Consider the following 57,671-nt stretch of genomic DNA (forward strand, 5'->3'; position numbering starts at 1 on the left):
TCAATTAATTGCCCGCGGTACATTTCAACATCGTCAAGCATATCGGCTGGTACATCAGTAATAGTGTAATTTTCTGGCTGGCCAGTTTCGTCCCAAACATAGGCTTTACGGGTTAATAAGTCGACAACCCCGACGAAATTGTCTTCAATGCCAATTGGCAAAGTCATAATTAAAGGATTTGCACCCAATACTTTTTTAATTTGCTCAGTGACCTTCAAGAAGTTCGCGCCGATACGGTCAAGTTTGTTGACGAAAATCAAACGAGATACTTTTGAATTGTTCGCATAGCGCCAGTTGGTTTCTGACTGAGGTTCAACGCCCCCAGAACCACAGAACACCCCGATGCCGCCATCAAGCACCTTCAGTGAACGATATACCTCTACAGTGAAGTCAACGTGTCCTGGGGTATCGATTACGTTGAAGCGAGTACCTTTCCAGAAGCAACTTACTGCTGCTGACTGGATGGTAATCCCTCGCTCCGCTTCCTGTTCCATGAAATCGGTTGTTGATTCACCCTCGTGAACCTCACCCATTTTGTGGATTTTACCGGTGAGCTTAAGGATACGTTCTGTAGTGGTGGTTTTCCCGGCATCTACGTGGGCGAAGATACCAATGTTTCTGTAAAGGTTTAAGTCAGTCATAGTGCTCTTACTAAAATTAAATGAATAAAAAATTGTCACGCATTGTACAGTATTTTATCCGAATTTGCAGCAGAATTTGTTCGATATGTAATGGTTTTTAGGTTGGAACGCTTGCAGGATGCCATTAACCCACCCGGATGGGTTTGAGTATAGTTATAAATTAGCTTATCAGGGTGGTTTTTCAATCCAATTTCCAGTAACAACCCAAAGCCTATTGCAGGAGATAACAAGCAAAAAACTACAGAAATTATTCCACTCGAAATCATGTCCTCATGAAAACATATTTAAGTGCAGATATTATGTTTTAATAACCACTCGTCAATAACAGATGTTGTTGTTTGAGGATTCTCTATGGGAACATAATGAGCCGCCTTAGGAATAATGCTCAACTCAGCTTTAGGAATTTCTCCAAGCATATGCTCTTGTCTAGCTATATTAATACTTTTATCGTCAGCGCCACGAATTAATAGTGTTGGACAACGGATCTGATTTAAATAACTAAAATGATTGTTACATTCAAGTATGGCATTTAGTTGTCTGATAGCAACATCAGCACCTTGACGACGCATCATGTTTAAGAGATTGATTTTGATATTTTGATTATCCTTATTCACCGCGGATATATCTTGTTCATAATCTGAATTGATATATGTTTCAAAATGACCAGAAGAGATCAGGTGTATATAATTTAATAAATGGTCTTTCGTTGTTTGCTTCAAATAACCTGGTGCTGAAGAAATTAAGACCAATCCCTTACAATAGTTTTCCAAATGATAAAATAGTGATAAAGCAATCCACGCTCCCATGGAAAAGCCAATCAATACGACGTCTTTTCTAATATTTTTGGAAACTGTTTGAGAAAATTTTTCGATTTCTGAACAAGAGCCGACGGATATTATTTCAGCAAGATGATTATTTTTAAATTCTTGCAACATAGGCTTCCACAACATTTCATCACACATCAAACCCGGAATAAGCACTAATTTCGGCATGTTTTTGGAACCTCGTGTTAATTTTTTTAAAATTAAACAAAACATTTAACCAACTTAATTAACGTCATAGCCGGTATATGAGGCATCTCCACTAAAAGTAATGATGTGCGGATTTGGGAAAGAGGCAAAATAACGAATAGCAGAGGAGGATTGAAAAGACGTCGGTATTATTACAATAATAATCAATGGCTTACGCATAATTACGAACCATTGTGAAGTGTTTTAAACTTACTCAATGGTACCGAGAAGAGGACTCGAACCTCCACGGGGTTGCCCCCACTAGCACCTGAAGCTAGCGTGTCTACCAATTCCACCACCTCGGCATAGGTCGCTAAAATACTTAAGATTGGTAATGCTGTCAATAACATTTCGTTAATTATAGCAATTAACAGCAGATTAATTTTTAGGTAAGATGACTTTACTTCAGGATAATCCTCGATGACTCTCTCAGTACAAGGCAGCAAACCATAGGATTTAAAGAGGATTTATATATTTCAGGACGTTATGGGAATTTTAGATTGCGTGCAAAAGCTTATTGATTACTATTTCGCTTTTATACCGAGAAAAAAGCCCGACAGCTTAGCCTTGTCCGAAGCAAAATTTATTGCCCACCGGGGTGCGCACGATAACAATCACACGATTATTGAAAATACGCTCGCTGCCTTTGATCGCGCCCTGAAATTAGGATGCTGGGGAATTGAATTTGATATCCAGGAAACAAGCGATCATATTTTAGTGGTTAATCATGACCCGACTTTAACCCGGCTTTGGGGGAAGAAATTTGCGGTTAAGGATCTCGATTTTCAATCGTTAAGAAAGATGCTTCCTCAGATACCTAGCCTTGATGAGGTAATTCAACGTTATGGTAAAAAAATGCATCTCTTTATCGAGTTGAAAGCCCCGTTTAATGCAGAAGCTATTTTGGAAAAATCGCTGCATGGGCTAACCTCTGGCAAAGATTACCATTTACTCAGTCTGGATGAAGCCATTTTTGCTTCATTCTCCCATTTTCCACGCAAGTGTATGCTGCTGGTTGCCGGACCCAATAATGCTAAAAAATTTTGCCGGCTGAGCCTGCAGAAACATTATGGGGGCGTCCTGGGGCATTATCTGCTAATTACGGATAAGCTGATTAAGCAACTGCAATCGACTGCCAATCAAATCGTTGGCGTAGGCTTTATTGATTCAAAATTCAGCCTGTACCGGGAATTAAACCGCGGGTTGCGCTGGTTATTCAGCAACAATGTTGCCTCCTTGAGTCATCACCTAGGACAACCAAGGGAAGAGAATGCACAAAATTAAAGTGGCATCGATAATTATGCACTGGAATGCAGCAAAAACTTTGCTGCATTCGAGGAAATTTATTGAGGTGAAATCATTTCTTCAGGCTTTACATATTGCTTGAATTGCTCCGCTGTCAGGAAACCTAATTTAACGGCGGCTTCTTGTAAAGAAATATTCTCATGATGGGCGGTTTTGGCAATTTTGGCAGCCTTATCATAACCGATATGCTGATTTAATGCGGTAACCAACATTAACGAATGCTGCAGATAGTAATCAATCCGTGGATGATTTGCCTCCAAACCCTCAACACAGAACACCTGGAATGAATGGCAGGTATCTGCCAGCAGGTTTAAGGAGTGCAGGACATTATAGATTATCACCGGCTTAAATACATTCAATTCAAAATTACCCTGGCTTGCCGCAACAGCAACCGTTGTATCATTGCCAATAACCTGAGCACAAACCATGGTCATCGCCTCACATTGAGTCGGGTTAACCTTGCCCGGCATAATCGAAGAACCGGGCTCATTTTCCGGTAATATCAATTCGCCAAGGCCACATCTTGGGCCTGATCCAAGCCAGCGTACATCGTTAGCTATCTTCATCAGGGCACAAGCCAGGGCTTTCAGCGTGCTATGCGCCATAACCAGGGGCTCATGCGATGCCAAAGCAGCAAATTTGTTGGGGGCGGAAACAAAAGGGAGCTTGGTGATCGCCGCAATATGCCTGGCTGCTTCCTCAGCAAATTTGGGGTGCGTGTTTAACCCGGTACCCACAGCAGTTCCCCCCAAAGCCAGGGCATATAATTCGGGGAGCATTTCTTCACACCGTTGAATGCAGGCATCAAGTTGGGCAACATACGCTGAAAATTCTTGCCCCAAAGTCAAGGGAACAGCATCCTGAAGATGAGTACGGCCGATTTTTACAATGTCTTTAAAGTCCCGCATTTTTACCGCCAGGGCATCTCGCAGGCAACGCACCGCGGGCAACAATTTTTCATTAAAGGCAATAGCCGCAGCAATATGCATTGCCGTTGGAAAGGTATCATTTGAGGATTGCGACATATTGACATGATCATTAGGATGGATGGGAGACTTGCTTCCTTTAGCCCCTCCTGCCATTTCAATCGCACGATTTGAAATGACTTCATTGGCATTCATATTGGATTGTGTTCCACTTCCAGTCTGCCAGACATGCAAAGGAAAATGCTCATCCAGGGAACCAGCAGCCACTTCTTCAGCCGCCTTTATGATTAATTCTGCCTTTTCCCTGGGTAATTTGCCCAAGTCAAGATTGGTGAGCGCAGCAGCCTTTTTCAATATCCCGAAAGCATGAGTCACCTCACGCGGCATGATATCGTGACCGATATTAAAATGATGGAGAGAGCGTTCTGTTTGTGCCCCCCAATATTTATCCGCGGCCACTTCGACTTCCCCCATGCTATCTGTTTCTATACGCAGGCTACTCATTTTCTTATCCTCTTGGCAAAAAATAAATTTTAACACAGCAATCGGGATTAATTAATTTGGCTTTCTAAAAGAGGTAAGGTTCTGTGAACCACCACATAAATTGAACAATTGCTCTACATTTAGATTAAATCTTGACTTTTTGAGTTTTGGATTCTAGCCTTAAAAATTATCAGCTCTATTAGATCAGGGTGAATTTTATGCGGTACCTGGACAAGGTTCAATTCGCTCGTCAGCTTATTATCGAGACACATAAAAAATTTGACGCAAACCAGATATTCCTTGCCAGCTCCTTTGGCAAGGATTCTATTGTGTTAATGCATCTTGCCTTAAGCATCATTCCCAACGTTAACGTGCTGTCTCTTATATCCGACACAGAGTTCCAGGAAACCTATGATTATATTGATAAATTAATCCTGAAATGGAACATAAATTGTAAAAAAATTTATTTTGAGCAAGCTGAGCTTGTCAGGACTAACCCCCAAGCCTGCTGCCGTGATAAAAAGGTTGAAGCAATGCGAGAGGCAATCATAGGAATGGAGTGCTGGTTCAGTGGGATACGCAATACGGAGGGAAAAACAAGAGAAAATATTCAGCCCATTGAATCAGTACAAGGCATAACCAAGATTAATCCCCTCATTTATTTTACCGAACTCGATATCTGGCGGTATATCGCAGTTAATTCCATTGAAGTGCATCCCTTGTACGCAGAGGGCTATCGCAGCTTAGGATGTAAAAATTGTTCACAAAGGGAAATTGACTCTGAAGAAAGTGAACGCGATGGCCGTTGGGGTGGCTTGGACTGTCAGGGAGGAGAATGTGGCATTCACACTGAAATCCTGAAAACGTGATCCCATGCCCAGAGATATTAATATGAAAAAGAGTATCATTGATATTTTACTCAGCAGAGCACGGAACCAGCCTGAAAATACGGCTTATCGGTTTATCGAGTCAAATCAGGTAATAACTCTCTCCTACGGCGACCTCTTTGCCAGGGCGCACTCCCTCTCTTCCCATATCAGACGATACGCAAAGCGGGGTGACAGAGTACTACTGGTATACTCCCCTGGGCTTGAATACATTATTGCCTTTTACGCCTGCCTCCTGGCTAATGTGGTGGCTGTCCCAGTCTATCCGCCTGCCACGGCAGAGTTGATCGAAAAATTGCAGCATATTATTTCCGATGCCAAACCTAAACTTGTTCTTTCATCACAAGACATCGTCAATAAAATTAAACAGTTAAAATGGTTAAAGACACTGAAAAAACTTCCTCTGCTCGATAAATTGGCAACCCGTTACATTGAGAATAAAAAAGCAATCAACATCGACTGGGATTTCGATAATTTCTATTGGCTTGCCACCGATACCCTGACAGCAGAAAAAAATCTGCCGATAGATGAATCACTACTGCCAAACAGCACTGATCTGGCTTTTTTACAGTATACCTCAGGCTCCACAGGAGCGCCCAAGGGGGTAATGGTAACCCATGCCAACATCATCGACAACCAGATGCTTATAAAGAAAGGGTTTGGCTTGCATGAAAAGGACATCGTAGCCAATTGGCTGCCACCTTATCATGACATGGGCTTAATCGGGGCGATTATGCACCCTCTCTATTTAGGGGCAGAAGCTACTTTAATGTCGCCGCTTCAATATATAAAAAAACCGGTTAATTGGTTGAAGATGCTTTCAGACTACCGTGCAACCGCAAGCGGCGGACCTAATTTCGCTTATGCCTTGTGTACCCAAAAAATAACCGAAGAGGAACTGGAAGGTGTTGATTTAAGTCACTGGCGAGTTGCTTTCTGTGGTGCAGAACCAATCAATCACAAGGTGCTTGATTCTTTTGCTTCCCGTTTTGCCGTGGTCGGCTTTAAAAAGGAAGCCCTGCTCCCCTGTTATGGCCTTGCAGAAGCAACGTTGATGGTTAGCTGCGGTCACTATCAAAACTCCCACATCGATGATAATTCATCAGACAAACAACGCGTCAGCTGCGGGGAACTTTATCAAGATGCAATCATTGTTGACCCTGATACACTGCAGGAGAAGAAAGAGGGGGAGACTGGAGAAATTTGGCTCCGTGGCGCGTCGATTGCCGTGGGTTATTGGGACAAGCCAGAACTAACTCAGGCTATTTTTCATGCCTCTACAGCGGGTAAAAAAAAGTCCTTCCTGCGCACCGGTGACTTGGGTTATGTCTGGAAAAATCATTTATATCCTATTGGGCGGATGAAAGACTTAATCATTATTAACGGCATGAATTATTTTTCTGCCGATATTGAAGAAACCGTTGCCGCATCTTGCGGCAATATACGTAAAGGAGGCTGCGCTGCCTTTTCAATTGCGGGTGAAAGTACTGAACGGCTGGTGATAGTTGCCGAGGCGCTCCATACCCCATCCCCCCCTGAACAGCAAGAAATGATAAAAAAGATATATAACAGTATTCTTGCGCAATGGCACATTGAAAGTTATGACATCGTATTAACTGCTTCAAGATGTTTAACAAAAACAACAAGCGGGAAGTTACAACGGTTTAAAATAAAGCAAAAATACCTCGACAAGGAATTGGAGACATCATTTAGTCTGCGTCAAATGCAGGAAAGTACTATACCGCCGACAACAGAGAAAGCACAGACAGAAAAACCAATCGATTACTCCATCATTGAGCAAATAAGTTCTTGTGTTACGCAGGTGTTAGGCCATAGCAGCCGTATAGACACGGCAAGACCACTTTCCGAATTTGGTTTAACGTCAATAAAGGCGATTGAACTTTCGGGTCTATTAGAACAGCGTTTCAATCGGCACATAGAGCCGGCAATTATTTACAACTACCCTACTATTGACCAGTTGGCGCAATTCTTGTCGTCGCCCCCATCGCCATTAATCACTGAATCTGTATTACCTGCTGCTCAATCCCTGCAGAATGAAGTGGCTATCATTGGGATGTCCTGCCGCTTTCCCGGCAATGTCCATAGCCCCAAACAATTTTGGGATTTCCTTATTAACAAAGGAGATGGTATCACTACCGTTCCTTCCAGCCGATGGAAAAACGATGAATTTTATTCAAAAGACCCTGAGGAAGCAGGCAAAATTGGCTCGAAATTTGGCGGTTTCATTACTGAAGTAGAGCAGTTTGATGAGCGTTTTTTTAATATCACCGCAAACGAAGCCAAATTTATCGATCCTCAGCAACGCTTAACTTTACAAGCAGTATGGCATGCTCTTGAGGATGCCGGCATAGCACCGGAAACCTTACGTAACCAAGAGGTAGGGGTATTTATAGGTGCCTCAAGCAGTGATTATGCCAGTTTGTTGCTTAAACAGGGAAATGAACAAATAGGTCCTTACCTGGGTTCTGGCAATGCCCTAAGCGCAATCGCCGGACGGGTAGCCTATGCTTTCGGGTTTCGCGGCCCCTGCATGACCATTGATACCGCCTGTTCTTCCTCGTTAGCGGCGGTACACCAGGCAATAAACGCTATTAAACAGGGGGACTGTACTCTGGCAATTGCCGGAGGGGTTAACCTCATTCTCAATCCCCAGCTATCAATCGCCTTAACCCGGGCAAAAATGCTGTCTCCAGAAGGCCACTGCAAACCTTTTTCGGATGATGCCGACGGCTACGTTCGTAGTGAAGGGGCAGGGTTTGTCGTGCTAAGATCATTAACCGCCGCCGTTCAAAATAAGCATACCATCTCTGCAGTGATCAGAGGCAGCTGCATTAACCAGGATGGGACAAGTAACGGCTTGACCGCTCCCAATGGCCTTGCTCAGGAAGCATTAATCAGAAAAAGCCTGCATCATGCGAAAGTCCCTCCTCAGGAGGTCGACTACATTGAAAGTCATGGTACAGGAACAAAATTAGGGGATCCTATTGAAATTGCCGCCCTGGGTGCAATCTTTTCAAATCAACGCAGTACTCATAATCCTTTAATTATAGGGGCAGTTAAATCAAACATCGGCCATTTGGAGGCAGCAGCAGGAATAGCCGGATTAATCAAAACCGTATTGGTGCTGAAACATAAACTCATTCCCGCCAACTTACACTTGCGCGCTGTCAACCCCCATATTGATACAAAAGGCTTTTCTGTTGTTTTCCCTACAGAAAATTTGCCTTGGAAGAAGGAAAAGGGATTACGCTATGCAGGAGTCAGTTCTTTTGGCTTTACAGGGACAAACGTCCATCTTACCTTATCCGAATATCAATCCGGAAGTGATATGAAAATAATCCGGCCTAAATTGCCCTGTTCGCTACTGACTCTATCAGCAAAAGAAAGTGAAAGCCTGGCTTCATTAAAATCAGCCTATATTGAATTGTTAAAGAATGACCGTACCGAGATGCAGGCCTTATGCAGTAATGCCGCACTAAAAAGGCAACATTTTAAACAACACCGGATAGCAATCTGTGCCGCTGAAAAAGAAGAAATGCTGCATAAATTACAACATTACTCCATGGAGCAAAGATCCCCCCAGGAAGAAAAAATCGCTTTCCTGTTTACCGGACAAGGGGCTCAATACTTAACCATGGGCAAACAGCTATATTCCATTTCCCGGCAATTTCGCACCGTCCTGGAAGAGTGTAGTCTACTGGCAGAAGGGTATCTCAATTTCTCGTTCATTGATGAATTGTTTAATAAGCAAAATGAGGCTTGCTTACACCATACCAAATACCTCCAGCCAATACTGTTTAGCATGGAGTATGCGTTGGCCAAAATGTGGGAGTCCTGGGGAGTAAGGCCCGCTTATGTAGCCGGACATAGCCTGGGAACCTATGCTGCAGCATGCTTTAATAACATCCTTGATCTGCAGGAGGCAATCGAGCTGGTATGCATTCGTGCAGCGTTAATGGAAAAAACACCGGATAATTGCCTAATGGTGGCGTTGACAGCCCCATTAAATACGGTAAGTCAGCTTATTTTAAAACATGCCCTGGGCAAACTGGATATAGCTGCGATCAATACTCCCATACAAACAGTAGTGGCGGGTGATGAACGGCAGATAAACCAGCTGATTGACCTGGCCACACAGGAAAAAATTTCGGCAAGGTTACTCCCCGCAAATCGGGCATTCCATTCGCAGTATATGGACTCTATCCTTGATGAGTTTTATGGGTTGGCAAGCAAGATGAGCTATCGTGCAGGCCATATTCCGCTCATTAATGATTTAACCGGGGAGGTTGTAACAACATTCGATGCGGCTTACCTGAAAAATCAAATTCGTGAACCTGTAAATTTTGCCGCAGTGGCCAGAACGTTGAACGATTCTGGCTGTGGTACCTATCTGGAAATCGGACCTCAGCCCACGCTGTGCAGCTTTGTAAATTATTTTGCCGGAAAAAAGGCAAATTTATTGCCCTCCCTAAGAAAGAACCAACAAGACTGGGTGCAAGTTTCCCAGACATTACAGGCGCTTTACCTTGCCAATTGCAATATAAACTGGGACAAGGTTTATGAGTTCTCCGATATGCCAGAAATCGATCTGCCTTTCTATCCTTTCCTGGCCAACAGGCACTGGATAAATGCTGATACCATCACTTCACCAGTCCGCAAAAAAATAAAATCAATCAGTGACGCCATTAAACATGACCATAAAAAACCAGAAAAGAAAGGGGTTGCCTGGATTAATTTACCTTTAAATGAAAGAAACAAATACCTGCAGGACATTATTGAAACCGAAATCCGCTACGTCAGTGGTTTAGATAAAGCCAAACCCATCAATGTGGAAGACAATTTTTTTGAAATCGGGATTGACTCGCTGATGATTGTGCAATTACTCAATAACCTCAATCATATGCTAAACCAGGCAAACATTTTAATTAAACCGGAGAAAATTACAAATCCCTGCATTAGCTCGGTGATTGCGGTAGTCAATCATTTAATTGACGAGTCCAATAACAAGGAGCCTTTTAATGAGCAACCAGTTTAAACAAGATTTATTTGATAAATGCCTGTCAACATCCGGCAATTTCTCCGAATTTAACAATGACTGCGATCATTATTTTATCGAACCGATTCTCGAGGGAAATCCCGACCGACGCATGCGCTTTAACGGTGAGGAAATGATTGTATGGGCGATTAATGATTATCTTGGGCTTGCGAATAACAAAGAACTCATCGCAACAGCCGCAGCCTCAGCGGCCCGCTATGGCATGTCAGCTCCCATGGGAGCAAGAAAACTAACTGGCACCACAATTCAACATTTGACCCTGGAAAAAGAACTCGCGGATTTTCTGCAAAAACCGAAAGGAGGTCTTTCCAATTACGGTTATTTAGGGGTCATCGGCGCAATCAACGCGGTAGTAAAAGCAGGTGATGCAATTATTATTGATAGCCTGTCCCATTCCTGCATGATTGACGGCGCATTTCTGGCTCAGGCAAGACAACATGCAAAAGTTTATCCCTTTAAGCATAATGACATGAATGATCTTGAGCGCCAACTTGATGCTGCCGCTACCGATTGTGATGGGGGTGCCCTTATTGTGACAGAAGGTGTCTTTGGCATGAGGGGTGATTTGGCAAAGCTAAACGAAATATGTGAATTAAAAAAACAATTCAACGCCAGGTTATTTTTAGATGATGCCCATGGCTTTGGGGTATTGGGTCCAAATGGCCGCGGCACCGCCGAGCACTTGGGTTGTCATGAAGAGGTTGATCTGTATTTTGGTACTTTTGCCAAAGCATTTGTAGGTATTGGGGCAATACTTGCGGGAGAAGAAGAAATAATTTCTCATATTTCTTTTAATTCAAGGACGGATTTATCCTCAAAATCTCTCCCTCTGGCAATGGTTGAAACCTTGCTTAAGACCCTTCAACTGGTAAAAGACAATCGTTTTCGTCAAAAGATGTGGCATAACGCTAAAAAATTACAGCAAGGCTTGCTAGAGTTAGGCTTTAAGTTAGCTTCAACCGAATCGCCTATCACCGCAGTCGTGTTCACTGACAAGCAGTATAATTTGGAGTTGGGTAAAAAAGTATTACAAGCCCTGCGGGATGAATACCATATTTTTACCATAGCCGTCACTTACCCGATAGTTCCCAAAGGAATGATTGTTTTCAGGTTGATTCCCACAGCCAATCATACCGATGAAGACATTGACACAACATTAAATGCCTTTGCCGAATTAAACCAACGCTTTCAATTGACCTAACCGGCTACACTAGCAAGATAAGGACAGCGATGAATACTATGTTTGAGTTTATCAACGAGGTTCCCAGGTCGACTAAAAAAAGGGAAAACGGCATTACCTCGGTAATCGATACAGGATTAGGATTGAAGGCACTTGAGGATCTGCTGGATATAGCCGCAGAGTACATCGACCTGGTTAAATTTGGCTTCGGGACAGCGGTAATTCTCCCCCGGGAGATACTGGAGAAAAAAATTACCCGCCTGCAACAAAAAAATTGTGAAGCCTGTTTAGGCGGAACACTATTTGAAATTGCAGAAAAACAGGGTAGTTTTACCAAATATCTCAAGACCTGTAAGCTTCTGGGGTTAAACTATGTTGAAATATCAGACGGCGCACTGCCCATGAACTATCAAAGAAAGCTCGACTGTATCAAGCAGGCCAGTGATTTTGGTTTCAAAGTATTAAGCGAGGTCGGCAGTAAAGATCCTGAGCTTGATAAAGCGATTGGTATTGAAGAAAAAATCACTATGGTAAACAGCGAGCTTCAAGCCGGCAGTTGGAAAGTGATTATTGAAGCACGCGAATCAGGCACAGTCGGCTTGTTTAATCGTCAGGGAAAAATTAATGATGAACAGTTTGTTGCCCTTACCAGCAAACTGGCAAGCGAACAATTAATATTTGAATCACCGAAAAAATCACAGCAGGCATGGCTAATCAATCAATTGGGAGCAAATGTCAATCTTGGAAATATCGCCCCTGAAGATGTAATCAGCCTTGAATCGTTAAGGCAACAATTAAGAGCAGATACCCTATGTCAATGATTACGGTAGAGTTTGCACTGGGACTTGCCGGAGCAGAAAAGGCAGCAGAGGAAAATCATACTGCAGTCATTGTTGATGTATTAAGAGCCAGTTCTACAATTGTTACCTTGCTTGATAAAGGGATTAAAGCGATCAAGCCAGTCAATTCAACTTACGGCTGGCAAGGCCTGTGCATCGGTGAAAAGAATGGCCAGAAACTAGGAGACTGCCATTTCAATAATTCACCTGCTGAGCTGAGGGAAATACCATTTGATAGTGATGAAATCCTTGCACTCAAAACCACCAATGGTTCGGGCTGTATTATTGCGGCGAAAAGCACAGAGAATCATGTGCTTATTGGTTCTGCGCTCAATGCCAAAGCCTGTGCCATCCTTGCCGGCTCAATTGCAAAGGAGCACAATGGATTTCTAAGCCTCATCCTGGCGGGAAGAAAGGGGCAAATAGCGCTGGATGATTTATACGCCGCATCGATTATCTTCGATAATATACCCTGGCAGAAAACGCTCACAGGCACCATAAAACCCGAACGGGTGGATGACCTGTATCTGGCATTAACAAAGACCGACAGTGCAAAACAGTTATTTAAACTAGGTTATGAGAAAGACGTTTTACTCTGTTCTCAGCAGGATGTTACTCAGACTGTGCCCTGTTATGATGGCGAGTTAATACGCCGCTGGCATCAGTAATAGGCAAAGATAGTTTCTTAGCAAGCACTTAGAATATATACTAAAGCGAAAAATCGATGATGTTGCCATGAGAGAAATTCGTATCTACCAGCCCGGTGAGTATCATTGCGGCCAGCAACTTGAGTTATCCGCAGCAGCAAGCCAGCATGTAGGCATCGTTTTAAGGATGCAGCCAGGTCAGCAAATTACCCTGTTTCCCGGTGATAACCGCGAATTTGAAGCCATTATTTCTTCCGTGCATAAAAAAAAGGTTACCGTCGCCATCATATCAGAACGGTCAGTCGACAGGGAGTCGCCGCGGGGTATCCATTTGGTGCAGGCGGTCTCCAAAGGCGAGCGGATGGAGATAGTCGTACAAAAGGCAGTTGAATTGGGTGTTGCAAGCATTACCCCTTTACTGACAGCACGTTCTGTCGTCAAGCTGGATGCCGGGCGCATGGAAAAAAAACGGGGGCAATGGCAGGCAATAGCCGTTGCCGCCTGCGAACAATCCGGCCGCAATCAGGTGCCTGAGATAAAGCCTGTATGTCATTTAGATAATTACTTAAAACAAAATCATCCCTCCTTTAAGTTAGTGCTTCATCCAGAAATGGCCCAAACCTGGCGAAATTATGAGCTTGCAGAGAATGAGATTACCTTGCTGATAGGCCCGGAAGGCGGATTCAGTGATGAAGAGATCAAGCAAATTTTATCCTTTGATTTTAAACCATTACGCCTAGGCCCCAGGATTTTAAGGACAGAAACAGCGGCAATTAGCGCATTAAGTGTATTGCAAGCTGTGTGGGGTGATCTATAATGGAAAGCATTTACAATTCTAATTAATCGAGGGTGTAATCCATGAGCGCTAATATTAAAACAATTACTGATGCCAGCTTTGATCAGGACGTTTTGCAGTCTGGCAAGCCGGTATTGGTGGATTTTTGGGCAGAATGGTGCGGTCCCTGTCGTGCATTAACGCCAATTTTTGAGGAAGTCGCTGCCAGCCATAGCGACAGTATCACTTTTGCAAAAATTAACATTGATGAAAATCCACAAACTCCTTCCAAATACGGGGTAATGAGTATTCCCACCTTGATTTTATTCAAAAACGGCCAGGTAGAAGCGGTCAAAATGGGCTTGCTTAGTAAATCGCAACTCAGTGCTTTCGTGGAAAGCAATGCTTAACTCTTAACCCTCATAATTATCTCCACACAAGCCGCCAGCCTGTGTTTGCAAAATAGCAGGCATAGCGTTTACCTTGTGTGGAGACAAATTACATGCGGTGATTGTTTCACGGGAAACCAACGTTAGTTTAAATTAAGGGCTAATTGCACCTGACATAAAGTGTTTTTTTAACCGTTGCAATGACTTGCTTGCTTTGATCATAGATGTCTACAGAAAAAACCGGAAAGTGTTTTCTATTGTTTTTTGCCGCTTCCCTTACTTCTTCGAGCTGTTCTTTACTGATGTGAAAGTCAGCATAGACGCGGCTCTTTCCAGGCTTAATGTAATCAATCTCACCCTGTTTATCCCAAACAACATAACCTGGGCCTAATTTGTGAATCAGCATCAGGGCGAAGAAGGGATCAGTCATTGAATACAAACTGCCGCCAAATTGGGTCCGCATATAATTTTTATTGTACCAGCGGTAAGCCATTGAAACGCGGGCAAATGAGAAATCTTTACTTATAGTCTCTACCTTGATGCCAGCACCCCAAAAAGGGGGCCAGCAATTTAATATAATGCGCAAAAAAGTAGCAGATAGTCTCATTGTTTTTCAGGCCTGCTTGCTATTGACAGGGCAGTCACATTTTGTAGTCCTCTTGGGAGGCGATTACCACGCCGCCCTCTTTCGCCTTTATAATGTTCAAGATCGGCTGCCTTAAGCGTAAAATGGCGTTTACCGGCATGAACGGTGATGGTATCGTCTGAAAACAGTACTCGTAAATCTATCAAAAATTCTTCACGCTGTGCCGCCTTTGCAGAAGGGATGCTAATTAGCTTATTGCCCTTCCCGCGACTCAATTCAGGCAATTCCTGTACAGGGAAAATAAGCAAACGGCCAATATTGGTAACACAGGCGACAAGTTGCTTCTCTTTAGCAGTGACTAAACGGGGAGGTAAAACCTGGCTATTCAATGGCAATTTAATACAAGCCTTACCATTACGGTTTTTAACGTATAATTCGCTCACTTTGGTAATAAAGCCATATCCGGCGTCACTTGCCAGGAGAATCCAGTCTTTCGCATCACCACCGACCAGTGCCTCAAACGAGGCACCATCCGAAGGATTTAATTTACCGGTAAGCGGCTCCCCCTGTCCACGGGCAGACGGCAAACTATGTCCAGGCAAATTATAAACCTTCCCTTCGCTATCAAAAAACAATACCTGCTGGTTAGTTCTCGCATTGGTTTGAGCTTTAAACTCATCACCGGCCTTGTAGCTTAGTTCACGCCCATCAACATCATAGCCTTTGGCAGCACGTACCCAGCCTTTTTGAGAGAGAACAACGCTAATTGGTTCATTGGGCAAAATATCTTCTTCTTTCAATGCCTGGGAATCCTGACGTGCAACCAGGGGTGAGCGCCTGGGATCACCAAATTGCCCTTTATCTGCGATAATCTCATCTTTGACCAAATTTCTCAGCCGCTTTTCATCGGCCAAAATAGCCTGTAGCGAATCACGCTCTGCGCTTAACTCCTGCAGCTCACCCCGTAATTTGATTTCCTCAAGCTTTGCAAGATGGCGTAACTTTATTTCCAGGATGGCCTCAGCCTGCCTTTCACTTAGCTCAAAACGCAGCATCAAACTTTCTTTGGGGTTATCCTGCTCGCGGATAATGGCAATCACCTCATCGATATTCAAAAAGGCGGTGATTAGACCCTCTAACACATGGATACGTTCAAGCACTTTCGCCAAACGATGCTGTAATCGCCTCTCAACCGTTGCCAGACGGTAAACCAGCCACTCATTAAGGATGGTTAAAAGCCCTTTAACCCGCGGCTTGCCATCCAGACCTATCATGTTGAAATTAACCCGGTAGCTGCGCTCTAAATCGGTAGTAGCAAAAAGGTGCGACATCAGACTATCGCTACCAACGCGGCTGGAACGTGGGATGATAACCAGGCGTGTAGGATGCTCATGATCCGATTCATCGCGCAGATCTTCAATCATCGGTAACTTTTTCTGCTGCATCTGGGCTGCTATTTGCTCCAGTATTTTTGCCCCGGAAACCTGATAAGGAAGCGCAGTAATCACAATACCCTGCTTTTCCTGATGGAAAATTGCCCGCATCTTGACAGAGCCGTTTCCCGTTTCATAGATGTTGCGAAGCGCGCTAAGCGGTGTGATGATCTCAGCTGCGGTTGGGAAATCAGGCGCCTGAACAAATGCGAAAACAGCATCCAGGTCAGCGTCCGGATTATCCAGTAAATGAATACAGGCATCGGCAACTTCGCTTAAATTATGCGGCAAAATATCTGCAGCCATCCCAACCGCAATGCCTGTCGCTCCATTGAGAAGCACATTGGGTAGTCTGGCTGGTAATAACGAAGGTTCCTGCAGGGTGCCGTCAAAATTATCCACCCAATCGACAGTCCCTTGCTGGAGTTCAGACAAAAGCACGTCAGCATAGGCAGACAATCGTGCCTCCGTATAACGCATCGCGGCAAATGATTTAGGGTCGTCGGGGGAACCCCAGTTACCCTGGCCATCAACAAAAGGGTAGCGATAAGAAAAAGGCTGCGCCATAAGCACCATCGCCTCATAACAGGCGGAGTCACCATGAGGATGGAATTTACCCAACACATCACCGACCGTCCTGGCCGATTTTTTATATTTGGCGGTTGCTTTCAAACCCAATTCGGACATCGCATAAACAATGCGTCGTTGAACTGGCTTTAAACCATCAGCAATATGGGGCAAAGCCCTGTCGAGAATGACATACATTGAGTAATCAAGATAGGCTTTTTCAGTAAACTCCGTCAGCGGTTTAGATTCTATGGTATCGTTCATAACTTTAAAATTCATACTGGTCTGCAATGGCTTGTGCGAGTTGATTGTATTGAAAGTCATTCTAGCAAGTATTTACAACTATCGCGAAATATTCAAAGAGTAAAAATAACTAAACAGCGGTTAATGCATTGACTCACTTATTTTGTCCCATTACATTTATATAGACCCAACCCCCAAGCCCGCCAATTAATTAACCAGCGCTTACATTGCAAGTATTTCTGACTGCTGATTATGCATAACACTTGAGATGCCTAACTGAACATTGGGGACTGATTCCATTGTCAATGTTAAATTAGGATTGGAGGATTTTTGTAAAACAAAATAATTATCTCCTAAAGAAGGGGCGCTATTTTGTAAACCTGGCTCAGCCCCTAACTCTTTAAACATGTCCAATGACATTTTTTTTCCTACCACGGTAAAACCACACTCACCAACAAATGGAATAACTTCGTCAGGCGGTAAAGTCAGTTTATACATCTCATTGGTTTTTTTAAGCGCTTGCTGTGATAATTGATTAAACGATTTATTTTTATTAGAAAAACTAATAATAACGTCCTCTTCTTCATTTAATAACTGAAAGAGTGTATTTAACAGCTTGCGATTTTCCTCTTTAGTTAAATACATTGTTAATCCTTCGATGACGAAAATTTTCTTCTTTTTAAGCGAGCCATGTTCTAACAGAATTGACCCCAACCCATCTTTGGCTACATCGCATTCAATAAATTGAATATTAGAGCCTGGTTGTTTATGTATAGGAGGTAATGTTTTTAAGGCATTTAACTTTGTTTGTCTTGTTGCTCCGTGGTCTAATTCAAAAAAGTTTACATTTGGAAATTTCAACGAAAGCATATAAGAGCGTATATCATAACCTCTACCCAAATAAATGACTTCCTGAACATCGTTTTCCACAATATTTTTTTCCAGGCTCGTTTTAATAAAATATTTTCTCATCATTTTGTGTAAGTCATAGCCATCAGAAATAGTTTTATTAAAAAAGAAGCGCTGTGCTGAATAGGGCAAACTACTTATAAGTGATTCAAGAAACCAAAGAGGGTAATCATTTTCAGATTTAATCGCGGTTTTTAAAATATGTTTGGCGATACTTAGTTCTTGCTGGCCAAATAACTCTCTGTAGCCACTTTCTAAAGCTACTATAAAACCAGATAGAACCGATAATGCAGTGATACTATTACTTTGCTGAGGAGTTAAGAGGGGCATTTCTATATCCTTATGAAAAAAACAGGGTAGAAAATATTAAAGTAATATACAAGACTTAGCTCGTCAGTTCGCCAGGAGCAGTGGTGACACCAACTTAAACCTTGTATACAAAGCCTCAAGCAACACCTTCTTGAGTTCGAGGAAAAACGGCGGAAAATACCCCACCTGAGACAGGGTTCGGCACATAAAGAGTGGACAGTAGGCTCTGATGCCCGCAGATAACATCGCTAAAATTTACGGTGACTCGTTAAATTCATAATACTTAACATCTTTTATGGCACTTGTCGTTTATTTTAACCAGACTGTGGATACTTTTGTATACATTTTTTATTGCAATCAATAAATTATTTTATCTTATTGATTATAAATCAATTTTTTAAAGAAAGGCTTGGTTTTTTATCTGCTTTAATTGTGGATAACTTTGTTAATACTATATGAACAGGATATTGGCTGGCTTGTTATCCTGGTTGATATGGACGGCCGCACAGGCTGCCGGACCGTTGTGGACTGTCGTTGCTGCACCGGGAAGCAATACTACCCAAACGGTTCCAGAAAACAACACCTCGACCGTGCAGTATGTTGAACAGAATCAGTCTGGCAGCCAAAACAATTAGTGATTCAACCAATACCCGGGATTACTCAAACGACACCCTGTCAATTGGCACCCGGAGGCCAGGTCGGAAGCAGCTGCCCCTTAAGCCTTGCCATTACCGGAAGTAAACTGCCTGCAGGAGGCATTCATGGCGGCCCGGCACTGTGTCAGGCGAATGCGGACGGCAGCCCTAACCCAAGCCAGTGTTACCAGCCAAGTGCGGCTTATATTTTGAATATTAGCAAAGGAGCACCAGAGCAGGCATCAATTGCAGTGAGTCCTGCCACCCTTGACTTGGTAGCCGATAGTGGCACGCCGGGTTTCTTAACTATTACCAATAATTCAACCCTTATTACGGCACAGAATGTTCAGGCAACACTACCGGCAAGTTGGGCGGATGTGGCTCAGGATGCCAACAACTACACTGTCATTTCATTAGCTGAGAATTAAACACGTTTGATGGTAAAACTTCTCTTGACTGCATCCAATAGTTTTCGATAAGGCTGGTAGCCGACAGCCAATTAAGCCAGCTTGTTATTAAGCTGGCTTAATTGGGTTTTACTTCATATGCTTGCGTATTTTTTGAATTGCACGTATCTGGGCTACAGCACGCGCCAGCTCTGCAGCAGCCTTTGAATAATCCAGGTCAGCCGCTTTACTGGTTATAGCCTCTTCTGCCCTTGCTTTAGCGGCAAGGGCTGCGGCTTCATCAAGATCTTCGGCACGCTCGACAGCATCAGCCAGAACAGTAACGTAATATGGCTGAACCTCCAGCATCCCGCCAGAGACATAATAAACTTCCTGGCCCCCTCCCTGGAGGGTCACACGAATTTCACCAGGTCTCAGCATGGTCAGCAAAGGAGCATGTCCAGGCACAATACCAATTTCCCCTAGCTCACCGGTTGCTACAACCATCTCGACGACACCAGAAAAAATTTCCTGCTCAGCGCTCACGATATCCAGGTGCGTTGTTATTGCCATGTCTGTTTGCCTCATAGAGTTTTAGCTTTGGCAACAGCTTCCTCGATGCTACCGACCATATAAAACGCCTGCTCAGGCAAATCATCATATTCACCGGCAAGGATCCCCTGGAAACCTTTAATCGTATCTTTCAATGACACATACTTACCAGGCGCGCCGGTAAATACTTCAGCAACGAAAAATGGCTGCGACAGGAAACGTTGGATTTTACGTGCACGCGAAACTACACGCTTATCCTCTTCTGAAAGCTCATCCATACCGAGAATTGCAATAATATCTTTCAATTCCTTATAACGCTGCAGTGTCTGCTGCACACGACGGGCAGTATCATAATGTTCCTGACCGACAATAAGGGGATCTAACTGACGAGAGGTAGAATCCAAAGGATCAACTGCAGGATAAATACCTAACTCGGCAATCTGACGTGACAACACCACTGTTGCATCCAAGTGAGCAAAGGTGGTTGCAGGTGAAGGATCGGTCAAGTCGTCCGCAGGAACGTATACCGCCTGGATAGAGGTAATAGAACCTGTCTTGGTAGAGGTAATCCGCTCTTGCAGCATACCCATTTCTTCCGCCAATGTAGGCTGATACCCTACTGCTGATGGCATACGGCCAAGTAATGCGGAAACTTCAACCCCGGCCAGCGTGTACCGGTAGATGTTATCGATAAACAACAATACATCACGGCCTTCATCACGGAATTTTTCCGCCATGGTCAGACCAGTCAAGGCTACCCGCAAACGGTTTCCAGGCGGCTCATTCATCTGTCCATAAACAAGAGAAACCTTGTCAAGTACGTTAGAATCCTTCATTTCATGATAGAAGTCGTTCCCTTCCCGAGTACGCTCACCGACTCCGGCAAATACCGAGTAACCACTGTGCTCAATCGCAATATTACGGATTAGTTCCATCATGTTAACGGTTTTACCTACACCCGCACCACCAAACAGACCAACCTTACCACCTTTTGCGAAGGGACATAACAAGTCAATTACTTTGATACCGGTTTCCAAAAGCTCCTGACTACCTGCCTGCTCCTCATAGCTTGGGGCTTCACGATGGATAGCCCAATGTTCTTCAGCGTCAATAGGACCTGCCTCATCTACAGGCCGACCAAGAACATCCATGATGCGTCCCAGGGTCTTTTTACCAACTGGTACCTGAATCGCCTTTCCTGTGTTTTCAGCTTTAACACCCCGCTTTAAGCCCTCAGTACTGCCCATGGCAATAGTACGAACAACACCATCACCTAACTGCTGTTGCACCTCAAATACCAAATCTCCCTCAACAAGTTTCAGTGCATCCTTTACTTTGGGAACACTATCGCGGGGAAACTCGACGTCCACAACCGCATTAATTACTTCAACTACTGTTCCTAGACTCATGATATACCCTCTTATAAAGCGGCCGCACCACCGACAATTTCTGCCAACTCCTGAGTAATAGCAGCCTGCCGGGCTTTGTTGTAAGCCAATTGAAATTCTTTAATTAATTCACCTGCATTGTCAGTCGCGCTCTTCATGGCGATCATTTTAGCCGCTTGCTCACAGGCAATATTTTCAACAACACCTTGATACGCCTGAAGCTCAATATAACGCTCCAACAAACCATCCAATAATTCCTTGGCATCAGGCTCGTAAATGTAATCCCAGTGGTGGCCCAGGGACTTACTGTCTTCTTCAGCTACTGGTAATGGCAGCAACTGTTTCATTGCTGGTTTTTGGGTCATCGTATTAACAAATTCATTGTATACGATATGCAAGGCATCGATTTCGCCCTCATAAAAGGCATCCAGCATCACCTTCACCACGCCAATCAAATCTTTAACGCCTGGTTTATCCCCAAGCTGATCGACAGAAGCAACCACCCGTCCGCCTACCCGCTTGAAAAATGCCTGACCTTTCCGGCCAATAACACAGACATCGATTTCCTTACCCTCATGCTGCCATTGGCGCATGGTAGTAATTGTTTCTCGCAATAAATTGGCATTTAAGCCACCACATAATCCGCGGTCACTTGTAACCACGATAATACCAACACGTTTTATTTCACGATGAATCATAAAAGGGTGACGGTATTCTGAGGTTGCACGTGCAATGTGTCTGACAACATCATAAATCTTGGTTGCATAGGGCTTGGACGCACGCATCCTGTCTTGTGTCTTGCGCATCTTGCTTGCCGCAACCATTTCCATCGCCCGGGTTATCTTCTGCGTGTTTTTAATACTCGCAATTTTTGAACGGATCTCTTTTGCTCCAGCCATATCTTGCTCGCCTTTAACTGGCAGAAGGCAAGCTACCTCGCCATCTGCCTAATCGGTTATGCCAACCTTAAGTGGCTTCTAATTACCAGCTTCCAGTACGCTTAAACTCTTCCACAGCACCTTTCAATTGGGACTCAATCTCATGATCATAGGCTCCTTCCTCATTGATTTTACCCAGGAGAGCAGCATGGGAAGAATGCATGTAGCCATGGAGGGCCGCTTCAAAAGCACTAACTTCAGCAACCGGGACATCATCAAGAAAGCCTTTTTCCACTACGAAAAGAGAAACCGCCATCTCAGCCACCGATAAAGGGGAGTATTGCTTTTGTTTCATCAGTTCCGTAATACGCTGCCCACGCTCCAACTGCTTGCGAGTTGCATCATCCAAATCGGAAGCAAATTGTGAAAAGGCTTCCAACTCACGATACTGCGCAAGCGCAAGGCGGGTACCGCCACCAAGTTTCTTCATGATTTTGGTTTGTGCAGCACCACCTACCCTTGATACAGACAAGCCTGAGTTAATTGCTGGTCGCACACCGGAGTTAAATAAATCAACATCAAGGAAAATCTGGCCATCCGTAATGGAAATTACGTTGGTCGGTACGAACGCCGAGACGTCGCCAGCTTGTGTTTCAATAATTGGCAATGCGGTAAGCGAACCAGTCTTCCCTTTCACTTCACCATTTGTTAATTTCTCTACTTCCTTGGCATTGATTCTTGCAGCTCGCTCAAGCAAGCGTGAATGCAGATAGAAAATATCGCCCGGATAGGCTTCACGTCCTGGCGGACGGCGCAATAGCAGCGAAATCTGCCGATAAGCCCAAGCCTGTTTGGTTAAATCATCATAAACAATCAGCGCATCTTCACCGCGCTCCATGAAATATTCGCCCATCGCGCAACCGGCATAAGGCGCAATGAACTGCAATGCTGCAGAATCGGCAGCACCGGCTACAACGACAATGGTATGCTCCATCGCGCCATGCTCTTCCAGTTTGCGTACAATTGCTGCTACAGAAGAGGCTTTCTGGCCTACGGCAACATAGATACATTTTACCCCGGTACCCTTCTGGTTGATGATGGCATCGATGGCGATAGCTGTTTTGCCGGTTTGACGATCGCCGATAATTAATTCACGTTGTCCCCGACCGACAGGAATCATGGCATCTATTGCCTTCAACCCTGTCTGTACTGGCTGATCCACTGATTGGCGGGAAATAACGCCTGGCGCCACTTTTTCGATTGGAGACATTTTCTCTGTCTGAATAGGGCCTTTACCATCAATGGGGTTACCCAGGGCATCTACGACACGACCTAAAAGGCTCTTGCCAACGGGAACTTCAAGGATACGGCCCGTACACTTTCCTTTTTCACCTTCGGCAAGGCCAGAGTAATCGCCGAGGATTACCGCTCCGACAGAATCACGTTCAAGGTTTAAGGCAAGTCCGTAAACGCCGCCGGGAAACTCAATCATTTCTCCCTGCATGACATCAGCCAAACCATGAAGACGCACAATGCCGTCTTTCAGGCTGACAATAGTTCCTTCGTTCCTGGCTTCAGAAACAACACCAAACTGTTCTATTTTCTTTTTAATTAATTCACTGATTTCAGATGGGTTTAACGCTATTTGTTCTGACATGAAATCTATCCTCTCTGTTATGCGGCTATATCGGCGCCAAGTTTGTCTAATTGCCCACGCACCGAACCATCAATTACCAAGTCACCAGCCTGAATAACCGCACCCCCTAACAATGACTTATCTATGCTCACGTTGAGTGTTACCTGACGCTTTAGCCGTTGACTTAGCGACTCTTTTAGCTGCGCTTGCTGAGCTGCGGAAAGTTCAGAAAAACTAATCACATTGACAGTCAATGTTTTTTCTTGCTCAGCACGCAACACTTCAAACAGAACCTTGATATCAGGCAACAGCATCAGCCGTCTGTTATTGGCCAGCAAGGAAACAAGATTTTTAATTGCCTGACTGTCAGCCTTCTCTTTGGTTTCCGGAAAGGAAGTCATCAACAATTCAATTTGTTGTCCTTCTGTTGCCGCAGGATTATTAATGAAGCGACTTACTTCTTCATCCATGACCAATAACGCTAAAGTATTCAATATTTTAGACCATTGGCTTAGTTTATTAGCAGCCAGAGCATACTCAAATGTTGCTTTTGCATAAGGTCTGGCAATTGTTGTGGTATCCGGCATATTAAATCTCTTTAATCAGGTTATCCAATAAGGCACTGTTTGCCTGCTCATCGACTTCCCGCATGAGAATTTTTTCGGCACCAGCAACAGCCAAGTGAGCAACTTGCTTGCGTAAAGTATCTTTTGCCCGGTTAACTTCCTGCTGTAATTGTTCCTGAGCCGTTTTAGCTTGTTTTTGTGCCGCCAGCCTGGCCTCTTCCTTTGCTTCCTCTATCAATTGGGATGCGCGACGATTCGCTTTTTCAATGATTTCCGAAGCCTGCGCCTTCGCTTGCTTTAATTCATCCTTGACACGATGTTGAGCCAATTCCAGTTCTTTACGTCCACGTTCAGCTGAAGCCAGGCCATCAGCTATCTTGTCCTGTCGCTCTTCCATTGCTCTTGCCAACGGAGGCCAGACAAATTTCATGGTAAACCAGACAAACGCAGCAAAAACCAACATTTGTACAATTAAAGTTAAATTAATATCCAAAGTACTTTCTCCTGTAACATTCGGGGCAACACGCCCCACTAGGTGTTATCAAGAACCCAAATTGCTCAGGAAAGGATTAGCAAAGGTAAAGTATAATGCAATACCAACCCCGATCATTGTTACCGCATCAAGAAGACCTGCAACAATAAACATCTTCACCTGCAGCATAGGAACCATCTCAGGCTGACGGGCAGAACCTTCAAGGAATTTTCCACCTAGCAGTCCGAAACCAATTGCTGTTCCCAATGCACCCAAACCAATGAGTAAAGCGACTGCGATAACAGTCATGCCTTGTACCTGTGCTATTAAACTTGCAGCTTGCATATAAATCCCCTTAATGGAATGTTTAAGTTAAAAATGGTTAGTGATCTTCATGGGCAAGACTGAGATAAACAATAGTCAATACCATAAAGATAAACGCCTGCAGGGTGATCACCAGAATATGGAAGATCGACCACGCTAATGCCAATATAAACTGTGCAATAGTCAATGTAGCCGTTTGCGCCACTGAGGATGCAGTCGCATTCAAGGTCAGCAAGGCTATCAGAATAAAAATTAATTCGCCAGCATATAAGTTTCCAAACAAACGAAGCGCCAGAGAAATTGGTTTGGCAATTAAACCAACCAACTCAAGCAACAGGTTGAAGGGTATAAAGACTGGGTTATTAAACGGTTGCAAGGTTAATTCCTTAACAAAGCCTTTAACCCCCTTAATCTTAATGCTGTAGAAAATAATCAGAAAGAAAACAGATAATGATAACCCAAACGTCAGGTTCAAATCATTGGTAGGCACAACTTTTAAGTAGTGAATCCCCATTGATTGAGCCGCTAAAGGCAATATATCGACTGGAACAATATCCATGAAATTCATTAAGAACACCCAGACAAAAATAGTCAGAGCCAGCGGACCAATAAGCTTATTCTTGCCATGAAAACAATCTTTTACCTGATTATCAGCAAATTCAAGCATGATTTCCGCAAAATTCTGTAACTTACCCGGGATACCTGTGGTTACCTTGCGGGCGCCGAAATATAAAAACAGCAGGACAAAAACACCCAGGACAATGGAAAAAAACAATGTATCCAGGTTTAATGTCCAGAATCCACCTGACCCGAAACTCATGGTTTTGAGATTGAATGACAGGTAGGTTAGGTGATGTTTGATATATTCTGTACTTGATACCATTTCAGTCACTTTCAGGCCTATTATTTGTTAGCAAAAAACAACGGTGCAAACCAATGGGTCATCAGCACCAGAATGTAGGTGAAAAAAAACGCAATAGGGTCGAGGCTAAACAGCAGAAAAACCAGTATGAACAAGATGATTGATGACAATATCTTTAGCGCTTCCCCTAAATAAAAACCCTTGACTATTTGTCTGGCGGCCCGGGCACCTTGATATCGAAATAATTTTCTTGCAAATAATGCAGCTGGTATTATTGCTACAAGTCCACCCAGCATTGCTGACATCGCCTGCTTTCCGCTCGAAACCAGCATTAGCCCCAGTGTAATTGAGCCACTAAGAATCAGCTGAGTCATAAGCAAACGCTTTACACCGCTAATGCCACGCTTATTTTTCACGTTCTCACCTATCTTTCAACGCGCGGATTATAAAGTAAACAATTTGGATAAGCAACGTCAATGATAAAGATTACCTTATTTTTATCATCTCGTTGCTTTGTTTCTCGATGAATTCGAGGGCGACCAACGTGCGGTTTCCTGGCCAATGCGTCGCGGGAGATCGAGAATTATTGAGAACACCCCTAAATTAGAAAAATCGCACCGCTGTCCGCACACTAGTAAGCTCAACAGAGGGGGAATAATAATCGGAAGCTATAGTATTGTGACATTTCTATCGCCAGTTAGGCCGAAAAGCTGGAATATCAGCCATCAATTGTTTATATTTTGATCATAAGGGTGTGTTTATTCCAACCCTTTTTTTAACCTCGCAAGTAAGGAAGGGAATATTATGTCTGAAAAGCAGCAACGAACCGCAGCCAGCATGCGGGAAAAAATGTTCAACCGCTATGGCGATGGCCTTAACCACAAACATGATAAAAATCGCCACCTCTATCGCAAACATTGCCGCTCACATCCGGTGCAATTAAATGGTTATGCAAAAGAGCAGGATGAGAACACCTCCACAGGACTTTTACGTGCTTCTAATTTAAGAAAAATTCGTAAACGACTGGATAAAGGTCGCTTCCATTGATAAAGTAACAATATCCTCCAGGTTAGCCACTTCCTGGGTTGGAGCAGCACACAGCGGCCTGAGTTAATCTCTCAGGCCTCTATTAGCCCTGGTTCAATGCGGCCTGCTCGCTTAAGTGATAATATTTAAGTAACTTGACTACCCTGATTACGCCGCTGACATTCCTGGCTATGTCAATCACTCGTGCAGCCTGATCTGGCTTAACATCCCCCATTAGGTAAACAATACGATCAGAGGTAACTATCTTAAACGAGCCAGGATCTATTGTGGCATCAGCGAAAATACGGCTACGAATTTTTGTTGTAATCCAGCTATCCTGCAAGGTATTAGCCGATTTTTTGCCAACCTCAATCTGATTAAAGACCCGGCGGTAGCCAGATAGCGATAAAACCCTTGCAACCGCGGTCTCTCTTAATACCGACGTTGAGACATGGCCGGCAAGCAGAATATCGCCATTAAACACCGCCAGATCAATGGCACAGCCTTCCTGTTTGAAGACCTTGTCCTGGTAGAGTTTCTGCTGCGCATTGGCAGCGAGTTGATAGTCGTTAACTTTTTTATAGACATTATGACGATCATAAATGAGAACAGCCCCTGTCCATAAATTGCTGAAACAGCCTGTTAACAAGCTGACCAGGAGCAGGACAACAATAAAACATCCCTGTGTTCTCATGGGTACTAAACTATATACTGAAAAACCTTAACAACCTTTTGCACTCCCTTAACCTGCCTCGCCACACTTACCGCCAAATTTGCCTGCTCATGAGTCACTATCCCCATTAGATAGACAACACCATTTTCAGTAACAATATGGATTGAGCCTGATTCAAGGCCTTTTTTAGTCAGCATCATGCTCCTTACCTGACTGCTTATCCAGGTATCCTGAGTCCGTTGTGATATGGAAATTGGCTGATCCACTGAAATTTCATCATACACCCGACGCACATTGGGAGTATTGTGAGCAATTTTTTCAGCCGCAACCCTTAAGGATGCGGTCGGCGTTTGACCAACGAGCAGTACAACCTGATTAAAACTGCTTACCAAAATACGCGAGCCTTGGAAACGAGGATCAGTTACGATTGCCTTGTTAACCAGATGAAAAATACGGGCATCCCGTTCAAGCATGGTTATGCTTCGCCTGTCATAAACAACAAGACCCGCTGCAGCACCCGCCACCACAGCAGCAACACAGCCTGTAAGCAAGGTACTTATCAGTAAAAAAATAATTGTGCGAATTTTCATATTTACCCCAACATTTGACCGAATAACGATTGATCTATCAAGTCACAAAAACAATGCAAAATAAACAGGTGCATTTCCCGGATACGTGCCGCATTGTCCGCCTGGACTTTTAACTCAATATCCTCTGGCCCCAGATGGTTGGCAAGAAGCCCTCCATCACGGCCACTTAAGGCAATGGTATCCATGCCCCTGTCGTTAGCCGCATTTACTGCCTGTAGAATATTATCGGCGTTGCCTGAAGTGGAGAGCACAATAAGCACATCACCTTCCTGTCCCAAGGCATGGATCTGGCGGGCAAAAATCTGATCATAATGGCTATCTGCGGCAACTGAGGTCAGGGAAGCCAAATCTGAGGTTAATGCAACAACCGGCAAGGGAGGTCTTTCAACGTCGAAATGATTAATCAGGGCAGAAGAAAAATGCAGGCAATTGGCAGCTGAGCCACCGTTACCGCATAGGAGTATTTTTCCATCATTAAGCAAGCAGTTTGCCAGGCGCAATCCCGCCTTGGCTATTTTTGCAGACAAGAGATCAGCAACAGCAATTTTTGCTTCTATGCTTATTCCAAAAAGCTGTCTGACTCTATCTTCCATCGGTGTCATTTTTGGCTCCAAAACTCTGTTATTAAAAATCAACCCCAAACGCGTTTTTGATCCAATTGATTTCTGGTGGGCTTCCTTCAAAACTTAAAACATCAAAGCGGACAGGCTGTTTGTTATGTATCTTATTGGTCAATAAATAATGCGATGCGGTTTTTAATAGTTTCTGTTGTTTACTGTAGGTCACACTTGCCGCAGCCCCTCCGAAAGAAGCAGAGGAACGGGCACGTACTTCGATAAACACCAGCCAATCAGTTTCCTGCATAATCAAATCAATTTCCCCCCAGCGACAAGAATAGTTGCTCACCAACCATTTTAATCCTTGGCCAAGAAGATAACGCTTTGCATTTTGCTCACTTACCGCACCTGCTTTCTTCGACATCTCCTTCCTTCAACCTGTAGCTATTCTTTTTGCTTCGCCGATGCGATTAAAATACATTTTTCCTGGTCAACGCCCCGCAGCCAAGCCGAGAATTATGAGTAATAATATCCTAAATTAGAAAAAACACATCCTCCATTGTACTGTTTAGGGTGCGATTAAAACAGCGGTTGGTGTTTATGAATGCTCCGTCATTGCCACGGCCACCCCTCCCTTGAATTTTCCCCAGGCAGGGATTCTGGCAACCTGTTGTGCGCGGTTTAAGTAAAGAGCACCACTCTTGTCATTTACGCCCATGGCCGGGAAAAGCAACAATTGATTCAATTGGGTAGCCAAAGCAAAGCTGTCCATCCCTAAAGCGTATAAACGGTTGTAGCTGTTAAATTGTTCTGGCCAGTTTTTCTGTCCTGCCTGGTGAGCGAAAACCCAGGGCATATCACAAAAAATAATGCCGTCCAAATCCCTGTCTTTCATGGCATTGATACTGCCGCTATAAACCGTTGAGGTCGCATAAACAGGCACATCGCCAGCAAAATAATATTTTAATAACGGCATTATTTGGCGAGCCTTGGAAGGGTAGCCAAGAAGGAATATCATATCGACATCCTGACGCCGACTGGGCGCTGCTTCTATATTGCCCAGTAGCTGTTTAAGTTGCTTTTCCCTTGCCTGGCTCTCGGAAACACGAAGCAAATCACGCACAGCCAAATTAAGATTAGTATTGCTGTCATAATTTAACTGATCAACCACCAGCCCACCCGCTTTTTGCCACTGGGCGTTAAATGCCGCGACGATTTCTTCTCCCCAAGCCCCTGACGGCGCAATGACCAAAGCACGCCGATAGCCATTTTTACTTGCCTTGACTGCAACCTGCCTTGCCTCATTAGCAGGCGATAAACCAAAAAGATAAGCATTGCCATTAATCCCTGTTTCCAAATCATTTAATAATAAGGTAGGCACAGGATGATTCATTGCTGCCACGCTGGCCACGTCGGATTTACTTAATGGGCCAACCACATAATCTGCCCCCTCATTCAAAGCCTGCTGGTATAACTCCCTGACATTGCCCTTGGCCGTATCATATAGCCGGATAGCAGAAATGCCGGCTGCATTATTAGCAGCGGCCATAAAGCCATCGCGAATAGCGGCTCCAGGCCCTGCCAGCGAACCACTTAACGGAAGTAACAAGGCCATTTGACGTGGTGTTCGATAAAGATAAGGTTTAACCGCGGCAAGAGGGGAGGGTAAAATGCCATTGGCAGGATGAGAAGGGTACTGCCGCTGCCAGGCTTCAATCTGCGCGTAACTTGTCTCGGCACTAGCAGAATTTTGTCTCGCCAGTAGAGCCAGCCTCACCCAGCCTTCAATATCAGAATCTTCCTGAGCCTCGATAGCAAGGGTATTTAGCTCGGCAATGGGTAATTTTGTTAATGTCAGCCATAAAATACGGCGATTGTTAGCCCGTCCTGCTTCATCGGGCAAAACCTGCTCTAATTTAATGCGTTCGGTGAGTGATTCGGTTGAACTACCTACCGTCTCATAGGCATTGGCCAAAATTTCATGGTATTGAACTTGATAAAAAAGCGGCAAGCTGCTAGTGTCTCGAACGGCTGACAGCTTGGCTATGGCGGCTCGCGGCTGCTCCCGCATCATCTCTGTTTTAGCCAACAGGATATTTTTTTCATGCGCTTGTGCTGTGGATAAATTGCTAGTCTTTGCTAAGGTACGTACGCCTTCCCGCCATTGGCCATCATAAATTAACCGCCCGGCTGCCATGATGAGCAAGTTCTGCTCTTCATTACCCCCCTGATTTTTTGCCAGGGCAAGATAGGCTGCTGCCGGCATGGTGTAAGGGGTATATTGTTGGTTGGACCTGGATAATGGGGATTGATTATTGGCAACATGGGTGCACTGGCAAAGCCAAATTATGGCACAGAACAGCATCATTATTTTTAGTAAACTTGAATTTGATCGCATGAAGGTATGTCCAAGACACAGGAACCTAATAGGATAAACGATGGTAAAAAATACAGCAACATCTCCAGGCTCTCTTTATATCGTTGCAACCCCTATCGGCAACCGTGATGATATAACCTTGCGCGCCTTAAAGATTTTAAATTCAGTAGACGTCATTTTGGCAGAAGATACCCGTCACTCATCACAGCTATTGACTGTACTGGGGATTCAAAAACCGCTGCAATCCTTGCATGCCCATAATGAAAATGAAAAAAGTCAGCAGATTATTGAAAACCTGGAACAGGGACTATCCTTTGCTTTAATTAGTGACGCAGGCACTCCGCTGATAAGCGATCCGGGATTTCCCCTGGTGCGTCTCGCCCGTGAAAAAGGCATTGCGGTTATCCCTGTTCCTGGTGCCTGTGCCCTGATAGCTGCCTTAAGCGCTGCAGGCATGCCTTGCGACAGCTTTAGCTTTGTTGGTTTTTTGCCTGCTAAGGCTGCGGCAAGAAAAAACAAACTTTGTGCTCTAAGAGGCAGTGAACATACCGTCGTTTTCTATGAATCTACTCATCGCATCATCGAGTGTATCGAGGATATATGCCAGGTATATGGCTCGCAATATCAACTGGCCCTGGCAAAAGAACTGACCAAGGCCTATGAACGTTTCATTATTGCTAAAGCAGCCGAAATTAAAGCCTGGCTGCAGGAAAACAGTGCCCATTGCAAAGGAGAGTTTGTCGTCATTCTTCCCCCGAAACCAGCCGAAACAAATCAACAGAAAGAAGAGGTACTAACAATTTTGCTTGGGGAATTGCCTTTAAAACAAGCAGTAAAGCTCGCCAGTCTTTTGACCAAAAGGAACAAGAATGAGCTTTATCAACTGGCCTTGGAGTTACAGGACAAATTGTAGTTAATTTATTGAGATTACAACTTTATCGGCTTGCGCAGCAGGTTTTTGCCAACAGCCTGATTAAGAGAATATGAGGCTATTGGATGCCTGCATCAGGGACTGTTGACATTATTAGCCCTTGGGTCGCATAAGGCTCTTTAATTTTGTTGATTTCCTGACGTAAACGCTGGGCGACTTTTTTCATTTCTCCTTCTTTCCAAGCAACACTTTTGTCATTTCCTGGCACATCAGGATCCTTGCTTTTAAATAAAAAAGCGATCCCCGGTATTGGCCCATTTAATGTAACCCCTTCTACATAATCGTATTTTGGGTTTCCTCGGCCCATGACATGGGCATGCAGCAAACAAGGCTCCTCAGCTGTCCCTAGATAAGTAATACCCGTATCGGGATCAAATTGTTGACAGTTATTACCCATCAACGCGGTTTGTGAGACAGGCGTTATATGACCGTATGCTTCTGCCATTAATTGAACCAACATTCCTAAACCCAGGCGCTCTTCAGAAATATAATCCCGATTCATCACCTGATGCATGTCATTATTATCGACCAGCATGACAATACTGCGATAACCACGCTCATCAGTCGGATTTAAAAAAACAGCATATTGAGCATTATGGAAACTGGCAAGGGCAATGACTTTAGGATCATTAACAGAGTAAGGCTGCAAAGCCCAATGATCGGCAGGATAATCCCCCTGGTAATAGTGTTTATCATTAACCGAGCCAAAACCTGAAAAGGGCATCAGCAAGACAAACAAGATAAAGCCATACTTAAATAGAATCATAGACTACTCTTTTTCAAAATTAAAAAGATGCCCCATAAGGACTTCCCTAGGTTCTGTGCCCTTATCGCTAGCTTGAATCAAAAAGCCTTGATTGGCGAGCACCGAAGCGGAGCATACATAGAAGTATGTGAGCATCGGAGCGCAGAAAATCAAGGCTTTTTGGCCAAGATAGTAGATAAGTGCACAGAACCTAGAGACATCTTAAGTTTATTAATGTCTGTATTCATCATTGGCATCATGGTTTTCCACTGCCTCCACCTTCTCAGAAGAAGCTTTAGGTTTCTCACTGAAAAAACTGCTTTTACTCAATGCCGTACCTAATTGATGTTTAGATATCATTACCTGCGCATACATAGAGGCATCATTCATTGCATAATCAAAGAAAGCAGCAACTTCCGGGTTTTTGCCAAAGTATTCACAGAGATTAAGTGTTACTCCATGGTGAGAAAATATTTCCTGAACCCCCGGATCATGAAGAACATCCAGGACTTCAAGCATGCCATGGTATCCCCTTTTGGCGTACACTGCCACCAATTGAGTCAAGAACAGGGTAATGTCACGCGACAGGTTTGGATCTTCGTTATTGTTTTCCATGTACTTATTAAGCATACCGACGATGTTGCAAGTATGACCGGATATGGAACCCACATAAGCTGCATATTCACGATTATTGCTCCAAAACCATTGTTGCTTTTTTATATCTTTTGCAGCAACCGTTGAACTATCAACCAACATATTACGCATTGGCTGTCGCTGGGCATCAAAAAACACTGGTGAAGTTCCCTTCATTACTCCTCCAGCAGAATTCCAGGCGTCTCCTCCTACATTTTCCGGGCGAATTTCAAATTTTCTTTCTAAAATAGATTCTCTGGCAATCCTGTCGCGGCCTTTATAAACCTCGCAGCGCTTCATCACTGAAGCAATAAATTCAATTTCATCCTTGCTAAATTTGGAAGTATCCTTATAACCATTGGCAAAAATACTAATCTTTTGCTCCATTTCCCTTGGTGATGCCACCACGCCTTCCTCACCCAGGAAGAAATAAAGAATTTTGTTGGCCGCTTCCAGCGTGTCCTTTCTCAGTGCTTCATCATCATAAAGTTCCAGCCGTGCTTTGCCAGCAGCAGGTAAACTATCTTGCGAATGAGTCAAGCCATTAATATACTGAGCCAAACGAGTTTCAAAAAACCGGCGGGTATCATTTTTTTGCGGATCAAATGGTTTAAGTTTATCCATGGACTCAACGATCTTCTGATAAGTTTTGTTAGCGATCTCCAGCTTCATATCTGAGTAAGCGTTTTCCTTAATCTGGGAAATAAAATAGCTATGGATGTTTTTCATGCAGGATTCATAATCGACAAATAGATAATCAGCCGACAATTTTTGTAAAAAAGTTTTATCAATGTCACGTTGAGATTGTAATAACCCGATAGTTAAGACAATAAATTCAGATACATCTGTGTCGCTGCCAATAGCAGACAGGTAATTTTTCATATTAATTGAGGTCTTAACATAATTCTTATCACCGATTGAAGGCCTGAACGCAGGTAACTGTGCATCAAAAGACAGGTCAGTTAATTGTGAACAAATCGATGCTTTCTTTGGTTCCTCTACCTGGTCTAATAATGCCATTAAAATTGTTTTCTTATCTCTCATCCCCAGGCTAATACCTGACTCATCCCGGGATAATTCCGGAATTGATTGAAAGGTACTCATTAAAATAGAAAGCAATGCTTTTTCTTCCTCTGAAGCCAATGCAGTCTGGAGCACAATCAAGACAGGATCTAACAAAATAGCTCCGGGATCCTTGTTATTAAAGAGAAAAAGACTGGCATCCCGTGGTTCTTCCTCTAAATTCAAATGAGTCATTACTTCTTTAAAAAGGTTATAATTTTTAGTCAATATTGCTTTCAGAAATAAGGGCTTATAGATTTTTTGCTCCGCTTTTTTTAATTGATTAATGTTCTTATTGATTTCATCCAGCCTTTCAGATGCCGTTTTAACTTTAGGCTGACTCATCTCGGATGCGTTAAGCACTCTGCTGTTAATCTCTTCTACAGATTTCTGCACCCGCTCATTTACTTCTTCTGACGCTTTTTGCACCCTGCTGTTAATCTCTTCTACAGATTTCTGAACCCGCTCATTTACTTCTTCTGATGCTTTCTGCACCCTGCTGTTAATCTCTTCTACAGATTTCTGAACCCGCTCATTTATCTCTTTTGCTGTTTCCTCCAGCATCTTGGAAATATCTCGGTTATTGATCATCTTAGTCTCCCAAGCTCATTTACTTGTGTCGCTATAGATCACTATAAAATAAAATTATTACGCAACAATTAAACATTATGTAAAAAAACCGATATTTGCTGTAAAGAAAATGTAATGATTGTTATTTAAATAATCTTATTGCTGAAAAATTAAAAGACTATTTGACATGTTTATATGTTTTATGTATAAATTTGGACTTGGCGTTAACAAAACTTTTAACCGTATTAAGAGGTAGTTATGACGCATGAATTTATCGACAGCAATCACCTGCCACATGATCTTTCTGCTCTTAATCGGGCTGTGTTTAACAATGATTATCAACAGGCTCAAGAACTGCTGAATAGAAATCCCGCTTTAATAAATCAGGTCATTTTACCGACCTATCAATCACCGTTGTCTAATGCCCTTACAAAGCAAGAAATTGATTATCAGATGTTGGCTATTCTTACCAGACAAGGCGCTTCCTTTGCCTACCCTATTAATGTTCACAAAGAGTTCCCCACTGATTTCGCTTGCAAGTTGCGCGATAAAAAATTATTCACATTCTTAGTTGCTCATGGGGCGCCCATAACACATCTTACACCTCATTATTTATTAGCTAGAAGTACGGATATCAAACAAATTACTGTAAGCAAAATTACGGATATGCAGCAAATAATAAAATTAATGGGTGGCTTAGGAGCAATATCTGGCTTTCAAGATGGTGAAAATACCAGTTTTGAAGAGAACGCAAAAAAATGCACTCTGATAAACACTTCAGGAGGAACGCTTGACTACAATCTCATGAGTTTGCTCAATCTGGCTGAAGCAATCGACCTCGCTCCTGATGATCCAACCAAAGATAGGTTAACGGGCGAATTGAAAGAGCAGCTAACATCCCTGCAAGAAAACTACAATAGAAAAGAAAAATCTGACCAGAAAACCTTGGGAGGAGCGATAAGTAGCTTCTTTTACACCAATAATACCTGCCAAAAAGAAATTCCTCGTCCGGGTACTGATCAGGAATTCTGTAAGAAAAGCACTTTTTAGCAAGCTGAATTAAATTTGCCTTAATTCAGTTTGCTAAAAACTATTGAAGCGAAATTGAGGGAAAGCCTGATAGTTATCCCAGTACTTCGCTCAATAAAGTAAGGTAATTTTTATCTGCATCTGGCTGACTTTTATCAAGATAACGTTGAATAAACAAATGCAAAGCCGCTATTTTAGTTTCAGGCGGATTAACTGCTTGTATTTCCAGGTTCAGGATCAATGCAGCATTCAAGGTCGCCATCTGCTCGACAATTTCTTTTATTTGCAGACTTTGTTCATCCATCGTCAACTTTTTCATCCGTTTAATTTTTTCAGCCAGCTCCCCGATGCTCCTTTTTAACAAAGGCTTATACTGCGAAGCATCGCCAATTTCAGCATGGAGCTGACCTAAATAATGAAGAAATATTTCATCGACATTAAATTTATGGATATCTCTTAAGATCTGCATCCATAAGGTAAAATGGGTACCTTCCCAGTTTTCACAGACGATGCAATCACGCAGTAGCCTTGGCAGAGAGGAAAAGCTTTCGATTGTGCCGTTGCCCGCCAAAATATCAATACAATGATGAATATTTTCTACTGAACGCTTGGCGGTAAAATATTTATTTAAATTAGCCAGGGTGCGCAATAAAAGTTGCTGTTCTTTGGATTGCTCTTCTGGTAATTGCGCATCCCATTTATCCTGATTATTGGCCATGTGAAAAACACTGGCGAGCATGGCTATGTTTTCAGCTTTGATTTGAGCCAAAGTTTCCTTCACTAAGGGATAATCAATAACAGGATGCTGAAATGCCTGGCGGTTGAGCGCATAATAATAGGCAATTTGATAAGCTCGCCTTGCCATACCCAGTACTGAAAAGGCATTGAATAGCCGTGACAGATGCAAAACATTTTCCATCACCAGATTGATCCCCTCAGTGACCTTGCCAACGGGATAAGCCAGCGCTCCTGCGAAATCAATTTCGCCAGTGGCCATTGAACGGGTACCAATTTTTTGTTTCAACCGGCGTATTTGATAGTGGTTTCTTTGGCCATTTGGCAGTTGGCTTGAAAGTAGAAACAAGCCCAATCCCTTAGTGCCAATGACCTGTTGATCATAGCGGGCGGTCAGCAAAATTAAATCCGCGTTGGCATTGGAGCAAAACCACTTTTCACCGACAATTCGCCACTGCCGATTTTCATCCTGATAAGCATGGGAGGCATTGGCACCAACATCTGAACCACCCTGGATTTCAGTTAAAAACTGCGCACCTGTAAAATTATCGCTAAAGGAGGGTTGCGTGAGCTTATTAAGGTAATATTGCGTATCCTCTAGTGGAGAATAGCGGCTCAATACGCGAATAATGCCGGCTGAACAGGCAATAGGGCAGTTATGTCCTGCTTCCCCTGCATGAGAAGAAAGCAAAAAAAGGCTTAATGTTTTACCCATCTGGCCTGGGGTAAGCAAATGGCGCATCAGCCCGGAGCCATAGATTATATTCCCGGCCACTTCATAAGAGGGATGATGGACCACCTTATCCTGTCGTTGTCCGATAGCATCATAAGGGTCGATTTTTGGCAGATTGGCATCAAGATTATTTTCCATAACCACCGGTTCCAGCTGGTTAACTACCTGTTGGGAAAAGTTAGCCAATTGCTCAAGAAAATCAGGCTCTGCAGAAAAATAATACCGGTAGGTATGCATCAGGCAAGAATCCTGCAACAGAATATTATCCTTAAGCTGTTGCTGCCATGTCATAAAAGACATTTTTGCTTGTGCATAGTGATTAAACTCGTTCATACTGCCTCCTGGCGACCAGAATTCCTGGTATTCTCAATAGATCTCCATCTAAAATAACATTACTAATTTGCAAAAGAAAATTAATGAATACTTTAAGATAGTGAAGTAATTTATGAACAATTCGCCACAGGGCAAGCGCATATTGAATTAGGCGCCTTGCAATATTTTTTCAAGATAGTTTGGATTTAGAGTAGCAACGTACCTTTTTTTCTTGGAGCTAAATTTATTTGATGTTTCTTGTTTCAGTAGATTAAGTACCATATGTCGCATAACGGCAAAATTTTCAGCCCCATGGTTTTTTCGAATACGCGAGTCATCTTCACTGAAAACGACATCAAGTATCCAATGGAGCTGATTTGAATGCCCCAATGTTGACGAATGGAATAAATTTTTTCTCGAACTAACCGACCTCCTATTTGAAAGTGTCTAAACAAGAGGAAGGTGAAGAAGAGAACGCAGCTACCAATCATCAATATGGCCGTTATTGAGCATCCTAAGAAAATAGAGATACCTCAATGCAGGCTCAGTATCTCCAATTAACATCGCTATTGCTTAACTTAAGACAGCTGAAATCCGAGACCACTAACCTCATCATCAGGTTCTATCATTACTGGAGCGATCGCATCAAGCTGTGTCTGTTTATGCTTGCTGTAAGAACGATATAGCTCATAACCAATATATACCGCAGCCAGCAGCAATGCAGCCTGCCAACAGACAGCAAAGGTTGTAATCAGTAAAGTGGGGATGATGGCATTCTTGGCCAGGGTAAAAATAAAATCATTGCGCGCCGCCTGATAATCTTTTAATGCAACCGGGATATTTCTTTTAGCCACCTCGGCTTCTTCAAGCAGCAAACTTTTTTCCTTATATTTGCTATAGGCACCATCAGATAAATACATGGCAACAGCAAAGGTACAAACGAGATAACAGCCCAAAACCATCACCGGAGGAGTGAGCAGCATGGAGGCAGAAAAACCAGCCATCAGCAATAATGCTGCCGAAGCATTAAACAAATAGGTCGCATCGCTGGTTTTCCAGCTTAATTCAAGCTTCTCCAGCTGCCGGGTCAACATTTTATAATGTTCCTCATATTCCAGCCTTTCCGTCGGGTCGAGTTTGGTGTTTAATTTGGCGCCATAATAATCACGCTCGCGGGTGTACTGGGAGCGCTTGGTTAAATACTCTCTCTCCTCCAAATGCCGCCGCCACAAAATCAGGCAAACATCAAAAGCCATAAAACCGGCAACCATCCAGCCTGCCACCGGGGCGGCAATGCCAAATGCCTCATTGTAGTTGGTTAGCAGGTTTACCGTACCCCAAACCAGGTCATTGAGGAAGACAGCATGGCGCTTATAGATTTCATTGGAAAAGCGTTTTTTCCAATCCAGCTTTCTTTCCTTTTCACTGGGGAAAAGGGTATGCTTCATTAAAACACCTGCATTCATGATAAAGCGTACAGCGAAGAAGCCAACACTTAAAAAGCGCAGGATATCATTGGGAACTTCAAGGGTATGGATAAATGCCTCAACATCAATCTTTTTACCCAATAAGTTCCCCAGTTTTTCCATCCATTGCAAATCACGGGCAAGCCGTAAGGAATTGGCCACGGTAGTCCGGCAGAAAAACCAGTAAATACGGTTTAAATTAGAAGCAGCCACCTTGTCCCGCAGCTTGGACAGGCTCATGGGAGTTGCCGCAAGATCACCCAAATCCTGACCAATTTGTTTACCTAAGGCAGTCAAGTAATCCTCATTATTCCTGGATTGAGAGGAAACCTGCTTCTCCATGCACTGCTTTAACCGCTCCAGCAAGGCATCATATTCCTTAACCTTGCCTTTATGTTTATAAGCCAGATAATAATTTTTTAACATCAGGCAGCAATAATAGCAGTAAAACCAAAATGCATCGTTGGTTGAGCCATGCTGTCTCAGACTGGTAAAAAGTTGGTTAAATTCTTGTTCTATCAGCAACTTGTTAGTAGCTATGAAACCATAGTCATGGCTAAATGCGCTATTTTCTGCTGTGTTTTTTTTGTCATTACTCATTTTGATATTGCCAAAAAAAGTTTGCTTATCAATCAGAAAATTTTGATATTGCGCGTAATCAACCATGATTAATCCATAAAATAGACAGTAAGGTAAAATTAAAAACTTACCATTGTCCAATCTGCTAAACAAGCGTTTTTGTATTTATTTTTTTCATATTGAATTATCACTAGTTAATGGTAGCTTAATGTTGATTTCTTATACTATGGATGTATTGATTGGAGGTAAGAGATGACCGGCTATCTGGTTTTAAGTAATGTTGAAACGGAGCATTTATTAGCTCCTAAACCTCCTATTATTACAGGAACTGTTATAGCCAATGACATTCAAGATGAAAAGGGCAATAGACTACTTAGCAATCCATTCTCTTATTATAAACATCCTGATCGTAATTTAATTATTATTACCACCCCTCTTCCTGCCAGTGAAGTCAACCACTGCCTCAAAAAAATTAAAAGCCATTTAGCTGGTGGGGAAAATGTTAATTACAACCTTCTTCTTGGAATCACAGGTCAGGGGGTCACGGAACAACACATTGTTACCGCTTACGTCCGGGATGGCGAAATGGATATCTTTGACCCCAAAGCCAGCAACCCGCAGCGCTTTTTTTCCGGTGAAGGCAGTACAGGCAGCAAGTTCCTTAGCCTCCTCCGTTCACTAAACCCCTTTCCGCACCATCAGTTCAATCTGGCTGACGGTACAAAGGCCAATTACCATGCTTTGGGAACCCAATCTTTTTTTGATGGGGTTTCCTGTGGCTACCATTATGTAGCCAATATCATGGCTTGCAAGGAATTAATAGAGAATGGGCAAGCCATAACCGCTGCCAATTTGTTAACCAAAACAGGAAACCCGGTTAGTGAATCGGCCAACATACTCAGAATAGATAAGAACTTTAAAAACAAGGTAGACAGCAACTTTTTATCCTTTATGAAGAAAGCCTGGCTTGATACCGTCATGCCCCTGGAAAAAGAAGAAGAGCGCAGTAAACTGGGCTTCCGCCATTATTTATTAGGCTGGCCCAAGGAAAGAGGAAAGCAGGTTATTTATTTCCTCACCTTAAGTTTTATCATTTTACCGCTTATTAACCTTATCAGGCGCCCTGTGGAATTTGTTTTCAACGCCCTGTCGGAAACCGCCAACTATTTGAAAAACCGCTTGATTAACTGGGCACCGACCCATCCTGTCAGCCAATATTTTCGCAGCGCCTTGATGCTTGCAGCCTATGGTTTCCAAGGCTTGTTCAAGGGAGCCTACCTTGCCTTGCGTACCGTTACGTCGCCAATCAGCAGTGTTCAAGCCGCTTTGGCAATTAAAAACCCCAAATTAAGGGTGGCGATGGCTGTCCTGTCGGTAGTGTTAAGTATTGCTGCTTTTGCTGCCCTGGCTTATTTTGCCGCCCCGCTGCTCTTAGGCGCATCCTTAGCCAGCGCCCCGGTACTCAGCCCATTGGCTTACCCATTCAGCCAGTTATTTGCCCTGGTGGGAATAAATCTGGCACCAGCAACCGCGGCTGCCGCTCTCCTGATTACAGCAGGGACCTTCTATCATGCCCTTAAGTCCGGCATCGGGGCAATGGTCAGCAAGATAACCTCTAAACCCACAAAAGAAGTTGCCAAAAAAACGGCTTTAGCTGAGGATTTTGCAGAGATTGGCAAAGATGTGAATTACAATGAGGTTCCAGGGAGTAATGTAGGTGTTGCATTTAAGCGTGCTGGTGTGGATAGCAAAGTATATCCTCCTGCTATTGAAGAGGATTTTAAATTTGTAAGTTCAGATAAAACTTCAACTCGCGAACAACAAATAAGCGCTAGCTCGGAAGAAAAGCAGGAATTCAGTCCTGTTAATTCCACAATATAACTTGACTGCCGAATCCCTGCAGCGATTTGGTCGGTGGCTTTTTTCATAAAATCGAGTTTTAAAGCAATGCTATTTACCAATGCAAAAGCTGGAAAAAATCTTTCCCAGTAAATCATCGGCGGTGAATTCGCCGGTAATCTCAGCCAAGGCCTGATGGGCAAGCCTCAAATCCTCTGCAAGCAGCTCGCCTGCCCGTTGGCTTGATAACTGCTTTTGACCAGCCAGTAATAATTCTCTGGCCTGATCCAAAGCTTGCAGATGGCGCCTTCTTGCAAGAAACTGCCCTTCAGTTGGTTGATAACCGACCACCTCTTTAATTTTTTCTTTGAGAAAAGCCAATCCTGCACCTGATTTAGCCGAAAGATAAACATCATTACCTTCCTTTCCGGCTGTTAGACTTAAGGAATCAATCTTGTTAAACACATGGATGACAGGCACGCCATCCGGCAGTGCTTTGCGGATGGCTTCGCTTAATTCAGTCGATGCTTCTTTGTAGTTAATATCAACCACCACCAACACGCAATCAGCACGGCTGACTTCCTGCCAGGCCCGTTTTATTCCTTCCTGCTCAACCAAATCATCGCTGTCCCTGAGTCCGGCTGTATCTATCACATGCAGGGGAATATCATCCAGTAAAATATTTTCACGCATGACATCTCTTGTGGTGCCGGCAATTTCCGTGACAATGGCCACATCACGCCCGGCAAGACAATTGATTAAAGTCGACTTCCCCGCATTGGGCCGACCGGCAATGACCACAGACAATCCTTCCCGTAATATAGCACCCTGTGTCGCACTGGCACGGATTTCGCCTAATACCTGCAAGATTTCCGCCAGCATTGCAGCAACCTTTCCATCATTGAGGAAATCGATTTCCTCTTCGGGAAAATCAATTGCAGCCTCAACAAACAAACGCAGATGAATAATCCGCTCATTAAGTGCCTGTATCTTTTTCGAGAAATCACCTTGTAGGGAACGCACCGCCAAACGGGCAGCAGTTTGCGAGCTGGCGTGAATTAAATCAGCAATGGCTTCAGCCTGTGTCAAATCAATCTTATCGTTAAGAAACGCCCTTTCGGAGAACTCACCTGGCCTGGCTAATCTGGCACCCAATGCCACACATTCAGCCAGTAGTTGATCAAGAACCAGTGGAGCCCCATGCACCTGCAGTTCAACAACCTCTTCACCGGTAAAAGAATGAGGGGCTTTAAAATAAATCGCCAATCCTGTATCAATGATTTCCCGCTGAGAATTTCTAAACGAGCAGTAAGCGGCAACACGGGGCAACAGCGACTTATTGCCATTTAATGTTAACGCAATGGCGCAAGCAAGTTCACCTGAAAGGCGGACGATCCCTACACCCCCTCGACCAGGTGGTGTAGCAATCGCCACAATCGTATCTCTAGACATTATTTCGCGGAGGCCTGAACCTTCTTCTTCGGCTTATCATCGCTATATTTGCGGGTGATATACCACTGTTGCAAAATCGATAGGGTATTGTTCACTATCCAGTATAGCACCAGTCCTGATGGGAAGTTCCAGAACAAGGCGGTAAACAATAAGGGTAAAAACATCATAATCTTCGCCTGCATCGGATCAGGAGGGGCAGGATTTAATTTTTGCTGAATCAGCATCGTACCACCCATGATAATCGGCAACACATGGTAAGGGTCAGCTGCTGCCAGATCCTTTATCCAGAAAATGAAGGGAGCCTGTCTTAATTCAACACTCTCCAATAATACCCAGTAAAGTGCGATAAAAACCGGTATTTGAATTAATATGGGCAAACAGCCACCCAAGGGATTTACCTTCTCCTGACGGTATAACTCCATGGTTGCCTGGCTCATTTTAGCCTTATCATCGCCATAACGCTCACGCAGGGCTTGTAACTTAGGCTGCAGCTTGCGCATTCCAGCCATCGATTTATAGCTGGTTGCAGACAAACGGTAAAAAGCCAGTTTAATTAATACCGTTACCAGGACAATAGCCCAACCCCAGTTGCCAACGACTGAATAAATCGCTTTCATGAGCATGAATAAAAAGGAAGACAGGAACCATAGCCAGCCATAGTCCACAGTCAAATCAAGCCCTGGAGCAATACCCTTCAAGACACTGGTAATTTCAGGGCCGACATACAATTTGGAGCTTATTTTCTTTTGAGCACCTGGTTCAACGGTTATCGGCTGGCTTACGGCACCAATTGTATAATCTTCCCCGACGGCTCTGGTGTAAAACACATTACGGCTATCTGAATCAGGCACCCAGGCAGATAAAAAATAATGTTGCTGCATTGCAATCCAGCCACCCTGACTATTCACATCAAGATTGGCTTTGGTCATGGCAGAAAAAGGCACTTTCTGATAGCGGTGCACTCCAGGACTGGAGTAAGAAGCGCCCGTATAGGAGCCGATATGGAAGATGCTCGATTTATCTTCCTTAGGAGAGCTTCGCAAAAGCTGGGTGTTCATATAGCCTTTCCATGCATTTTCTCCCTCATTGTCAAGGATGTATTTCACCTGAATTAAATAACTGCCCCGGACAAAGTGAAATTCTTTCCTAACCGCCAATCCATCTGCAGTTCTTCCCTCTAAGCCGACTATCAAATCATCCTTATCCGCTGTCAACTCATAGCTGGATTGCTCGCTGCTAAAATTAAAATCAACATTTTTTATGGTCTGGTTAGAAGTGACAAATAAACTGCTGTTAGCGACATAGCGCTCGTTGTTCTGATCTTGCAGCAGGGTTATCGGCCTATCTTTTTGCTCAACGCTGACAGGGTAATCCAGTAACTGAGCACCCACAATATCGCCATGAAGCAGGTCAATGGTTAAGTTTAAAACATCCGTTGTTACCTGAATGGCTTTTGAAGGGCGTTTTACTGCTTCTTCATTTTTGCTGATGGCGGGTTGCTCAGCAGGCTCCTTCATTTGACCCTTTGCCATGTCAGGCAGTAAACTGCCATCCTTGGTTTGAATGGCCGCAGCAGGTTCGCTAATGGTTTGCCTTGGGGCAGGTGGTGGATAATCTTGTTGCCAAGTCATCCATAGTGAATAAACAATTAAAGCAAGTGCTGCATATAAAATTACACGTCGTATATCCATCAAGGCTTCTCTTCGTTAGAAATTACAGGATCATAGCCCCCCGCAGCCCAGGGATGACAGCGTAGCAATCGCTTGCAGGCCAGCCACCCTCCTTTAATAACACCAAAGTGTTTGATTGCAAGAAGGGCATATTGGGAGCAACTCGGATAATAGCGGCAACAGGGTTTCATCATCGGACTTAACAAATAGCGATACAATACAATAGGCAAGCAAATTATGTGGCGGATGATGCGGCTAATTTGTCCCATGTTTTACCTAAGTTGGCGATAAGTGTTTTGTTTTCTATCTTGGCCACACCGTGCTTTGCCAAGATAACCACGTCTATCGCAGGCAATTGGCTTGTGCGAAATGTTTCGCGCAGCAAACGCTTCAAGCGATTACGATCATGGGACTTCGGCACCGCTTTCTTCGACAGAGCAAGGCCAAGTCTGGCATACCCCAACGAATTTTTGCGATAAAGAATAATAAATTCCGAGGTAATTATTTTCTTTGCCTTGGCGAAAACCTGATCGTAATCGCTTTTTTTTAGTAGCCGGCGTGCTTTGTCAAAACAATTCACTTAAGCTGATAAACGCTTACGTCCTTTCGCTCGGCGACGCTTTAAAACCAAACGGCCACCACGGGTTGCCATACGTTGACGAAAACCATGATCACGTTTGCGCTTTAGATTACTGGGTTGAAAAGTGCGTTTCATGATAAACCTGTTATTAATTAAATTTTTAAGGTTGGCAATGATAGAAAACTTTACATCAGCTGTCAAACAATACCAGGGCTGTCCGCTTAAATTTTTTACTTTTGCATTAGTTGATGCGCATCATTAAGTCAAAAGCGTCATTACGGGCTGTTAGCAAAAAATAGTAATTAATTCACTTCGTTCGCAATTGCCTATTCTTGTTTTCTTTGAAATCGACGTGCTAATAATAATAAAACAATATTTTAAAATTTATGTTTATTATAAGCTTCTTCATGCCTGTGGATTATACCTACAATTAATTTAAAATCATATGGTTAAGTAACAAATTAGTTGTGGTAAAGGCTGGAAAATAACTGTGTACTTATTATTTAAAGTAGTCATTCTGAAGAGAGGAAGGAGAGTTATTCACTATCAAAACGGTTTTTAATGAGCGTTTATTCACATGTTTTAGCAAGGGCAGTTTAAATCTTCCTATCTCATTTTGATTTCCAGGATGATTTACTTCAAATTTTATCAATAGACGGACTTCTTATTTCCCTGATAAACCACCGGGTAAAAACCGGTAGCAGGAGTAATTAATTTTTCTTAATTAAAGAACAAATGTAAAACCACAGAGGTCAAGGTTGTTCTTTTCTATAATTATAAAAATATATTAATTTACTTTCTTATTTTTATTATATAGCAAGAAAAAATCTGTGGGTATTTTAAATTTTATGTTTTAAAACAGTAAGTTAACATTATTTTTAACTTGTTGTTAACCCTTGTTTAAAACAGATAGTATTTTCTTAATAAAAATTGCCTTAAGATGAAAGTCCTTATTAATCAACAATTATTAACAAGGTAGTCAGGGTTATTATCCCCACTGTTACATATATTAAAAAAGCTTATAGATATACTTGGGGCATTCTCTTTGATAATATTCTCGATATTCATTTGTGGATAACTTTATTTTTTTATCCACCGCTGAGTATAATCCGGCAATTTATATCGGTGTCGCTTTCTTAAAGCTGGATCATTAATCAGATTTATAAACATCATAGATTTACAGCGTTATATTGCTTCTTGCGAATGTCTTGCTCATATCGCATTTGCAGGGCAATATTTGTTTCTGTACTTGGATTTCTGTGTTCTGGCTTAAATAGTTGAGGAGTGCGTGTGTCTGCAAATGTCTGGCAGAAGTGTTTGGTTTTTTTACAGGAGGAATATCCTCCCCAGCAGTTCAATACCTGGTTGCGTCCTTTACAAGCTGAACTTCAGGATGCCAGCTTAATTTTGCTTGCTCCTAACCGTTTTGTCGTGGATTGGGTAAAAAAGAATTTTTATTCAAGAATAAAAGAGCTGGTTCAGCAGATCAGTGGTGAAAGTATCTCCTCTGTCAGTGTTGAAATTGGTACGAAAGTTGTACAGAGTGTCGTTTTGGAGCAGCCTCTAAAGGCACAACCAACCGCTTCCAAGGCAATCCCTAAGAAAACTGCTGAATATAAAAATAGTTATTTAAATAAGAAATTTCTCTTTGATAGCTTCGTTGAGGGAAACTCAAACCAATTGGCTCGTGCTGCTTCACTGCAGGTCGCTGAAAAGCCGGGAGAGGCTTACAATCCTTTGTTTATATATGGAGGGGTTGGCTTAGGTAAAACACATTTAATGCATGCTATCGGCAATACTATTTTGAAACATAATCCTGAAGCAAAGGTTCTTTACCTGCATTCGGAGCGTTTTGTTGCTGATATGGTCAAAGCATTGCAAACGAATGCGATTAATGAATTCAAGCGTTTTTATCGTTCCTTAAATGCCTTGCTGATTGACGATATTCAGTTTTTTGCCGGAAAAGATCGCTCCCAGGAAGAATTTTTCCATACATTCAATGCGTTATTGGAAGGTCAACAGCAAATTATTCTGACCAGCGACCGTTATCCTAAAGAAATTGAAGGCATGGAAGAACGCTTAAAATCTCGCTTTGGCTGGGGGTTAACTGTTGCTGTGGAACCGCCGGAACTTGAAACACGAGTGGCTATTTTAATCAGCAAAGCCGAGCAATCCAATATTGAGCTTCCTTATGAGGTGGCTTTTTTTATCGCCAAACGTATTCGCTCTAATGTTCGTGAATTAGAAGGGGCGTTAAGGCGAGTAATAGCGAACGCCCATTTTACCGGCAAGCCGATCACCATTGATTTTGTTCATGAAGCATTGCGTGATTTACTCGCCCTGCAGGATAAGCTGGTAACCATTGAAAACATCCAGAAAACCGTTGCTGAATACTATAAGGTAAAGGTGGCTGATTTGTTGTCCAAGCGACGCAGTCGTTCCATCGCCCGCCCACGGCAGATGGCAATGGCGCTTGCCAAGGAATTAACTAATCATAGCTTGCCTGAAATTGGCGATCATTTCGGAGGGCGGGATCATACGACTGTCATTCATGCCTGTCGTAAGGTCAAGGAGTTAATTCAGGAAGAAAGTGATTTTGCTGAGGACCACAAAAATTTAATGCGTACGTTGACCTCTTAACAGGACTGATATGTTTGATTTAACACTTGCCAAAGATCAATTATTAACTCCTTTACTGATAGTTTCCGGGGCTGTCGATAAAAAGCAATCATTGGCTATTTTGTCTAATATTTTACTTTGCCTGAATGATAATCAACTTCGGTTGACAGCAACTGATCTGGAGATGGAGATCACCGCTCGTATTTATTGTGATCTCAGTCATTCTGCAGGCAGGATAACAGTCCCTGCAAAAAAATTTATTGATATTATCCGTTCTCTGGATGATGAGGCAACAGCAACTATCACCCTGAAGGGTGATATTGTCATTATCAGTGCTGGCCGCAGCCAGTTTAAGCTGGCTACTTTGCCTGCAGACAATTTCCCTGTAAGTGAAGATGAGTTGAGTGAGGTTGAGCTTACCTTGCCGCGGTTGGCGTTTATAACCCTGTTGCAATCCACTCATTTTGCCATGTCACAGCATGATGTACGTATTTTTTTAAATGGCTTGTTGCTTGAGTTGAATCCGCAGGCAATAACTGCTGTAGCTACTGATGGTCATCGAATGGCAGTTTCAAAGTTGGCCTGCGATTCTATTAGTGCACACCATCGTTTCCTGTTACCTAAAAAAGGGGTACAGGAAATGTTAAGATTATTGAACAATAGTGATGAGGAACACATTGCCGTTTCTGCAGGTAAAGGCCATTTTAAGTTGTCTACCCAAGAATACACCTTTCAATCCCGTTTGATAGAAGCACGTTTTCCTCCCTATATTAAGGCTATTCCCAAATCACAGGATAAGTTTATTCTTGTGGACCGGGATATCCTGAAAAGGGCGCTTGCCCGTATTGTTATTCTTGCTCATGAAAAATCAAGGGCGGTTGTACTCCACATGCAATCAGGTTCTTTGACGCTGATCGCCAATAATCAGGAGCAGGAAGAGGCAATGGAAATTCTCGAAGCCCATACTGACGGCAGTGAGATAAAAATAGGTGTAAATGCCGGTTATCTCCTTGATGTACTCAATTTTTTGGGAGAAGGTCTGGTACGATTGTCAATGACCAATGCTGATAGCAGCATTTTAGTTGAGTCAATTGAGGATGAGAATTATCAATATGTCATTATGCCTATGAAGATATGAGCCTCGCTCAATTACAAATCAATAATCTTCGCAATATTGAAGCAGCTCGGCTAAATCTTCATCCGAAGCTAAATTTTTTTATTGGTGAAAATGGCAGTGGGAAGACTTCGCTGCTGGAGGCGGTTTATTTGCTGGGTAGCGGGCATTCTTTTCGTACCCGAGAAATTTCACCGCTGATATCTAATGGCAAGGATTCGCTCACTATATTCGCCCGCAAGGGAGATGAACAGACGGTCAGTATCCAAAAGTCACTTACAACACCTGCTCAAGTGCGGGTTAATTCCTTCCCTTGTCAGACCAGCAGTGAACTTGCCCGTTTTTTACCCTGTCAGGTTTTTTATCAGGATATCTTCCAGATTATTGATGCAGGCCCTGCTGTCCGTCGTACTGTCCTTGACTGGGGTTTGTTCCACGTGAAACAAAACTATCATGCCTTATGGAAAAACTATAAGCGTGCTTTGAAACAGAGAAACAGTTTATTAAAGCAAAGAGCATCGCAACAGCAATTGCGTCCCTGGAACAAAGTTCTTGTCGAGTTAGCCACACAAATGCATGAGGCCAGAAAAGAATATTTTGCCTGTTTGCTGCCGGAGTTTCATCTAATCCTTCAACAGCTAAGTACTGTTGATTGTTCGCTTGCTTATTATAAAGGCTGGGATAAAAAGGGGGCTGCCAAGCCATTAGAGCTTATTCTGGAGGACAGCTATCAGAGCGATATAAGCCGCCAGTTTACTCAATATGGCGCTCACCAAGCAGACCTGATATTTACCATAAACAATTTGAATGCCAAACAGTATTTATCCCGGGGGCAGCAAAAAATAATCCTTTTTGCTCTAAAATTGGCACAGGCCAGACTCAATAAAACCTCTTGTCTTTACCTCTGTGATGATCTGACTTCCGAGCTTGATGAAGCCCATACAAAACGCCTGTTAAATCTGATTGGAACAATGGATGGCCAATTCTTTATAACCTCTGTTGATGAGTCTTTATTAAGGAATAATCAGGGCCAGTCGACGTTTTTTTCTATGCATCATGGTGAAGTCGTTGAACTACCTGGCTCACAGAGCCTGGCACAAGCTTAAGTTTCACGTGGAACATCAGCATTTATTAATTCAAGAAGGAATATGTTATGAGAAGAGAAATACTCCACCTGCCTGAACTGACATTGATTGGCATTTCGACGCGAACGAATAACAAAGATGAAACCAATCCAGAAAAAGCGAAAATTTTACCTACCTTGCAGTATTATTTCCAACAGGCATTGGCAGATAAAATTCCATGCCGCGCTAAACCAGCGACGACCTATTGCGTCTACACCGACTATGAGTCTGATGAATTTGGCGATTATACTTATTTTGTTGGAGAGCTGGTTAGGGAGGCGAATAATATCCCGGAAGGCTTTTGCAAAATCATTATTCCTTCGCAAAGATATGCAAAATTCACCAGTGGCCCTGATGCTATGCCTGGCGTTTGTATTAATGCATGGCAAGAAATTTGGCAGATGTCCCCAGCTGATATGGATGGGGCAAGAAGGTATCTGGCTGACTTTGAGGTTTATGATGAAAGATCATCCGATCCTCATCAGACTGAACTGGATATTTACATAGGAATTCAAGACTTACCCCAATTTTGAGCATTAAACGCCACTCACAGTTTAAAGAGCATGGTTAAACAAAGTCCACCCAACATATAATCTTTATTAATAACTCATGTTACGCATGTGCGTAACATGAGTTATTAAGCCAGAATAATCATCTATTAATTGACTGTATTCGCGGGTAAACTCTGTTAGACGACAACTCAGCTATTCTCATGCGATGGATTATAAAGAAAACTTTAAAAAAATAATGATTCTTTTCTGGATGCTCTGGTGGCTTATTGCATTATGGACCGATGTCATGGGGCTTCTGGCTCATTATGGTTTGGTGGTTAAGGATTGGGCCAGGGATATTAACTATCCTTTCCTGCTTGAATCGTTAAAAATTTATCCGGTTTCTGATTGGCTCCCACCGTTACTGTTTGCCGGTATTATTCTCTGGTCTTTTGCTTCGGCCGCGGCATTTTTTTGGGCCTGTCTGAGCCTGCATAAAAGCCCTCAGCTATGGATGAGAAGAGCAGACATCGCGTTTATTATTTCGCTTAGCTACTGGCTTGCTTTTTTCTTGGCAGATCAGCTGGTGATGAAATTTGATCTGGAGGAAAATCACATGGTACAAGGCGGGTTTCAACTATTAACTTATCTGGCGCTGTATTTGTTGCCCTCGAAAGATTTTAGATATACTACTTGAGACCACAGGAAACCTCAAGCCCGCGATATCAAATTGTGAATACTGGCGCAACTAATGATCAACTTTTAAAGATAACTGATGCATTGGTTGCTCTTAGAAAGATTTAGTTGCAACTGAACCTTTAAAACAGGTTCAGACAAAGAGATCTAGACTTTAATTGGCTTTTCTCTTTTGTCTGAGCCTGATTTATCAGCTTATCTGGTGCTTGGTAGATTGCTCATATATCTCTTTATCTCCATGATCTCTGGATAGATTATCTACAAAGTCTTGAGTAGATGTGGATTTAGTTCGATGTTCACTAAAAAATAAGTTCCGATGCTGTGTCAATACTGTATTAGTTGAAACTCTGGTATGGGTTTGAGTGTTTTCAAAAGCTTCAGACGATTTCCATGTATTTATTAACTCGCCAATTGTAGTAGCTTCAGGAGCCCATTCATTTGGAGCATCAAGGAAATTTTTAAGTAACTTTAATGATTCAATTTTTGCCTTTGGTGAACTAAGAAACAGGTTGTATTTAGAGTGCTCTAGTTTTTTTATTTGACGATCGATTTGACTTTTAATGACTTCAATGTCATCAACAAATTCATCATTAAATTTCTTGGTTCCTACAGATGAATGCTCATCCATATGCTTATCGTAGAAACTAACATCCATATTAAAAGAGGTAACTTCGATTGCTGTTATTGGCAGCTCAGTATGCGTTTCTTTATATTTCTTTACAGCTCCAATGACTCCTTTGTTATCATCTGCAATAATAATCCTACTTATCCAGTCTGGTTTATGATGGAGGAAGAAATCTAACATTAATCCTTTAGTATGCCCTTTTCCTTCAGTCGTTTCTGCTTTAAGATCCACGTAACCTTTTCTTTCTGCAAGATGATCAGCAAATACTTTGGCAAAAGAGCTTCTTATCAGCATGTCACCAGGTAAAGGGTCATCTTCCTTGGCTGTCGTTGGCATGGATTGATATGCTGTTACAGCATCCCTATAACTGGCTCCAGGAACATTGCTTTCAGGTGCATATTTACTTACATTTTCAAGGAACGGTAGCTTCGCAATATTTTCATTCAAAAATCCATTAAATGCTTCTCCCTGAAATCTTCCTTTAAATCGACGGCTCGCCTCATCAAATGCTTTGGCATTATCAGCACTCAATTGGCTCCATACAAGATCCACTGGGGTAATAACACCATGAACTTTAAATCCCTTTTTTTCAAGCCGTTCAACTAAATCCATTCGATCTTTAACAGTTAACCTGCCAAATCTCATGTCGGTAAACAGGTAAATATCATTAATACCGTTTTTCTTTAGAGAAGTAAGTAGCGTTTCATTAAATTCAGTATCAAACAGGAGAGTATGATCTACATCCAGTAAGGCTACAGGTCGTTTTTCTTCATCTGACTCTTCTGAATGAGTTACAATTTCTTTACTTTTTGGAGACTGGGGAGATTCAGGATAAGACTGCTGAAACTGTAACTGTTCGCTGCGCTTACGGAGCGTTTCAAATATCATGCCTGCGCTTTTTTCTGGCGGATAGGTAATTTTTGCTTCCGAAGCATCTATTTCGATTAAGGATTGTAAACAAGTATTGATTGTATCTAATGTGGAATTATTGAACGGTTTTTGCAATATCGCTTGTATTCTTCTGGTTTGCGCTTGCAGTGATTTATTTTCAGGATTAGATTTTTCTAATGCTTTTATCCAGGCTATTAATTGTTCATACGTCATAAGTAGACTCCTGCATCTTTGTTAATAAATATAGCTTACACAAAAATTATTATCTAAAAATTAAGTAGAATAAAAATCTGTTGCTATGGGGATAAACGCATATAATTTTTGAATAAAAGCCCCTCTTTTGCCTGCTTTCTATGCTTATGTACATATCAAGCTTTTTTGAATAATTTCGTTGGCGGCTTTGCTCATTAAGTAAAAGACAAATCTGACAGAGAACAATTGGGAATGCGCAAGCGATCTGGAAGGATACGTCCTAATATCGAGGAAGATAGCAAGGAGCCATCTTCCCTTACAGGATACTGCAGTCCGATGAGGGCGATGCTTGCCTTGCCGCGATTCCTAAGCAATCTTCCCAAACTGGCAGTGGTATCTTTTTTATATCAGGTTCTACAGGTTCTGAACGGAGGTTGGCCAGGTTTTTCTTCGCACAGCCAAGCCTTGCCAGGGAAATTACCAGTTCACTCCAGGCCTTTAAAAAAGCAGGGTTTTTCATTGAGCCATTCAGCGTATAGCACATATTAATCAAGTGCATGATGGGATAACGGATATTTTCTACCCTCATATTAGAATTGTTAAACCCTAAAACATAAACAAAGGGTAAACTGGTATAAGTTTCATTAAGATCCTTAAGGATTTCATTCACTTCAATTTCATCAGTGGATTGAATGACAATGGCGATTAAATCGCCCTTGTTCCGTTTAAACTGCGGAAGCCTTGAGCGCCGCACGCTCCCGGGTTGGAGTAGTTTAAAAGGAGGCTCCCATTGGTTCTTACGATCCATGGAGGAAAAGTAAGCATAATTTTCTTTAAAGCTTTCTTTATCAGTGTCATCTACATAATCACCGGTAATAATGCATACTTCCTGTCCCCTTTCAGGCAAGATACTTGTATTAATCATCGCAGCAATATCATTAATTTTGATAAGATTCTTATCAAGAAAATACTTGTAGTTACTTTGCTGTTCACTAAAAATAAACTCGATTCGCCGGTAAATTTCCTGATATAACTTTCGATAATTTGCAATACCAGCAGGCAGTTTGACCCTGGGAGAAAAAAAAGAAGACCAGTAAGGTGCGGTGTTGGCATAATTGTTCAGCAGTTTGCAAGTTTGGCTAACAGCCTTGATATCTTTAAGCTGTAAATAACTAAAAATGGACCACAGGATTTCCCGGGGGACTGAAGAGATAACATCTGTTTTTTGAGTCAGGAGAAAGCTAAACCAATTGGTCCATATTTTGGGGGACAGAGGATACATGCAGAGTCCATGTTGATAATTATTTTAGGTCAATTATAATCCATTTTGCACAAAAAAAGATACAAAACTGTCATGAACAAATAAATATCAATGGATTTACTCGTTGTCAGGCTTAAATGACTCAAATTCTCCCTCTGCAAAGGGATTATATTCCTCATCTGCTTCCTTTTCCTGAGTCTTATCGATTTGTTTGAATAACGCTTCGATATCCTCTGCCTCCTCCTCCTTGCAAGCAGCGCGCTCCTCTGTGATTTTTTCTAAAGCTTCTTTGGATAAAATAGTCATCTTTTATTCCTTTCAGCGATATCTCTATTAAATAATAGCACCCGAGAACTATTGCTGCTTTAATCTTGACTTCATTCAAGCTACTATTGGGCTAAATCAACCAGCCAACATTATAATGCGTAAATTTAGCTTGCTAGATAATCTATTGGGAGAACTGGATACCGCCTTACGCACCTTGCTCCCCCCAAAACCACGCACGACAGCAAGACCCTCCCCTGCCCAGCCAATGGAAGAGATACCAATGACTGCCAGTGAGAAGCGCCACACAGCGGGCCTTATGCGGGTCAATCATGCTGGTGAGGTGTGCGCGCAGGCGCTTTATCAGGGACAGGCATTAACGGCTCAGCTTCCGGGTATCAGACAGAAAATGGCAGATGCTGCTGCTGAAGAAATTGACCATCTCGCCTGGTGTGAAGGGCGATTACAGGAGTTGGGCAGCCAGCCCAGTTTGCTCAATCCAATATGGTATCTGGGCTCGCTTACGCTTGGACTGATTGCAGGACTGATAGGGGATCGTTGGAGTCTTGGTTTCGTCACTGAAACCGAGTTGCAAGTGCTGCAACACCTGCAAGGGCATCTGCAAAAACTACCTCCAGGGGATGAAAAAACCAAGGCCATACTAGAGCAGATGTATGAAGACGAGGCGCACCATGCCGAGGTGGCAAAAAATGCCGGCGCAGCAGAGCTGCCGATTTTGATTAAAAAACTGATGCAAAAAACGTCTAAGCTAATGACGCACACCAGTTATTACATTTGATAATGATTAATTGCTTTCTCCTCGTTGCCAGAGCAGGTCTTGTCAATAGAATTACTGGAACATAGGAGCTGTCTTGCGATAAATTGCCGCTGCGGTGACACACTTCCTATCCACTAATAATATAGTGGATTATTCCTCCTGCCATTGTTACAAGAAATAAGCCGTACAATAGGACTGCCAAATAAGAAAATGCCAGGATAACCCCATCTTTTTCAGCAATCCCCAAGCCAAATAAAATAATCAGGGAAGCAAATATAAAATTACTAAACGGGATTGGCAGGAGGAGCAGCAAACTTAAAGCGAGCATGGTCAGTCCATGTAAGCGGTTCATAATGGGTAAAGTAAAGAATAGCCAACGCGGTTTTAGCAATTGTTCAATACGCTTTAGGTAAGGCACTGTTTTGTTAACAACCTCAGCGAATTTCTTAAAATCCAATGTTCGATTTGCCAGCCTGCTGGGTAACCACAGCGCTTGTCTGGCGATAATAATCTGAAATGCAATGAAGATTATTGGCAAGCTGAAGATAAAGGAAAATCCAGGAATAATGGAAACAGGTAAGGCACTTGGCAAGGCAAACAGAATAATGAGTAAACCAAACGCCTGCTCGCCAAATATTTTCACTAATTCACCATAGGTTAAGGTGGTGTGATGGTGGTGTTTTTCAACCATTCCTAACAAGAGATGGCAGATGCTAATCCGGTTTTTTACCTTGTTCAATTGAGTTCCCTGAAGACAGGCTATTGAGAATGCAAGAAAGGTTTGAAATCAAACAGCCAATTTAAATTAGCTGTTTTCTTGCAAGTTCAGTTCACTGTTAAAGCGGCTATAACCCCAGTAGATTACCATCCCAGCCAGCATCCATGCTGTAAATCGCAGCAGTGTTATCCAAGGCAGGTTCATGATGAGGTAAGCGCAGCTGATAATGCCCAAAACAGGAATAACCGGCATCAATGGGGTTTTAAATGGACGGGGCAAATCAGGATGAGTGTAGCGCAAAACAATCACGCCGGTACAAACAATGATAAACGCAAAAAGAGTGCCTACATTAACTAATTCTGCCAGGTCATCGATGGGCACCAATGCTCCGGTTAATGACATCACTATGGCACATAATACAATAATCCTTACAGGTGTTTTGGTGCGGGAATTGGTGGTAGCAAAAAAGCGCGGCAATAAACCATCGCGGGACATGGCATAAAATACCCGGGTAAGCCCGTAGAACAAGACCAGCATAACCGTTGTAAGCCCTGCTATCGCGCCAACCCCGACCAAACCGGCTGCCAGTTTATGTCCCAGCAACAGGAGAGAGTGGCTGATAGGAGAAGCAACATTTAGGGTTGAATAATGGGTGATGCCAGTTAACAGGGCAGAGACGACGATATAAATGCTTGTGCAAACAAGTAAGGAACCAATAATGCCAATGGGCAGGTCACGTTGTGGATTGATGGCTTCTTCAGCGGCTGTAGAGACGGCATCAAATCCAATGTATGCGAAAAAGATTAGCGAGGCACCTTCGACAACGCCTTTCCAGCCAAAGGGCAGGAAGGGAGACCAGTTTTCAGGCTCCACGGCAGTCAATGCGATGGTAATGAACAAAAGGATGACCAATAATTTTACCAGCACGATAAGGTTGTTAAAACGCGAACTGGATTTTACCCCCCAGGCCAACAAGGCTGCCAGGATAATGACAATTAAAAAAGAGGATAAATTGAATAACCCGCCACTGGCTGGACCATGGAGCAAGTCAGTGGGCAAGCCCATCTTAATTGAGCGCAAGAAATCATTAAAATAACCACTCCAGCCTACTGAAACAGCAGAAACTGCAATTGCATACTCCAGTAAGAGATCCCAGCCGACAATCCAGGCAATGAATTCACCAAACCCCATGTAAGCATAACCATAGGCGCTGCCGCATCCGCCCACTGAGGCAGCCAATTCAGCATAGGATAAGGCTGCAAACGCACAAGCAAACCCTGCCACAATATAGGATAGAATAATCGCAGGCCCTGCCTGGGTTGCTGCAACCACGCCAGTTATTACAAAAATACCGGCGCCAATAATTGCGCCAATCCCCAAGAAAACCAAATCGAGCGCGGAGAGGCATTTCGCCAAATGCATAGCGCCTGGTTG

54 protein-coding genes and 1 tRNA gene (2 of these 55 cut by a window edge) are annotated in these 57,671 nt (G+C 43.0%); 20 read left to right on the forward strand and 35 right to left on the reverse strand.

Annotated features, from left to right (window positions below):
• From fusA to E1O65_RS02030, 3 genes are all read right to left on the reverse strand, one after another.
• Nucleotides 1-641, reverse strand: the start of a protein-coding gene (gene fusA, locus E1O65_RS02020; RefSeq protein WP_133131931.1) for an elongation factor G. It extends 1,450 nt beyond the left edge of the window; the window shows 641 of its 2,091 coding nt (coding positions 1-641); its start codon is at nucleotides 639-641; its stop codon lies beyond the left edge, outside the window.
• Nucleotides 642-925: 284 nt separating this feature from the next.
• Complete coding sequence (locus E1O65_RS02025) at nucleotides 926-1,633, reverse strand: alpha/beta hydrolase (protein ID WP_165474876.1); 708 nt, start codon at nucleotides 1,631-1,633, stop codon at nucleotides 926-928.
• Nucleotides 1,634-1,869: 236 nt separating this feature from the next.
• Nucleotides 1,870-1,956: transfer RNA gene (locus tag E1O65_RS02030), tRNA-Leu, on the reverse strand.
• Between the two features lie 181 nt (nucleotides 1,957-2,137).
• Here E1O65_RS02030 and E1O65_RS02035 point away from each other — a divergent pair.
• Nucleotides 2,138-2,935: a glycerophosphodiester phosphodiesterase family protein gene (locus tag E1O65_RS02035; RefSeq protein WP_133131933.1), complete on the forward strand. Its 798-nt coding sequence runs from the start codon at nucleotides 2,138-2,140 to the stop codon at nucleotides 2,933-2,935.
• A 59-nt stretch (nucleotides 2,936-2,994) separates the two neighbouring features.
• Here the strand turns inward: E1O65_RS02035 and fumC are convergent, their stop codons facing one another.
• Complete coding sequence (fumC, locus tag E1O65_RS02040; RefSeq protein ID WP_133131934.1) at nucleotides 2,995-4,386, reverse strand: class II fumarate hydratase; 1,392 nt, start codon at nucleotides 4,384-4,386, stop codon at nucleotides 2,995-2,997.
• A gap of 197 nt (nucleotides 4,387-4,583) precedes the next feature.
• On the opposite strand from fumC, the gene E1O65_RS02045 reads away from it, so the two are divergent.
• The 7 genes from E1O65_RS02045 to trxA all read left to right on the forward strand — a co-directional run bounded on the left by E1O65_RS02045 (nucleotide 4,584) and on the right by trxA (nucleotide 14,180).
• Nucleotides 4,584-5,234, forward strand: a complete 651-nt coding sequence (locus E1O65_RS02045) for a phosphoadenylyl-sulfate reductase (protein WP_133131935.1) — start codon at nucleotides 4,584-4,586, stop codon at nucleotides 5,232-5,234.
• Between the two features lie 22 nt (nucleotides 5,235-5,256).
• The gene (locus tag E1O65_RS02050) at nucleotides 5,257-10,308 is read left to right on the forward strand and encodes a type I polyketide synthase (protein WP_165474877.1); all 5,052 of its coding nucleotides are present in this window, start codon (nucleotides 5,257-5,259) and stop codon (nucleotides 10,306-10,308) included.
• Nucleotides 10,292-11,530 (forward strand): pyridoxal phosphate-dependent aminotransferase family protein, encoded by a 1,239-nt coding sequence (locus E1O65_RS02055; protein ID WP_133131937.1) that lies wholly within the window; start codon nucleotides 10,292-10,294, stop codon nucleotides 11,528-11,530. The genes E1O65_RS02050 and E1O65_RS02055 overlap by 17 nt, the downstream gene beginning before the upstream one ends.
• Nucleotides 11,531-11,559: 29 nt before the next feature.
• Nucleotides 11,560-12,330: a phosphosulfolactate synthase gene (locus E1O65_RS02060; protein WP_133131938.1), complete on the forward strand. Its 771-nt coding sequence runs from the start codon at nucleotides 11,560-11,562 to the stop codon at nucleotides 12,328-12,330.
• Nucleotides 12,321-13,016 (forward strand): 2-phosphosulfolactate phosphatase, encoded by a 696-nt coding sequence (locus tag E1O65_RS02065; RefSeq protein ID WP_133131939.1) that lies wholly within the window; start codon nucleotides 12,321-12,323, stop codon nucleotides 13,014-13,016. Before E1O65_RS02060 ends, E1O65_RS02065 begins: the two co-directional genes overlap by 10 nt.
• A 67-nt stretch (nucleotides 13,017-13,083) precedes the next feature.
• Nucleotides 13,084-13,812 carry a 16S rRNA (uracil(1498)-N(3))-methyltransferase gene (locus E1O65_RS02070; RefSeq protein WP_133131940.1) on the forward strand — a complete coding sequence of 243 codons (729 nt, stop codon included), beginning with the start codon at nucleotides 13,084-13,086 and terminating at the stop codon, nucleotides 13,810-13,812.
• A 41-nt stretch (nucleotides 13,813-13,853) separates the two neighbouring features.
• Nucleotides 13,854-14,180 carry a thioredoxin gene (gene trxA, locus E1O65_RS02075; RefSeq protein WP_133131941.1) on the forward strand — a complete coding sequence of 109 codons (327 nt, stop codon included), beginning with the start codon at nucleotides 13,854-13,856 and terminating at the stop codon, nucleotides 14,178-14,180.
• A gap of 139 nt (nucleotides 14,181-14,319) precedes the next feature.
• Here trxA and E1O65_RS02080 read toward each other — a convergent pair whose 3' ends face one another.
• The 3 genes from E1O65_RS02080 to E1O65_RS02090 form a co-directional block, all read right to left on the reverse strand.
• Entirely contained in the window at nucleotides 14,320-14,766 is a 447-nt protein-coding gene (locus E1O65_RS02080; protein ID WP_133131942.1) for a DUF4442 domain-containing protein, read from the reverse strand.
• Nucleotides 14,763-17,009, reverse strand: coding sequence for a DNA topoisomerase IV subunit A (parC, locus tag E1O65_RS02085; protein ID WP_133132004.1), 2,247 nt, complete (start codon nucleotides 17,007-17,009; stop codon nucleotides 14,763-14,765). Before parC ends, E1O65_RS02080 begins: the two co-directional genes overlap by 4 nt.
• A 201-nt stretch (nucleotides 17,010-17,210) precedes the next feature.
• On the reverse strand, nucleotides 17,211-18,227 hold the full coding sequence (locus E1O65_RS02090) for a class I SAM-dependent methyltransferase (RefSeq protein ID WP_133131943.1): 1,017 nt from the start codon (nucleotides 18,225-18,227) through the stop codon (nucleotides 17,211-17,213).
• Between the two features lie 434 nt (nucleotides 18,228-18,661).
• Here E1O65_RS02090 and E1O65_RS02095 point away from each other — a divergent pair, with 434 nt between their 5' ends.
• Together E1O65_RS02095 and E1O65_RS02100 are read left to right on the forward strand one after the other, a co-directional pair.
• Nucleotides 18,662-18,841 (forward strand): hypothetical protein, encoded by a 180-nt coding sequence (locus E1O65_RS02095; RefSeq protein ID WP_133131944.1) that lies wholly within the window; start codon nucleotides 18,662-18,664, stop codon nucleotides 18,839-18,841.
• Complete coding sequence (locus E1O65_RS02100) at nucleotides 18,841-19,269, forward strand: hypothetical protein (protein WP_133131945.1); 429 nt, start codon at nucleotides 18,841-18,843, stop codon at nucleotides 19,267-19,269. Before E1O65_RS02095 ends, E1O65_RS02100 begins: the two co-directional genes overlap by 1 nt.
• Nucleotides 19,270-19,377: 108 nt before the next feature.
• On the opposite strand, the gene E1O65_RS02105 is transcribed toward E1O65_RS02100, so the two are convergent.
• The 9 genes from E1O65_RS02105 to E1O65_RS02145 form a co-directional block, all read right to left on the reverse strand.
• Nucleotides 19,378-19,800: a F0F1 ATP synthase subunit epsilon gene (locus E1O65_RS02105; RefSeq protein WP_133131946.1), complete on the reverse strand. Its 423-nt coding sequence runs from the start codon at nucleotides 19,798-19,800 to the stop codon at nucleotides 19,378-19,380.
• A gap of 11 nt (nucleotides 19,801-19,811) precedes the next feature.
• A complete protein-coding gene (gene atpD / locus E1O65_RS02110; RefSeq protein ID WP_133131947.1) occupies nucleotides 19,812-21,188 on the reverse strand; it encodes a F0F1 ATP synthase subunit beta in 1,377 nt (458 codons plus the stop codon).
• An 11-nt stretch (nucleotides 21,189-21,199) separates the two neighbouring features.
• Nucleotides 21,200-22,066: a F0F1 ATP synthase subunit gamma gene (gene atpG / locus E1O65_RS02115; RefSeq protein ID WP_133131948.1), complete on the reverse strand. Its 867-nt coding sequence runs from the start codon at nucleotides 22,064-22,066 to the stop codon at nucleotides 21,200-21,202.
• Between the two features lie 82 nt (nucleotides 22,067-22,148).
• Nucleotides 22,149-23,702: a F0F1 ATP synthase subunit alpha gene (gene atpA, locus E1O65_RS02120; protein WP_133131949.1), complete on the reverse strand. Its 1,554-nt coding sequence runs from the start codon at nucleotides 23,700-23,702 to the stop codon at nucleotides 22,149-22,151.
• Between the two features lie 17 nt (nucleotides 23,703-23,719).
• A complete protein-coding gene (locus tag E1O65_RS02125; RefSeq protein WP_133131950.1) occupies nucleotides 23,720-24,268 on the reverse strand; it encodes a F0F1 ATP synthase subunit delta in 549 nt (182 codons plus the stop codon).
• 1 nt (nucleotide 24,269) lies between these two features.
• Complete coding sequence (locus tag E1O65_RS02130) at nucleotides 24,270-24,740, reverse strand: F0F1 ATP synthase subunit B (RefSeq protein ID WP_133131951.1); 471 nt, start codon at nucleotides 24,738-24,740, stop codon at nucleotides 24,270-24,272.
• A 48-nt stretch (nucleotides 24,741-24,788) separates the two neighbouring features.
• Complete coding sequence (gene atpE, locus E1O65_RS02135; protein ID WP_207384216.1) at nucleotides 24,789-25,046, reverse strand: F0F1 ATP synthase subunit C; 258 nt, start codon at nucleotides 25,044-25,046, stop codon at nucleotides 24,789-24,791.
• Nucleotides 25,047-25,101: 55 nt separating this feature from the next.
• Nucleotides 25,102-25,926: a F0F1 ATP synthase subunit A gene (gene atpB, locus E1O65_RS02140; protein WP_133131953.1), complete on the reverse strand. Its 825-nt coding sequence runs from the start codon at nucleotides 25,924-25,926 to the stop codon at nucleotides 25,102-25,104.
• A gap of 20 nt (nucleotides 25,927-25,946) precedes the next feature.
• On the reverse strand, nucleotides 25,947-26,321 hold the full coding sequence (locus E1O65_RS02145; protein WP_242601515.1) for an ATP synthase subunit I: 375 nt from the start codon (nucleotides 26,319-26,321) through the stop codon (nucleotides 25,947-25,949).
• 388 nt (nucleotides 26,322-26,709) lie between these two features.
• On the opposite strand from E1O65_RS02145, the gene E1O65_RS02150 reads away from it, so the two are divergent.
• Nucleotides 26,710-26,952 carry a hypothetical protein gene (locus E1O65_RS02150; protein ID WP_133131954.1) on the forward strand — a complete coding sequence of 81 codons (243 nt, stop codon included), beginning with the start codon at nucleotides 26,710-26,712 and terminating at the stop codon, nucleotides 26,950-26,952.
• A gap of 82 nt (nucleotides 26,953-27,034) precedes the next feature.
• Here the strand turns inward: E1O65_RS02150 and E1O65_RS02155 are convergent, their stop codons facing one another.
• The 5 genes from E1O65_RS02155 to E1O65_RS02175 all read right to left on the reverse strand — a co-directional run bounded on the left by E1O65_RS02155 (nucleotide 27,035) and on the right by E1O65_RS02175 (nucleotide 31,149).
• Nucleotides 27,035-27,625, reverse strand: a complete 591-nt coding sequence (locus E1O65_RS02155; protein WP_133131955.1) for a BON domain-containing protein — start codon at nucleotides 27,623-27,625, stop codon at nucleotides 27,035-27,037.
• Between the two features lie 5 nt (nucleotides 27,626-27,630).
• On the reverse strand, nucleotides 27,631-28,194 hold the full coding sequence (locus E1O65_RS02160) for a BON domain-containing protein (RefSeq protein WP_133131956.1): 564 nt from the start codon (nucleotides 28,192-28,194) through the stop codon (nucleotides 27,631-27,633).
• Between the two features lie 2 nt (nucleotides 28,195-28,196).
• Entirely contained in the window at nucleotides 28,197-28,796 is a 600-nt protein-coding gene (locus E1O65_RS02165) for an SIS domain-containing protein (RefSeq protein ID WP_133131957.1), read from the reverse strand.
• A 22-nt stretch (nucleotides 28,797-28,818) separates the two neighbouring features.
• The gene (locus tag E1O65_RS02170) at nucleotides 28,819-29,175 is read right to left on the reverse strand and encodes a YraN family protein (protein WP_133131958.1); all 357 of its coding nucleotides are present in this window, start codon (nucleotides 29,173-29,175) and stop codon (nucleotides 28,819-28,821) included.
• Between the two features lie 174 nt (nucleotides 29,176-29,349).
• The gene (locus tag E1O65_RS02175; RefSeq protein WP_133131959.1) at nucleotides 29,350-31,149 is read right to left on the reverse strand and encodes a penicillin-binding protein activator; all 1,800 of its coding nucleotides are present in this window, start codon (nucleotides 31,147-31,149) and stop codon (nucleotides 29,350-29,352) included.
• A gap of 40 nt (nucleotides 31,150-31,189) precedes the next feature.
• Between E1O65_RS02175 and rsmI the strand changes: the two genes are divergently transcribed.
• Nucleotides 31,190-32,041 (forward strand): 16S rRNA (cytidine(1402)-2'-O)-methyltransferase, encoded by an 852-nt coding sequence (gene rsmI / locus E1O65_RS02180; RefSeq protein WP_133131960.1) that lies wholly within the window; start codon nucleotides 31,190-31,192, stop codon nucleotides 32,039-32,041.
• A 76-nt stretch (nucleotides 32,042-32,117) separates the two neighbouring features.
• Here rsmI and E1O65_RS02185 read toward each other — a convergent pair whose 3' ends face one another.
• Nucleotides 32,118-32,825 (reverse strand): hypothetical protein, encoded by a 708-nt coding sequence (locus tag E1O65_RS02185; protein WP_133131961.1) that lies wholly within the window; start codon nucleotides 32,823-32,825, stop codon nucleotides 32,118-32,120.
• A gap of 210 nt (nucleotides 32,826-33,035) precedes the next feature.
• A complete protein-coding gene (locus tag E1O65_RS02190; protein WP_133131962.1) occupies nucleotides 33,036-35,090 on the reverse strand; it encodes a hypothetical protein in 2,055 nt (684 codons plus the stop codon).
• 237 nt (nucleotides 35,091-35,327) lie between these two features.
• On the opposite strand from E1O65_RS02190, the gene E1O65_RS02195 reads away from it, so the two are divergent.
• Nucleotides 35,328-36,119 (forward strand): ankyrin repeat domain-containing protein, encoded by a 792-nt coding sequence (locus tag E1O65_RS02195; protein ID WP_133131963.1) that lies wholly within the window; start codon nucleotides 35,328-35,330, stop codon nucleotides 36,117-36,119.
• A gap of 73 nt (nucleotides 36,120-36,192) precedes the next feature.
• Here the strand turns inward: E1O65_RS02195 and E1O65_RS02200 are convergent, their stop codons facing one another.
• Entirely contained in the window at nucleotides 36,193-37,899 is a 1,707-nt protein-coding gene (locus E1O65_RS02200) for an acyl-CoA dehydrogenase family protein (RefSeq protein WP_133131964.1), read from the reverse strand.
• Between the two features lie 557 nt (nucleotides 37,900-38,456).
• The gene (locus E1O65_RS02205; protein ID WP_133131965.1) at nucleotides 38,457-40,010 is read right to left on the reverse strand and encodes a hypothetical protein; all 1,554 of its coding nucleotides are present in this window, start codon (nucleotides 40,008-40,010) and stop codon (nucleotides 38,457-38,459) included.
• A 165-nt stretch (nucleotides 40,011-40,175) separates the two neighbouring features.
• Between E1O65_RS02205 and E1O65_RS02210 the strand changes: the two genes are divergently transcribed.
• Nucleotides 40,176-41,804, forward strand: coding sequence for a hypothetical protein (locus tag E1O65_RS02210; protein WP_133131966.1), 1,629 nt, complete (start codon nucleotides 40,176-40,178; stop codon nucleotides 41,802-41,804).
• A gap of 69 nt (nucleotides 41,805-41,873) precedes the next feature.
• On the opposite strand, the gene mnmE is transcribed toward E1O65_RS02210, so the two are convergent.
• Genes mnmE through rpmH form a run of 5 tightly spaced genes read right to left on the reverse strand, consistent with a single transcriptional unit; the run spans nucleotide 41,874 to nucleotide 45,599 of the window.
• Complete coding sequence (mnmE, locus tag E1O65_RS02215; protein WP_133131967.1) at nucleotides 41,874-43,214, reverse strand: tRNA uridine-5-carboxymethylaminomethyl(34) synthesis GTPase MnmE; 1,341 nt, start codon at nucleotides 43,212-43,214, stop codon at nucleotides 41,874-41,876.
• Entirely contained in the window at nucleotides 43,214-44,905 is a 1,692-nt protein-coding gene (yidC, locus tag E1O65_RS02220) for a membrane protein insertase YidC (RefSeq protein ID WP_133131968.1), read from the reverse strand. The genes mnmE and yidC overlap by 1 nt, the downstream gene beginning before the upstream one ends.
• Entirely contained in the window at nucleotides 44,905-45,153 is a 249-nt protein-coding gene (yidD, locus tag E1O65_RS02225) for a membrane protein insertion efficiency factor YidD (RefSeq protein ID WP_133131969.1), read from the reverse strand. The genes yidC and yidD overlap by 1 nt, the downstream gene beginning before the upstream one ends.
• Nucleotides 45,120-45,464, reverse strand: a complete 345-nt coding sequence (gene rnpA / locus E1O65_RS02230; RefSeq protein ID WP_133131970.1) for a ribonuclease P protein component — start codon at nucleotides 45,462-45,464, stop codon at nucleotides 45,120-45,122. Before rnpA ends, yidD begins: the two co-directional genes overlap by 34 nt.
• Nucleotides 45,465-45,599: a 50S ribosomal protein L34 gene (gene rpmH, locus E1O65_RS02235; protein WP_019215662.1), complete on the reverse strand. Its 135-nt coding sequence runs from the start codon at nucleotides 45,597-45,599 to the stop codon at nucleotides 45,465-45,467.
• A 1,149-nt stretch (nucleotides 45,600-46,748) separates the two neighbouring features.
• Here rpmH and dnaA point away from each other — a divergent pair.
• From dnaA to E1O65_RS02260, 5 genes are all read left to right on the forward strand, one after another.
• Complete coding sequence (gene dnaA, locus E1O65_RS02240; RefSeq protein WP_242601516.1) at nucleotides 46,749-48,104, forward strand: chromosomal replication initiator protein DnaA; 1,356 nt, start codon at nucleotides 46,749-46,751, stop codon at nucleotides 48,102-48,104.
• Between the two features lie 10 nt (nucleotides 48,105-48,114).
• Entirely contained in the window at nucleotides 48,115-49,221 is a 1,107-nt protein-coding gene (dnaN, locus tag E1O65_RS02245) for a DNA polymerase III subunit beta (RefSeq protein ID WP_133131972.1), read from the forward strand.
• Nucleotides 49,218-50,303, forward strand: coding sequence for a DNA replication/repair protein RecF (gene recF, locus E1O65_RS02250; RefSeq protein ID WP_133131973.1), 1,086 nt, complete (start codon nucleotides 49,218-49,220; stop codon nucleotides 50,301-50,303). The genes dnaN and recF overlap by 4 nt, the downstream gene beginning before the upstream one ends.
• A gap of 47 nt (nucleotides 50,304-50,350) precedes the next feature.
• The gene (locus E1O65_RS02255) at nucleotides 50,351-50,854 is read left to right on the forward strand and encodes a GyrI-like domain-containing protein (RefSeq protein WP_133131974.1); all 504 of its coding nucleotides are present in this window, start codon (nucleotides 50,351-50,353) and stop codon (nucleotides 50,852-50,854) included.
• 184 nt (nucleotides 50,855-51,038) lie between these two features.
• Complete coding sequence (locus tag E1O65_RS02260; RefSeq protein WP_133131975.1) at nucleotides 51,039-51,509, forward strand: hypothetical protein; 471 nt, start codon at nucleotides 51,039-51,041, stop codon at nucleotides 51,507-51,509.
• A gap of 189 nt (nucleotides 51,510-51,698) precedes the next feature.
• Here E1O65_RS02260 and E1O65_RS02265 read toward each other — a convergent pair whose 3' ends face one another.
• The 3 genes from E1O65_RS02265 to E1O65_RS02275 form a co-directional block, all read right to left on the reverse strand.
• The gene (locus E1O65_RS02265; RefSeq protein WP_133131976.1) at nucleotides 51,699-53,237 is read right to left on the reverse strand and encodes a hypothetical protein; all 1,539 of its coding nucleotides are present in this window, start codon (nucleotides 53,235-53,237) and stop codon (nucleotides 51,699-51,701) included.
• 295 nt (nucleotides 53,238-53,532) lie between these two features.
• The gene (locus E1O65_RS02270; protein ID WP_133131977.1) at nucleotides 53,533-54,498 is read right to left on the reverse strand and encodes an F-box protein; all 966 of its coding nucleotides are present in this window, start codon (nucleotides 54,496-54,498) and stop codon (nucleotides 53,533-53,535) included.
• Nucleotides 54,499-54,594: 96 nt separating this feature from the next.
• Nucleotides 54,595-54,783 (reverse strand): hypothetical protein, encoded by a 189-nt coding sequence (locus E1O65_RS02275; protein WP_133131978.1) that lies wholly within the window; start codon nucleotides 54,781-54,783, stop codon nucleotides 54,595-54,597.
• Between the two features lie 115 nt (nucleotides 54,784-54,898).
• Between E1O65_RS02275 and coq7 the strand changes: the two genes are divergently transcribed.
• A complete protein-coding gene (gene coq7, locus E1O65_RS02280) occupies nucleotides 54,899-55,540 on the forward strand; it encodes a 2-polyprenyl-3-methyl-6-methoxy-1,4-benzoquinone monooxygenase (RefSeq protein ID WP_133131979.1) in 642 nt (213 codons plus the stop codon).
• A 106-nt stretch (nucleotides 55,541-55,646) separates the two neighbouring features.
• Here coq7 and E1O65_RS02285 read toward each other — a convergent pair whose 3' ends face one another.
• Nucleotides 55,647-56,258: an exopolysaccharide biosynthesis protein gene (locus tag E1O65_RS02285; RefSeq protein ID WP_133131980.1), complete on the reverse strand. Its 612-nt coding sequence runs from the start codon at nucleotides 56,256-56,258 to the stop codon at nucleotides 55,647-55,649.
• Nucleotides 56,259-56,324: 66 nt separating this feature from the next.
• Nucleotides 56,325-57,671, reverse strand: the 3' portion of a protein-coding gene (locus E1O65_RS02290; protein ID WP_133131981.1) for an amino acid permease. 39 nt of this gene lie beyond the right edge of the window; 1,347 of the gene's 1,386 nt are visible here — the last part of the coding sequence; the start codon falls outside the window, past its right edge — the gene reads right to left on this strand; the stop codon is at nucleotides 56,325-56,327.

It is taken from the genome of Legionella sp. W10-070 (assembly GCF_900640175.1).
Classification (GTDB): domain Bacteria; phylum Pseudomonadota; class Gammaproteobacteria; order Legionellales; family Legionellaceae; genus Tatlockia.

Bases quoted from the DNA above. Each gene is read 5' to 3' on its own strand.
- E1O65_RS02025 (WP_165474876.1), bottom strand. From the start codon at position 1,633: ATGCCGAAATTAGTGCTTATTCCGGGTTTGATGTGTGATGAAATGTTG.
- E1O65_RS02035 (WP_133131933.1), top strand. From the start codon at position 2,138: ATGGGAATTTTAGATTGCGTGCAAAAGCTTATTGATTACTATTTCGCT.
- fumC (WP_133131934.1), bottom strand. From the start codon at position 4,386: ATGAGTAGCCTGCGTATAGAAACAGATAGCATGGGGGAAGTCGAAGTG.
- E1O65_RS02045 (WP_133131935.1), top strand. From the start codon at position 4,584: ATGCGGTACCTGGACAAGGTTCAATTCGCTCGTCAGCTTATTATCGAG.
- E1O65_RS02050 (WP_165474877.1), top strand. From the start codon at position 5,257: ATGAAAAAGAGTATCATTGATATTTTACTCAGCAGAGCACGGAACCAG.
- E1O65_RS02055 (WP_133131937.1), top strand. From the start codon at position 10,292: ATGAGCAACCAGTTTAAACAAGATTTATTTGATAAATGCCTGTCAACA.
- E1O65_RS02060 (WP_133131938.1), top strand. From the start codon at position 11,560: ATGAATACTATGTTTGAGTTTATCAACGAGGTTCCCAGGTCGACTAAA.
- E1O65_RS02065 (WP_133131939.1), top strand. From the start codon at position 12,321: ATGTCAATGATTACGGTAGAGTTTGCACTGGGACTTGCCGGAGCAGAA.
- E1O65_RS02070 (WP_133131940.1), top strand. From the start codon at position 13,084: ATGAGAGAAATTCGTATCTACCAGCCCGGTGAGTATCATTGCGGCCAG.
- trxA (WP_133131941.1), top strand. From the start codon at position 13,854: ATGAGCGCTAATATTAAAACAATTACTGATGCCAGCTTTGATCAGGAC.
- E1O65_RS02080 (WP_133131942.1), bottom strand. From the start codon at position 14,766: ATGAGACTATCTGCTACTTTTTTGCGCATTATATTAAATTGCTGGCCC.
- parC (WP_133132004.1), bottom strand. From the start codon at position 17,009: ATGAACGATACCATAGAATCTAAACCGCTGACGGAGTTTACTGAAAAA.
- E1O65_RS02090 (WP_133131943.1), bottom strand. From the start codon at position 18,227: ATGCCCCTCTTAACTCCTCAGCAAAGTAATAGTATCACTGCATTATCG.
- E1O65_RS02095 (WP_133131944.1), top strand. From the start codon at position 18,662: ATGAACAGGATATTGGCTGGCTTGTTATCCTGGTTGATATGGACGGCC.
- E1O65_RS02105 (WP_133131946.1), bottom strand. From the start codon at position 19,800: ATGGCAATAACAACGCACCTGGATATCGTGAGCGCTGAGCAGGAAATT.
- atpD (WP_133131947.1), bottom strand. From the start codon at position 21,188: ATGAGTCTAGGAACAGTAGTTGAAGTAATTAATGCGGTTGTGGACGTC.
- atpG (WP_133131948.1), bottom strand. From the start codon at position 22,066: ATGGCTGGAGCAAAAGAGATCCGTTCAAAAATTGCGAGTATTAAAAAC.
- atpA (WP_133131949.1), bottom strand. From the start codon at position 23,702: ATGTCAGAACAAATAGCGTTAAACCCATCTGAAATCAGTGAATTAATT.
- E1O65_RS02125 (WP_133131950.1), bottom strand. From the start codon at position 24,268: ATGCCGGATACCACAACAATTGCCAGACCTTATGCAAAAGCAACATTT.
- atpB (WP_133131953.1), bottom strand. From the start codon at position 25,926: ATGGTATCAAGTACAGAATATATCAAACATCACCTAACCTACCTGTCA.
- E1O65_RS02150 (WP_133131954.1), top strand. From the start codon at position 26,710: ATGTCTGAAAAGCAGCAACGAACCGCAGCCAGCATGCGGGAAAAAATG.
- E1O65_RS02155 (WP_133131955.1), bottom strand. From the start codon at position 27,625: ATGAGAACACAGGGATGTTTTATTGTTGTCCTGCTCCTGGTCAGCTTG.
- E1O65_RS02160 (WP_133131956.1), bottom strand. From the start codon at position 28,194: ATGAAAATTCGCACAATTATTTTTTTACTGATAAGTACCTTGCTTACA.
- E1O65_RS02165 (WP_133131957.1), bottom strand. From the start codon at position 28,796: ATGACACCGATGGAAGATAGAGTCAGACAGCTTTTTGGAATAAGCATA.
- E1O65_RS02170 (WP_133131958.1), bottom strand. From the start codon at position 29,175: ATGTCGAAGAAAGCAGGTGCGGTAAGTGAGCAAAATGCAAAGCGTTAT.
- E1O65_RS02175 (WP_133131959.1), bottom strand. From the start codon at position 31,149: ATGCGATCAAATTCAAGTTTACTAAAAATAATGATGCTGTTCTGTGCC.
- rsmI (WP_133131960.1), top strand. From the start codon at position 31,190: ATGGTAAAAAATACAGCAACATCTCCAGGCTCTCTTTATATCGTTGCA.
- E1O65_RS02185 (WP_133131961.1), bottom strand. From the start codon at position 32,825: ATGATTCTATTTAAGTATGGCTTTATCTTGTTTGTCTTGCTGATGCCC.
- E1O65_RS02190 (WP_133131962.1), bottom strand. From the start codon at position 35,090: ATGATCAATAACCGAGATATTTCCAAGATGCTGGAGGAAACAGCAAAA.
- E1O65_RS02195 (WP_133131963.1), top strand. From the start codon at position 35,328: ATGACGCATGAATTTATCGACAGCAATCACCTGCCACATGATCTTTCT.
- E1O65_RS02200 (WP_133131964.1), bottom strand. From the start codon at position 37,899: ATGAACGAGTTTAATCACTATGCACAAGCAAAAATGTCTTTTATGACA.
- E1O65_RS02205 (WP_133131965.1), bottom strand. From the start codon at position 40,010: ATGGTTGATTACGCGCAATATCAAAATTTTCTGATTGATAAGCAAACT.
- E1O65_RS02210 (WP_133131966.1), top strand. From the start codon at position 40,176: ATGACCGGCTATCTGGTTTTAAGTAATGTTGAAACGGAGCATTTATTA.
- mnmE (WP_133131967.1), bottom strand. From the start codon at position 43,214: ATGTCTAGAGATACGATTGTGGCGATTGCTACACCACCTGGTCGAGGG.
- yidC (WP_133131968.1), bottom strand. From the start codon at position 44,905: ATGGATATACGACGTGTAATTTTATATGCAGCACTTGCTTTAATTGTT.
- yidD (WP_133131969.1), bottom strand. From the start codon at position 45,153: ATGGGACAAATTAGCCGCATCATCCGCCACATAATTTGCTTGCCTATT.
- rpmH (WP_019215662.1), bottom strand. From the start codon at position 45,599: ATGAAACGCACTTTTCAACCCAGTAATCTAAAGCGCAAACGTGATCAT.
- dnaN (WP_133131972.1), top strand. From the start codon at position 48,115: ATGTTTGATTTAACACTTGCCAAAGATCAATTATTAACTCCTTTACTG.
- recF (WP_133131973.1), top strand. From the start codon at position 49,218: ATGAGCCTCGCTCAATTACAAATCAATAATCTTCGCAATATTGAAGCA.
- E1O65_RS02255 (WP_133131974.1), top strand. From the start codon at position 50,351: ATGAGAAGAGAAATACTCCACCTGCCTGAACTGACATTGATTGGCATT.
- E1O65_RS02260 (WP_133131975.1), top strand. From the start codon at position 51,039: ATGGATTATAAAGAAAACTTTAAAAAAATAATGATTCTTTTCTGGATG.
- E1O65_RS02265 (WP_133131976.1), bottom strand. From the start codon at position 53,237: ATGACGTATGAACAATTAATAGCCTGGATAAAAGCATTAGAAAAATCT.
- E1O65_RS02270 (WP_133131977.1), bottom strand. From the start codon at position 54,498: ATGTATCCTCTGTCCCCCAAAATATGGACCAATTGGTTTAGCTTTCTC.
- E1O65_RS02275 (WP_133131978.1), bottom strand. From the start codon at position 54,783: ATGACTATTTTATCCAAAGAAGCTTTAGAAAAAATCACAGAGGAGCGC.
- coq7 (WP_133131979.1), top strand. From the start codon at position 54,899: ATGCGTAAATTTAGCTTGCTAGATAATCTATTGGGAGAACTGGATACC.